At 39.8% G+C, this 49,897-nt stretch carries 40 protein-coding genes and 3 pseudogenes; 37 read left to right on the top strand and 6 right to left on the bottom strand.

What is annotated here, in order from left to right:
* Positions 1 to 408 precede the first annotated feature (408 nt).
* A complete protein-coding gene (gene tatA, locus BLS58_RS14150; RefSeq protein ID WP_176764767.1) occupies positions 409 to 633 on the top strand; it encodes a twin-arginine translocase TatA/TatE family subunit in 225 nt (74 codons plus the stop codon).
* Positions 634 to 822: 189 nt separating this feature from the next.
* Here the strand turns inward: tatA and BLS58_RS18430 are convergent.
* Positions 823 to 927: pseudogene (locus BLS58_RS18430) on the bottom strand (helix-turn-helix domain-containing protein); the annotation flags it as partial.
* A gap of 99 nt (positions 928 to 1,026) precedes the next feature.
* Here BLS58_RS18430 and BLS58_RS14140 point away from each other — a divergent pair.
* Positions 1,027 to 1,291 (top strand): annotated as a pseudogene (locus BLS58_RS14140) (GlcG/HbpS family heme-binding protein); the annotation flags it as partial.
* Between the two features lie 224 nt (positions 1,292 to 1,515).
* Positions 1,516 to 3,052 (top strand): annotated as a pseudogene (locus BLS58_RS14135) (primary-amine oxidase).
* An 893-nt stretch (positions 3,053 to 3,945) separates the two neighbouring features.
* Here BLS58_RS14135 and BLS58_RS14125 read toward each other — a convergent pair.
* A complete protein-coding gene (locus BLS58_RS14125; RefSeq protein ID WP_245723185.1) occupies positions 3,946 to 5,091 on the bottom strand; it encodes a CynX/NimT family MFS transporter in 1,146 nt (381 codons plus the stop codon).
* A gap of 305 nt (positions 5,092 to 5,396) precedes the next feature.
* Between BLS58_RS14125 and BLS58_RS14120 the strand changes: the two genes are divergently transcribed.
* From BLS58_RS14120 to BLS58_RS14040, 18 genes are all read left to right on the top strand, one after another.
* Entirely contained in the window at positions 5,397 to 6,155 is a 759-nt protein-coding gene (locus tag BLS58_RS14120; protein WP_090399442.1) for an IclR family transcriptional regulator, read from the top strand.
* An 18-nt stretch (positions 6,156 to 6,173) separates the two neighbouring features.
* The gene (locus BLS58_RS14115) at positions 6,174 to 7,355 is read left to right on the top strand and encodes an LL-diaminopimelate aminotransferase (protein ID WP_090399441.1); all 1,182 of its coding nucleotides are present in this window, start codon (positions 6,174 to 6,176) and stop codon (positions 7,353 to 7,355) included.
* 130 nt (positions 7,356 to 7,485) lie between these two features.
* Positions 7,486 to 8,706, top strand: coding sequence for a thiamine pyrophosphate-dependent enzyme (locus BLS58_RS14110; RefSeq protein ID WP_090399440.1), 1,221 nt, complete (start codon positions 7,486 to 7,488; stop codon positions 8,704 to 8,706).
* Between the two features lie 30 nt (positions 8,707 to 8,736).
* Entirely contained in the window at positions 8,737 to 8,871 is a 135-nt protein-coding gene (locus tag BLS58_RS18215) for a hypothetical protein (RefSeq protein WP_281241017.1), read from the top strand.
* Between the two features lie 42 nt (positions 8,872 to 8,913).
* Complete coding sequence (locus tag BLS58_RS14105; RefSeq protein ID WP_090399439.1) at positions 8,914 to 11,040, top strand: hydantoinase/oxoprolinase family protein; 2,127 nt, start codon at positions 8,914 to 8,916, stop codon at positions 11,038 to 11,040.
* Entirely contained in the window at positions 11,003 to 12,688 is a 1,686-nt protein-coding gene (locus tag BLS58_RS14100) for a hydantoinase B/oxoprolinase family protein (protein ID WP_176764764.1), read from the top strand. The genes BLS58_RS14105 and BLS58_RS14100 overlap by 38 nt, the downstream gene beginning before the upstream one ends.
* Before the next feature lie 132 nt (positions 12,689 to 12,820).
* A complete protein-coding gene (locus BLS58_RS14095; protein WP_090399437.1) occupies positions 12,821 to 13,837 on the top strand; it encodes a TRAP transporter substrate-binding protein in 1,017 nt (338 codons plus the stop codon).
* A gap of 78 nt (positions 13,838 to 13,915) precedes the next feature.
* Entirely contained in the window at positions 13,916 to 14,440 is a 525-nt protein-coding gene (locus tag BLS58_RS14090) for a TRAP transporter small permease subunit (RefSeq protein WP_090399436.1), read from the top strand.
* A gap of 45 nt (positions 14,441 to 14,485) precedes the next feature.
* Complete coding sequence (locus BLS58_RS14085; RefSeq protein ID WP_090399435.1) at positions 14,486 to 15,781, top strand: TRAP transporter large permease; 1,296 nt, start codon at positions 14,486 to 14,488, stop codon at positions 15,779 to 15,781.
* A 281-nt stretch (positions 15,782 to 16,062) separates the two neighbouring features.
* The gene (locus BLS58_RS14080) at positions 16,063 to 17,316 is read left to right on the top strand and encodes a CynX/NimT family MFS transporter (RefSeq protein WP_090399434.1); all 1,254 of its coding nucleotides are present in this window, start codon (positions 16,063 to 16,065) and stop codon (positions 17,314 to 17,316) included.
* Between the two features lie 356 nt (positions 17,317 to 17,672).
* A complete protein-coding gene (locus BLS58_RS14075; RefSeq protein ID WP_090399433.1) occupies positions 17,673 to 18,839 on the top strand; it encodes an NAD(P)/FAD-dependent oxidoreductase in 1,167 nt (388 codons plus the stop codon).
* A gap of 393 nt (positions 18,840 to 19,232) precedes the next feature.
* Positions 19,233 to 19,433, top strand: coding sequence for a hypothetical protein (locus tag BLS58_RS14070; RefSeq protein ID WP_245723184.1), 201 nt, complete (start codon positions 19,233 to 19,235; stop codon positions 19,431 to 19,433).
* A 27-nt stretch (positions 19,434 to 19,460) separates the two neighbouring features.
* Positions 19,461 to 20,903: a sodium:solute symporter family protein gene (locus tag BLS58_RS14065; RefSeq protein WP_090399432.1), complete on the top strand. Its 1,443-nt coding sequence runs from the start codon at positions 19,461 to 19,463 to the stop codon at positions 20,901 to 20,903.
* Positions 20,904 to 20,935: 32 nt separating this feature from the next.
* Complete coding sequence (locus BLS58_RS14060; protein WP_090399431.1) at positions 20,936 to 21,862, top strand: ornithine cyclodeaminase family protein; 927 nt, start codon at positions 20,936 to 20,938, stop codon at positions 21,860 to 21,862.
* Positions 21,863 to 21,904: 42 nt separating this feature from the next.
* A complete protein-coding gene (locus BLS58_RS14055) occupies positions 21,905 to 22,474 on the top strand; it encodes a hypothetical protein (protein WP_090399430.1) in 570 nt (189 codons plus the stop codon).
* A gap of 207 nt (positions 22,475 to 22,681) precedes the next feature.
* On the top strand, positions 22,682 to 23,569 hold the full coding sequence (locus BLS58_RS14050; RefSeq protein WP_090399429.1) for a dihydrodipicolinate synthase family protein: 888 nt from the start codon (positions 22,682 to 22,684) through the stop codon (positions 23,567 to 23,569).
* A gap of 16 nt (positions 23,570 to 23,585) precedes the next feature.
* Positions 23,586 to 25,034 carry an aldehyde dehydrogenase family protein gene (locus tag BLS58_RS14045; protein ID WP_090399428.1) on the top strand — a complete coding sequence of 483 codons (1,449 nt, stop codon included), beginning with the start codon at positions 23,586 to 23,588 and terminating at the stop codon, positions 25,032 to 25,034.
* A 121-nt stretch (positions 25,035 to 25,155) separates the two neighbouring features.
* Positions 25,156 to 25,851 (top strand): NAD(P)-binding domain-containing protein, encoded by a 696-nt coding sequence (locus tag BLS58_RS14040; protein WP_176764762.1) that lies wholly within the window; start codon positions 25,156 to 25,158, stop codon positions 25,849 to 25,851.
* A gap of 73 nt (positions 25,852 to 25,924) precedes the next feature.
* Here the strand turns inward: BLS58_RS14040 and BLS58_RS14035 are convergent, their stop codons facing one another.
* From BLS58_RS14035 to BLS58_RS14020, 4 genes are read right to left on the bottom strand one after another with little or no spacing between them, the layout of a single operon-like run.
* A complete protein-coding gene (locus BLS58_RS14035) occupies positions 25,925 to 27,121 on the bottom strand; it encodes an NAD(P)/FAD-dependent oxidoreductase (protein WP_090399426.1) in 1,197 nt (398 codons plus the stop codon).
* Positions 27,114 to 27,452 carry a (2Fe-2S)-binding protein gene (locus BLS58_RS14030; protein ID WP_090399425.1) on the bottom strand — a complete coding sequence of 113 codons (339 nt, stop codon included), beginning with the start codon at positions 27,450 to 27,452 and terminating at the stop codon, positions 27,114 to 27,116. Before BLS58_RS14030 ends, BLS58_RS14035 begins: the two co-directional genes overlap by 8 nt.
* Positions 27,445 to 27,720: a (2Fe-2S)-binding protein gene (locus BLS58_RS14025; protein WP_090399424.1), complete on the bottom strand. Its 276-nt coding sequence runs from the start codon at positions 27,718 to 27,720 to the stop codon at positions 27,445 to 27,447. The genes BLS58_RS14030 and BLS58_RS14025 overlap by 8 nt, the downstream gene beginning before the upstream one ends.
* Positions 27,721 to 27,766: 46 nt before the next feature.
* On the bottom strand, positions 27,767 to 29,431 hold the full coding sequence (locus BLS58_RS14020) for a sigma-54 interaction domain-containing protein (RefSeq protein WP_176764761.1): 1,665 nt from the start codon (positions 29,429 to 29,431) through the stop codon (positions 27,767 to 27,769).
* Between the two features lie 175 nt (positions 29,432 to 29,606).
* Here BLS58_RS14020 and BLS58_RS14015 point away from each other — a divergent pair, with 175 nt between their 5' ends.
* The 16 genes from BLS58_RS14015 to BLS58_RS13940 all read left to right on the top strand — a co-directional run bounded on the left by BLS58_RS14015 (position 29,607) and on the right by BLS58_RS13940 (position 49,462).
* The gene (locus BLS58_RS14015) at positions 29,607 to 30,788 is read left to right on the top strand and encodes an NAD(P)/FAD-dependent oxidoreductase (protein ID WP_245723183.1); all 1,182 of its coding nucleotides are present in this window, start codon (positions 29,607 to 29,609) and stop codon (positions 30,786 to 30,788) included.
* Entirely contained in the window at positions 30,788 to 31,813 is a 1,026-nt protein-coding gene (locus tag BLS58_RS14010) for a proline racemase family protein (protein ID WP_090399422.1), read from the top strand. The genes BLS58_RS14015 and BLS58_RS14010 overlap by 1 nt, the downstream gene beginning before the upstream one ends.
* Positions 31,814 to 31,835: 22 nt before the next feature.
* On the top strand, positions 31,836 to 32,762 hold the full coding sequence (locus BLS58_RS14005; protein WP_090399421.1) for a proline racemase family protein: 927 nt from the start codon (positions 31,836 to 31,838) through the stop codon (positions 32,760 to 32,762).
* 78 nt (positions 32,763 to 32,840) lie between these two features.
* A complete protein-coding gene (locus tag BLS58_RS14000) occupies positions 32,841 to 34,874 on the top strand; it encodes a hydantoinase/oxoprolinase family protein (RefSeq protein WP_090399420.1) in 2,034 nt (677 codons plus the stop codon).
* 3 nt (positions 34,875 to 34,877) lie between these two features.
* Positions 34,878 to 36,611 carry a hydantoinase B/oxoprolinase family protein gene (locus BLS58_RS13995; protein ID WP_090399419.1) on the top strand — a complete coding sequence of 578 codons (1,734 nt, stop codon included), beginning with the start codon at positions 34,878 to 34,880 and terminating at the stop codon, positions 36,609 to 36,611.
* Positions 36,612 to 37,044: 433 nt separating this feature from the next.
* The gene (locus tag BLS58_RS13990; RefSeq protein WP_090399418.1) at positions 37,045 to 38,373 is read left to right on the top strand and encodes a purine-cytosine permease family protein; all 1,329 of its coding nucleotides are present in this window, start codon (positions 37,045 to 37,047) and stop codon (positions 38,371 to 38,373) included.
* Between the two features lie 93 nt (positions 38,374 to 38,466).
* On the top strand, positions 38,467 to 39,411 hold the full coding sequence (locus BLS58_RS13985) for an ABC transporter permease (RefSeq protein WP_090399417.1): 945 nt from the start codon (positions 38,467 to 38,469) through the stop codon (positions 39,409 to 39,411).
* Between the two features lie 31 nt (positions 39,412 to 39,442).
* Positions 39,443 to 40,345 (top strand): ABC transporter permease, encoded by a 903-nt coding sequence (locus BLS58_RS13980; protein ID WP_090399445.1) that lies wholly within the window; start codon positions 39,443 to 39,445, stop codon positions 40,343 to 40,345.
* A gap of 72 nt (positions 40,346 to 40,417) precedes the next feature.
* A complete protein-coding gene (locus BLS58_RS13975; RefSeq protein ID WP_090399416.1) occupies positions 40,418 to 41,446 on the top strand; it encodes an ABC transporter ATP-binding protein in 1,029 nt (342 codons plus the stop codon).
* On the top strand, positions 41,433 to 42,404 hold the full coding sequence (locus BLS58_RS13970; RefSeq protein WP_090399415.1) for an ABC transporter ATP-binding protein: 972 nt from the start codon (positions 41,433 to 41,435) through the stop codon (positions 42,402 to 42,404). The genes BLS58_RS13975 and BLS58_RS13970 overlap by 14 nt, the downstream gene beginning before the upstream one ends.
* A gap of 120 nt (positions 42,405 to 42,524) precedes the next feature.
* Entirely contained in the window at positions 42,525 to 44,072 is a 1,548-nt protein-coding gene (locus BLS58_RS13965; protein WP_090399414.1) for an ABC transporter substrate-binding protein, read from the top strand.
* A 190-nt stretch (positions 44,073 to 44,262) separates the two neighbouring features.
* Positions 44,263 to 45,324: a M24 family metallopeptidase gene (locus BLS58_RS13960; RefSeq protein WP_090399413.1), complete on the top strand. Its 1,062-nt coding sequence runs from the start codon at positions 44,263 to 44,265 to the stop codon at positions 45,322 to 45,324.
* 23 nt (positions 45,325 to 45,347) lie between these two features.
* Positions 45,348 to 46,451 (top strand): M24 family metallopeptidase, encoded by a 1,104-nt coding sequence (locus BLS58_RS13955; RefSeq protein WP_090399412.1) that lies wholly within the window; start codon positions 45,348 to 45,350, stop codon positions 46,449 to 46,451.
* A gap of 66 nt (positions 46,452 to 46,517) precedes the next feature.
* Positions 46,518 to 47,963 (top strand): Na+/H+ antiporter NhaC, encoded by a 1,446-nt coding sequence (gene nhaC / locus BLS58_RS13950; RefSeq protein ID WP_090399411.1) that lies wholly within the window; start codon positions 46,518 to 46,520, stop codon positions 47,961 to 47,963.
* Between the two features lie 14 nt (positions 47,964 to 47,977).
* Positions 47,978 to 49,000 carry a proline racemase family protein gene (locus BLS58_RS13945; protein WP_090399444.1) on the top strand — a complete coding sequence of 341 codons (1,023 nt, stop codon included), beginning with the start codon at positions 47,978 to 47,980 and terminating at the stop codon, positions 48,998 to 49,000.
* A 39-nt stretch (positions 49,001 to 49,039) separates the two neighbouring features.
* Positions 49,040 to 49,462 (top strand): hypothetical protein, encoded by a 423-nt coding sequence (locus BLS58_RS13940; protein WP_090399410.1) that lies wholly within the window; start codon positions 49,040 to 49,042, stop codon positions 49,460 to 49,462.
* Positions 49,463 to 49,897: the final 435 nt, after the last annotated feature.

Here is a 49,897-nt window from a genome sequence, read left to right as displayed (position 1 = left end):
ATCAGAAGCGCGATGCGATCCCTCAAATGAAGTTATAGCCCCTTCGAGAGGGATCAGAAGCGCGATGCGATCCCTCAAATGAAGTTATAGCCCCTCCGAGAGGGAACAGAAGCGCGGTGCGATCCCTCAAATGAAATTATAGCCCCTCCAAGAGGGATCAGAGACGCGATGCGATCCCTCAAATGAAGTTATAGCCCCTCCGAGAGGGATCAGAGGCGCGGTGTGATAGCCTAAACGGTCGGAATAGATATTTTCACATTCCCGGACTTTGAAGATGTACCGATGAAAAAAATATGCCATGTCCAAATAGCTGTATGTATGATACGATAGGTGCAAAGTATAGCATGTTGTCTTAAGGGCATACTAACGTGTAAAGCTTCAGCCTATGTTCATAAAGGAGGAAACATTGTGCTTCCAAATATTGGCATCCCAAGTCTCATTCTCATCCTGTTGATTGCTCTTTTGATTTTCGGTCCGAAGAAATTGCCGGAAATCGGCGGCGCATTCGGAAAAACGCTCAATGAATTCAAGAAGTCTACGACACAAATGATGGAAGACGATCCCCCCGAGCCCGAGCGAAAAGAAATCAATGAAGAAACGACGACACAGTCCGAAACGCATAATCAATCATAAGCATAGAAGAGCCAACGCTTGCGGGCGTTGGTTTTTTGGTTAGTGTATATATATAATGCATTAGGGTGCCAAAAACTAATGTTGAAGACCTAACGTCTTCTCCCATAACACGTTAGAGCGCCATATACCAATTGTTGCTGACCTATTGACTTATATATACCTCGGGAGCCCCTTGTTTCGCGTTTTTCACTAGTATGATTCGAATTTTTGCCTTGCTTCCGCGCGAAGATTTTTCAACTGGGGGAATTTTTTTAATTTACGATATAATGTCGTGCGACTGATCCCGAGATGTTTTGAAAGAGGAACACATCATATATAGCTACTAATATAATTTTAATTTTTCAGAAAGAATGAAAAAGTATGAGTAATATTACCTTGTAAGCTGCAAAGGAAATTATTAAGGGAGCTGAGGATGAAGCTTCAAAAGTCGGGGTTCAAATGGTTATTTCTATTTTCGACGAAGGTGGGAATCTCATTGCCACACACCGTATGGATGATGCGGTTAGCGAGTATTGATATCGCTCAAAATAAAGCGTGGATGTCAGTAGCTTTAAAAATGCCTACTTCTAACCTGGAAGAAGAAACAACCCCCGACGGGAGTCTCTATGGACTCAATACGACAAACCAAGGACATATCGTCGTCTTCGGTGGTGGCATCTGTGAATAGCAATGGTAAAATCCCCAATATAGCAGTGGAATTCCTCAGAATCAGCAGTTGAAAATTCCCCAATTTATTGACACCATTCTCTCCGAGATGAGAGAAAAATATGGTGAAGAATGGAGAATATTTCATGATTCGAGAACTGAAACAGAAGAATATACTAACTTGAGGAAGCCGTAAAAAAGAATGCGGAATTTAAAACAGCCCTATTAAAGCGGGGCGTGCAAGACCCGGATTTAGTTATGGTGGATGGTTGGGCGCCTGGTATTAAGGCGGAAGGTGAAGAAAGGCGCGTATCCCGTGCGCTATGCTTCGTGAGAATGTATGCTGGCGATAATGCCTATGCTTATCCTCTTACGGGCCTAATACCTGTCGTCGACTTAAATACTATGGAAGTTATCAGAATCGAAGACTATGGAGCAAAGCCCCTCCCGCCTATGGATGCAAGTTTTAAGTTTGAAAACTCGGATGATTTAGAGCCTCGATCGGATCTAAAACCCATAGATATTACACAACCGGAAGGTCCAAGCTTTGAAACTGACGGTCATTTCATTAAATGGCAAAAGTGGAACATTCGGTTTGGTTATACAGCCAGAGAGGGATTGGTGCTTCATCAAGTAAGTTATGAGGATAAAGGAGAAGAGCGTCCTGTATTGTATCGGGCAGCTTTATCTGAGATGGTGGTTCCCTATGGGGAAACCTCGCCTGCTCATAATTGGCAAAACGCCTTAGATGCTGGTGAGTATGGAATAGGACAACTTGCCAATTCATTGACGTTGGGGTGTGATTGTCTCGGTGAGGTTCGCTACTTCAATGCTGTCATGGCAGACGGTAAAGGTGATGTGCATACAATCCCTAATGCGATATGTCTTCATGAGGAGGATGATGGAACAGCATGGAAGAAGACAGATTGGAGGACTGACGAAGGAGAGGAACGACGCTCACGACGTTTGGTTCTGTCGTTCTTCGCAACAGTGTTGAACTACGATTATGGATTCTACTGGTATTTTTATACAGATGGAAGGATTGAACAAGAGGTCAAACTAACGGGCATTTTGAACGTTGGTGCACTCGAAGAAGGTGAAAAACCGAAGTATGGAACAGAAGTCGCGCCACGGATAAATGGACCCATTTATCAACACTTCTTTAATTTTCGTCTTGACATGAACGTGGATGGGCAAAAGAATTCCGTTGTAGAATTGAATACAGTAGCGGAAAAAGAAGGCTCGGACAATCCAAATAAAAACGCTTTTCACCCCGTAACAACGACTTTTAAAAAAGAAAAAGACAGAGCGCAACATGGATCTTAATTCAGCCAGAACATGGAAGATTATTAATCCTAACTCTAAAAATTATGTTGGTGACCCTGTAGGCTATACACTTATGCCCGGTGAAAATTGTCTTCCATTTGCAAGTGAAAATTCACCGATAATGAAACGCGCCGGTTTTATGAATAAGCACTTGCGTGTAACCAAGTATGACCCCGGTGAATTGTATGCTTCTGGGCAGTACCCTAACCAGAGTAAACCGGGGGAAGATGGTTTAACAAAATACGTTGAAGCCAACAGGTCTATTGAAGATGAGGATGTTGTCATGTGGTACACCATGGGTGTTCATCACATTACAAGGACTGAATATTGGCCGGTTATGCCGGTCCACCACATCAAATTCACGTTAAAACCCACTGGTTTTTTTGATGGTAACTCTGCATTGGATTTACCGCGCTCCACCCCTAAAAAAGGGTCTAGTTGTCATTAAATCAATAGCGAGCTTAAGGGAATTGTAGTTTAAAAACAATTCCCTTTTCAATATCCTTTATATTTATAAAAAAATTGAAAAATGTATGGAACTAAAAATGCTCATGGAGGGCAAACCATGGAAGATTTGAACCCATCCATTTCATCTCAACCTGCGGGACATTTGAAGATACGAAATCAATTGAAAAAGCCGTTGAGGGACTCGACCGGCTCTTCTTAGTTGGACGTGATAATCCTCATCAAGTGCTCTAACATAACAATGTAATAAAAGTAGCCGAGCAAAGCGGCGTTAAGCACATTGTGAAGTTATCAGCGTTTGGAGCCTCCACAGATTCACCTATCGGATTGATGCGTTGGCATGAGGAAGCAGAAGAGCAATTGAGTAACTTCCAACATGAATTGGACGTTCCTACGTCCCCATTTATAAATGCACAATTTGTTACGTTTTGGAGATCAGGTTTCGACAAGTGGTGCCTTTTCTGCCCCTATGAGTTTTGATAAATTTTCTTTAGTAGATATTCGTGATATTGCAGAAGTAGCTGCAAAAGTTTTAATGGACGATCATCATGTTTCCAAGATATACACACTTACTGGTCCTGGTTTGATAACCTATATGGAAATTGCCGAACATTTATCAGACATCCTTAATCGACCCACAATTATACCCAGGTATCGTCAGAAGAATTTTATCAAATACTTTTGTCCAAGGGGACACCATCTTGGCGAGCACAGGACCTCGCTTATATCGTGGAAGCATATCGTGAGGATAAAAAATGCTTGATCACTAACGATATTAATGTCTTGTTAAATCGTCCCGCTCATAGTATTCAAACGTTTCTAAAGGATTATCAATCGAACTTTTAAGGCAAGAATTAAACATATATTATTCGACTTTCACCGTAGGTTCTCTCTTACTTTGAGAGAAACAGTTTCGTTTTTCCCGGCTATAGTTCCAAAGAAAGCAATTAAAAGGGATACGACCATAAGAATGACTAGAGGGGCTGTCCATCCGTGGAACCATTCTGCTATTACGCCTAGAAAAATTGGGCCGCACGCAGCTAGTATATAGCCAATAGATTGGGCCATGCTTGACAGTTGAGAGGATTCAGCTACAGTATTCGTACGAAGCACGAAAAACATCATTGTCAAACTAAATGTTGTTCCTGCACCAACACCTGCTAATAGTAAAAATACATTAATCAGTTGAGAGGATATAAGTGCAATCCCCACTAATCCAAAAAAGAAAATTAAACCAGATATAAAAGCGAGGACGCGCTGATTATTTAATTTAGAAGCAATAATAGGTATGATAAAATTTGCTGGAATTAAACCAATTTGAAAGACTGCGATTAGCCAGCCGGCTTCTTCTTGATTAAACCCTTTTTCAAGCAGAATGTCCGGAAGCCATGTGAAAAGGCTATATGGAATCAAAAATTGCAATCCCATATAAATGGTAACAGCCCATGCAATTTTGGATTTAAACAAATTGTTTTGTGGATGAGACTTTACTTCTCCAGGAACTTTTTTATTACTGGATATAATAGCTGGTAATCGCAATAGTAGTATGATTACTGCCGAAAACGACAAGATACTCCATATTTGCATGGAGTTTCGCCAATCCAAGAGCTCTAAATCGGCTAGTGGAACAGATATGCCTGAAGCAAGTGCTCCAAATAGGTTCATAGATACTGAATAAATTCCGGTCATTAGCCCAATTCGATAAGGGAAACTCAATTTTATTAAACCCGGCATAAGAACATTCCCTACAGCTATAGCTATACCAACAAGTAACGTTCCAAACAAAAGAATTGAAATTCCGCCAAGTGATCGTATAAAAATTCCAATAGACAAGATAAACATGGCTATTAATAGCGTTTTTTCCATTCCCATTCTTTTAGATAAAATGGGAACAAACGGCGAGAATAAGCCAAATGCAATAAGGGGGAGTGTATTTACCAATCCTATCAGGGCATTGGATACTTGTAGCTCTTCCCTAAATAATACCGGTCCCGATGTGTTGTCATATCCATATATAAGCACCTTTTATTATTGATGATTTGATAGATTAGATTAAAAGGTATGGCACGCTCAGTCTGGGAAAAACTCAGAAAAGCGATACCCTACCATGTCAAACAGTATATCCGATCACCCCTGTATAATCAACTCGACGAACTCGCTCCTGAAACAGAAATAACCAACTTCTTCTTAGATTCTTTCTAAAGGAAACAACAGATGTCAAATAATTTTAAACATTGGGTTGACACTACAAAGATAGTGTATTAAAGTTAAGTCAAATAAAAATAATATGAAATGGCGTTTTGAATAATGAAACAAGGTGTAGCTAAATGAATCAAAGTGTTGTTAAAGCATTGAAATTACTTGACTTTTTCTCGGATCAAGAAAAGGAATTAAGTTTAAGTGAAATCACTAAGCGTTCGGACATGTCAAAATCAACAGTATATCGATTGCTGGTATCTTTAGAAGAGTGCGGATTTTTAAGGAAGGTGAAAAATTCGGATCAAGATATTCGATACAGTCTTGGTCTGAAACTGCTCGAACTCGGGCATATCGTATCCGAACAATTAGAGTTAAGAAACGTAGCGTTACCTCATATGAGAGAATTGAGCCAAACCATTAATGAAATCGTTCATCTTGTCATATTAGACGGTGAGCAAGCAACGTATATTGAAAAGGTGGAAAGCAGTCAGGCGTTGCGTTTATATACAAGAGTAGGAAAAAGTTCTCCGCTTTATATCGGATCTGGACCAAAATTGCTGTTTGCTTACATGCCACAGGCAAAACAAGAAAGAATGCTGGAACAATTGGAAATACAACCTTTGACTCCAAATTCTCATACAAGTAAAGAGGAACTACAAAAAAATTTAAAGACGGTTTATGAACAAGGATATTCTGTCAGTCAAGGCGAACAAGACTTAGATACAACGGGTATTTCTTTTCCGATAAGAGATTACTCTGGGGAAGTAGTGGCAGTAATAACAGTGAGTGGGCCTACCACTCGTTTTCAAAAGGATAGACAACCTTTCATAAAAGAGGAAACAAAAAAGGCAGCAGATAAAATTTCTAGTAACCTGGGTTTTAAATGAGGAAAGGGTTGATGAAAGATGTCTATGATATCCAACAAGGTAGCGGATATACCACCATATGTTTTTGCGAAAATTAATCAAAAAAAAGATGAGTTAAAACGATCCGGAATAGATATCATCGACTTAGGCATGGGGGACCCCGATCTTCCAACACCAAAACCAATCACTGATAAGCTTATCGATGAACTTAATAATCCGGATAATTTCAAATACTCCTCTTTCAGTGGCTGTACTGAATTTAAAGAAGCAGTAGCTTCTTTTTATAAAAAACAATATAACGTGGAACTTAATTCTGAAACCGAGGTTCTTGCCCTCATTGGATCGAAGGAAGGCATTGCCCATCTTCCATTTGCGATCATTGATGAGAACGATTATGTTTTGACGCCTGATCCATGTTATGGCGTTTATCGAATGGCTACGTATATCGCTGGTGGTAAAAATTACGATATGCCACTAACAAAAGAGCATCATTATCAACCCGATCTATCCGTTATTCCAGAAGAAATTAAACAGAAAGCGAAGCTCATGTACCTCAACTATCCAGGTAACCCAACGGCCGCTACAGTGGATTTATCTTTTTTTAATAGAGTTCTTGATTTTGCTAAAGATAATAATATTACTATCGCTCATGATTCTGCTTATAATATGATTACTTTTGACGAATCGGCGCCTAGTATTCTTCAAGCTGACAAAGCTAAAGATATAGCTGTAGAATTTGGTTCATTGTCTAAAAGTTACAACATGACGGGATGGCGTATAGGGTATGTGGTGGGCAACCCAGAAATCATCCGATCGTTGTCTGTCGTGAAAAGTAACATGGACACAAGCCAGTTTCTTCCGATTCAAAAAGCAGCAGCCTTTGCTCTGACCGAAGATCAAAAGTATGTCCATGACAATGTTGAGGTTTATCGAAAGCGTAGAAAAGTGATGGTAGAGGGATTGAATGCTATTGGTATGAATGTGGATTCACCAAAGGGAAGTTTTTACATCTGGGCGCCTGTACCGGAGGGATACACATCGGAGGGGTTTGTTGAAGTTATGTTAGAAAATGCTGGTGTAGTTGTAACACCAGGCTCTGCTTTCGGTTCTACAGGTGAGGGTTATTTCCGTATATCTTTGACTGTGCCAACGGATCGACTACAAATGGCTGTTAAACGAATAAAAGATTACTTGCAAAAAGTAACAGCAAGAGAGGGATGATTGCAATGCCAAAAGTATCAGTTGCACAAGCCATTATAAAAATCCTGTTGAACGAAGATGTAGAAAAAGCCTTTAGTGTGCCGGGAGAGGACCAGGTGCGACAAATCTTTCAATAGGTTTACATACAGCTATGCAAGATTCTACACCCATGGTTGCGTTTGTTGGTCAGGTAAGAAGAAACGTCCGAGGAAAAGAAGGGTTTCAGGAAATTGACCTCGCAAGTTATTTTAGGGACCTCATAAAGTGGACGGTTGAAATAACAGATGCTTCGCGAGTGGACGAAATTGTGACGCAAGCCTTTCATATAGCGCAAACGGGCAGGCCTGGCCCCGTTTTGATTTCTCTTCCCGAGGATGTGCTGGATGAAATAGTAGAGGTTCACGATCAAAAACCGAAGGTGTTCGCCAAGTCAAGGCCCGATCATAAGGCGATATTAGAGACAAAGGAATGGTTGGCGTCTGCTGAACGTCCAATAATTTTGGCAGGCGGCGGCATAAGCGCAACTAAGTCATCGTTTACATTAGTACAGCTGGCAGAAAACCTTCAAATGCCAGTGGTTTCAGCTTTTAGAAGATTTGACGTGTTTCCCAACAACCATTCCCATTATATAGGGTCCTTAGGATTAGGGAGCCCGCAATACATTATTGATGCTATTCAATCATACGATGTTGTACTTGCATTAGGCACTCGATTTTCAGAGGTTACGAGTCAAGATTATACACTGTTGAACTCAGAACAGTCGCTTATTCATGTTGATATTTCTGTGAATGAGATTAATAAAAGTTATAAACCGAATTTAGGGATTGTTGCAGATGTTCAACATTTTATGACGGACTTGTTAGAAGAAAATATAAAACTTCAACATTTTGATAAGAAAAAATCACGTTTAGCATGGCTGAGAAGTCATTTTGAAAACGATTCAACAATCCCCAAAGACACATATTCAGATTTCGTGGATCTCGGCCCTATGATTGGAGATTTAATGACAGCCCTGGGGGACGATGCGATTATTACGAGTGATGCCGGGAACTTTTTTGGATGGTTAGCCAGATATTATTCTTTTAATCAAGAAGGAACCTATATAGGCCCGACATCAGGCGCAATGGGCTATGGGCTGCCAGCAGCCATTGGGTCGAAAATGGCCCATCCAGATACTCAAGTAGTAGCTTATTGTGGGGATGGCGGTTTTATGATGACCATTCAAGAACTGGAAACAGCGATTCGCTATGATGTTCCTGTTATATCCATTGTCGCCAACAACAATATGTACGAAACTATACGCATGCACCAAGAAAAAACGTTTCCTTATAGGGCCATAGGAACGGATTTAAGTAACCCTAGCTTTGCCTAATATATCAACCATATGGGTGGTCATGGAGAAATGGTTGGACAGAACGAGGATTTTCTCCCCGCTTTACAAAGAGCGATCCATTCAAGAAAGCCTGCCGTCATTGAAGTGGCCATTGATCCAGAACAAATAATGGTTGAAAAAACCATTGAAGATGTAAGGGCATAATATTTCTTATTTTCTATTTTTAGCGAAGTGGAGGGAAGCAGCATGTCAAGCATTCGTGTTGGGGTTGATATTGGTGGAACATTTACAGACATAGTGATTCTAGATGAAACGGGAGACAGATATTTTGGGAAAACGTTAACGACATATCCGGATCCCTCTGCCGGTTTTATAAAAGGGCTTGATGAAAATCTTGAAAAGTATGGTTTCTCTTATAATGACATTACAACGATCATACATGGAACAACGTTGGTCGTAAATGCTTTGATTGAACGAAAAGGGGTAAAAACAGCACTGATTACAACGAAAGGTTTTCGCGATCAGATAGAAATTGGAAATGAAAACCGTTATGACTTATATGATCTTTTTATAGAAAAACCAACCACCCTCGTGCCAAGAAGCTCAAGGTATCCTGTTACGGAAAGAATCCTGAATGATGGAACGATATTAACATCTTTAGACGAAGCTGAAGTGAAGGACATATTTAAAAAGGCTGATGCGCAAGGCGTTGAAGCTGTCGCTGTATGCTTACTGCATGGCTATAAAAATGACATTCATGAAAAAAGAATTTATGAAATTGCTCAGGAAGTGGCACCTCATATTAGGGTTTCCTTATCTTCGGAAGTATCACCGGAAATTCGGGAGTATCAACGCGCGTCTACAACGATTGCTAATGTCTATGTACAGCCGCTTGTTGAACAATATCTTACCAAATTAGAAAGTGATTTAATAGACCGTGGATTTAATGGTCAGTTTCATTTGATGCTTTCCGGTGGAGGTACCTGTACGATCGAAACGGCTTGTCGCTTTCCTATTCGCATTTTAGAGTCAGGGCCTGTGGGTGGATCTATAGCTGGTGCTTTTTACAGCAAATTATGTGATTTTGACAATCTGCATGTCTTTGATATGGGTGGAACAACAGCCAAAGCCAGTTTAGTCGATAATGGTGAGCCACTAATCACCAACGAGTTCGAAGTTGGGCGAGAACATCGCTTTATGAAAGGAAGTGGCATGCCTGTCAAAGTACCGGTTGTTGAGATGATTGAAATCGGAGCGGGAGGTGGAAGCATTGCCCATATTGATCGGATGGATCTTTTAAAAGTAGGGCCGGAAAGTGCAAGTTCTGAACCGGGCCCAGCGTGTTACGGGAAGGGTGGCACACAACCTACCATTACCGATGCCGATTTAATCCTAGGATACTTGAATCCGGACTATTTTTTAGGTGGAGAAATGCATCTGGATGTGGAGGCTGCTTACAGGGCGATCGAAGAAAAGGTAGCGAAACCACTTGGGCTTAATCCGGTAGAAGCAGCCCGGGGAATACACCGGGTAGTTAATGAAAATATGGCGAGTGCCGCGCGGATTCACGCCGTTGAAAAAGGGAAAGACATACGAAATTATCCATTGTTTGCTACAGGAGGAGCGGGTCCAGTCCATGTTTGTAATGTAGCGCATATTCTTGGTGTATCTGAGGTCATTTCTCCTGTTGGTGCAGGTGTTTGCTCCGCCTTTGGTTTTCTGTCATCCCCGCTTTCATTTGATTTTGTGCGAAGCTATTCTGGACGGCTTGATCAGCTAGACCTCCGAGAAGTGACACGACTTCTTAAGGATATGGAAAATGAGGGTGAATCCATACTTAAGCAATCAGGCGTTAAAGATGCTGATATGAAAGTGATCCGCACTTGTGAAATGAGATATGCCGGTCAAAATCATGATATTACCGTACCCATTCCAAATGGAGAAATAAATAGCGCCTCGATTCAAACGATACAAGAAAATTTCAAACAGCAATATGAAAAATTGTATTCAGAGGCAAGTGAAGGCGTGCCTATTGAAACGGTGAATTGGCGCGTGGTGGTTCAAGGACCACACCCGGAACTTTTCATAAATTCTAGCGATGAGAAACTCGAAATGAACCCTCCAGTAAAAAATAAACGTGACGTTTATTTCAATGAATATACCGACTACAAAATGACCCCTGTGTACGACCGGTCGACATTAACGCCAGGTGTCGAGATACCTGGGCCGGCAATTATTGAAGAGAAAGAATCAACGATGGTGGTGACACCAACTTTTAAAGTCAGTGTTGACCGTTATTTCAATTTAATCTTAAACGCAAAGGTTGATGCCATATATGATGACAAAGACAGGAAACAACAACAATATGTTTGACCCTGTTCAAGTAGAGGTTATGTGGAATCGTCTGATTACAAACTTAGAGGAGCAGGCGAAAACACTGATCAGAACATCATTTTCCAATATCCTTTCAGATGCCGGTGATTTATCTGCAGGGTTATTTGATAGCCGTGGAAATATGATCGCTCAAGCTAACACGGGGACACCTGGACATATTAACACAATGGCTTTAGGGGTCAGGCATTTTCTAGAAAAATTTCCGCGGGAACGTTTAGGTCAGGGTGACGTTCTTATAGGTAACAACCCATATGAAATTTCAGGTCATCTTCTTGATGTTACTATCGTTACCCCTGTATTTTACGATGCTAATTTGATTGGTTATTTTGCATCTACATGTCACGTTACGGATATAGGTGGTCGAGGATACAATCCAGAGGCGGAGAGTATATACGAGGAAGGTGTCCATATCCCCTATATGAAATATTATTATTCTGGGCAGCTAAATGAAAGTTTGCAAAGCATCATCGAAACAAATGTACGAGCGCCTTTCGAGGTGTTGGGGGATTTGCGCGCTCAAGTTGTAGCTCAGGAGGTAGCCATTAGACGATTACTTGAAATGTTGGAAGAGTTCAGTTTAACAGAGATCGATACATTAGGTCGAGAGATTATTCATCGATCTGAAAAAGCGATGCGTAAGGCTCTGACTGATATTCCTGATGGGGTCTATGGAAATGAGTTATATACGGACGGTGTAGCTGAACCGATAAAAATCAAATGTTCCGTTTCCATCCAAGGTGATGAATTTACGGTAGACTTTACGGGTTCATCACCGGCAAGTTCGAAAGGAGTAAATGTAAGTCTTTACTATACATTAGCTTATGTAACTTACGCTATAAAGGCAGCGATTGCGCCGGATATTCCCAACAATGAAGGAAGTTTTCGTCCTGTACATGTCGATGCTCCTGAAGGCTCTGTTCTCAACGCCTCACATCCTATGCCAACAGCCGCTCGACACATTATTGGGCACTTTGCGCCTGTGTGTGTCCTAGGCGCGTTATATTATGCCATCCCTGATGCAACGATTGCTGAAGGTGCAACCTCCATTTGGAGCATGCAAGTATATGGGGAAGATTTACAAGGAGAGTCTTTTTCCTATGTAACGTTCAGCACTGGGGGAATGGGGGCTCGCCCGACAAAAGATGGGCTATCCGCAACAGGCTTTCCGTCCGGTGTTCGCGGAACGCCTGTGGAAATCATTGAAAGTAATTCACCGCTAGTGATTTATCAAAAGGAGCTTCGACCGGATTCCGGTGGAAGTGGAAGATATCGCGGAGGGCTTGGTCAAATTATTCGCTTTGGTGTGCGTACCTATAAACCATGGCATTTCCCAACCATGTTTGACTGTATGAACTATCCACCTCGGGGACTAGCTGGTGGTAAACCTGGAGCAAAAGCGGAGGTGTTACTAAATGATCAAACCTATTTAGAATCCAAGCGTCTCTATACGTTTGATCCCGAAGATACTGTTACTTTAAAACTTCCAGGTGGAGGTGGTTATGGGAAGCCTGAAAAACGTGAACCAGAGATGGTTAATTTTGATGTTGTGAATGGTTACATTTCTTGGGATACAGCAGAAGCAGATTATGATGTTGTTGAAGAAAAGTATCAAAGGATTAGTCATTAAAGCTGCCTGAAGTGTAGATCAGGATTGCATGTACTGCATCTGTTGATAGATATTTGGTCGAAATGCCCATTATTAGCATCGTTGAAAATCCAAACATGTATCTAAAAAAACCTAAACGAGGGGGTATCCCGGATGGAAAAACTAGTGGTCAAAAGCTTTTCTATGCTAGTGATTGTTTCTTTGGGACTTATAGGTTGTGGTGATGATGATGTGGAGGGTGATTCAGAAACTGTTGAATTGTTAACGAACACTGAGTACCCAGAAGATAGTAATCAAACTGAAATCCTTCAGAACTTTAGTGAGGAGGTAGAGGAAGCAACCGATGGCGAAGTAGTAATTGACGTTGCATCAGGAGGTAGCTTAGGTTATGACGGAGAAGATGCGCTACGAGCTGTTCGTGACAATTCGGTCCCTGTTTCCTATTTTATAGCCGGCGATGTAACAGGAGAAGAATCTTTGTTCGGGGTAGTGAATTTACCATTTGCATATTCTGAGCTTGAGGACTCTCAGGCAATGTCAGAAGTAACAAAACCGCACCTTAATGAACTCCTTGAAGAAGAATGGAATCAAAAACTCCTCTATATTTCACCTTGGCCATTTTCAGGTTTCTGGACGCAGGATGAAGTGCAGTCACTTGGAGATCTTGAAGGAATGGATATGCGTGCATATGATGAAATGAGTACACAAGTAATAAACGCAGTGGATGCCGCGCCAAATAATCTCCCATTTGGTGAGGTGTATTCAGGATTATCCACTGGTGTTATTGACTCTGTTTTAACTTCTGCAGAGACAGCAGTGGATGGCAGCTTTTGGGAGGTGTTGGATTATCATATTCCGGTTAATGTCTTAGCAGGATGGGGTGCTGTTACAATTAATTTAGACGAATGGAATAGTTTAGATAGCGAGATGCAAGATGCTGTTGTTCAAGCTGCTGAAAAAGTAGAGGCAGATGCCTGGGATGCTGTGGAGGATCTTGATGAACAAATGATTGATACAGTGGAGGAGAACGGTATTGAAGTATTAGAACCAAGCGAGGAATTGATGGATGATTTAGAAGAAAGTACTGAAGAAATAAGAGAGAATTGGTTGGAAGAAAATCCTGAAGCTCAGGAAATTGTAGATGAATATGAAGAAGTTGTAGATCAATAGTTGGTCAATAATTTTTAAAATACAGGCAACTAAATAACAAATAATTTAGTTGCCTTCTTACTATGGTGGTGAAAAAGCTTGGAAAAGATAACCCAATTAATAGATCGTATTTCTTACATATTCGGAATGGTTGCTGGATGTACGATGTTATTAGGAGTCGGCTTAATAGTGGCAGAGATACTTGTTCGCAACCTTCTTAATGGGACGCTTTACATTACAGGTGAGTACACTGGATACCTCATGGTATCTATAACTTTCTTAGGTTTGGCATACACCATGAAAGAAAAAGAACATATTCGCATTACTGTTATTCACAAATTTATAAAAAGTTGCAAGAAACGTCTTTTTATTGATATCTACGCAAACATTGTGGGGCTAGCTATGTTTCTTGTCGTGATAATCGCAACTACAAATCTCTTTTGGAACTCCCTCGTTACTGAATCACAGTCTGGACAGGTATCAGCTACTTACCTTGCTATTCCACAATTTGCATTGCCTTTAGGAGCAGTTCTTATAACATTACAATTTGTGTCAGAGATAATTAAATTAATCCTAAAGCTACGCAGAAGTGAATTTTCAACTGATGTTATTGATACAGATTAACTTTAATAGCAATTTATAATAATAAATGAATAGGGGGGAATGGGTTTGGACATTACAATAATCTCTTTGTTAATACTTGCCTTTTTAATTTTATTGTTAGGGAGTAGTGTTTGGATTGGTATTTCTTTATTATTAGTAAGTACCGGAAGTTTATTAATCTTTACGGATACTCCGCCAACACAAATATTAGCCGATATTCTATGGAATGACGCAAATGATTACACTATGTTTGCTCTCGCAGGATTTATATTTATGGGTGAAATTATGCTACGTAGTACAATGTCAAAAAATCTCTTTAAAGGGTTAGCACCTTGGATGGCATTGTTACCAGGCAAATTATTTCATGTTAATATTGCAGGCAGTACCCTGTTCTCGGCTGTGAGTGGCTCATCTGCAGCAACCACTGCCACCATTGGCAAAATAACTTTACAGGAACTATCCGCACGCAATTATAATCAAAGTCTGAGTCTTGGATCCCTTGCGGGAGCCGGAACCTTAGGCTTTTTAATACCACCTAGTCTTATAATGATCGTATATGGTATTACAGCAAACGTTAGTATTGGTCAACTATTTTTTGCTGGTGTTTTTCCAGCAATTTTGCTTGCTTTTTGTTTAAGTTTCTATATAGCAATACGCAGTATAATTAATCCTAATTTAGCTCCAGAGAAAGAAAAATTCACATGGAAAGATCGTATTGAAAGCCTTCCTTTATTTCTACCAATTGTTCTATTAATTACCTTTGTATTAGGTAGCATTTATACTGGTTGGGCTACCCCCACTGAATCAGCAGCGCTTGGTGTAGTTGGTGCATTATTATTTGCTGTAATCTCTCGAAGTATGACATTTAAGCAGTTTCAGGACTCCATCTTAGGAGCAATTAAAACAACTACTATGATAATGTTGATTGTCGTATCAGCCTCATATTTGTCAGTAGTTTTTGGACATTTACGTATACCAGCTGAATTAACTCAAGTTGTTGCTTCACTTGAGCTATCAGGTTGGCAATTACTTCTTATCTTAACTATTTTGTACATCTTTATGGGCTTTTTTTTAGATGGATTTTCAATTATCGTTATGAGCTTACCTCTGGTCCTCCCATTAATTGTAGAAGTAGGATTTAGTCCTCTTTGGTTCGGTATCTACTTGGTGCTTTTGATTGAAGCGGCTCAAATTACTCCTCCTGTAGGATTTAATTTATTTGTCATTAGTGGTCTGTCGAAGGTAGATGTACTTAGAATAGCACTTTATGCCCTGCCATCTTTCTTAATCATAATGTTAGTTGTGATCATTATTTATATATACCCTGAAATTGTACTCTGGCTTCCTGGTTTTGTAGAATAATTGATATTTGAACATTTCTTTTTGTGGGTTTTCACAATGTCGAAAACGATTACGCGCGCAGAAGCCGTCATGGCCATCAATCATTTACATGAACCATTTGTATAACGAGCGAAAAAACACTCAGTATTAGAAGAGTCCAAAAATGATGGTAAACCAAGGGTGTACCAAATTGGAAAGTAGGATTTTCTTATACAAACAATCTCGGTAAAGGAAGGGGAGTTAAATAAATTAAGTGGATTGTTACTGAATCGAAAACTTAGAAAGGACAAAAAATTGGATATATGACCAATTTATCTCCAATAAAAAATAAAAAAAAGTATTTCCAAAGTGCAGATGATCCTAATTATTTGCTCATTGCAGGGGTTTTATTGGTTGCATTTAACCTAAGACCGGGAATCACGTCTGTTGGCCCCATTATACCTATTATTAGAGAAAGTACTGGCATGGCCAATAGTACAGCTGGATTGCTAACCACTATTCCTCTTCTATCATTTGCTGTGTTCTCTTTGGTTGCTCCAAAATTAGGTGTTCGTTATGGCAATCATGTTTCTATTTTCGTGGGTCTTATTATTTTAGGGGTAGGGATTTTACTAAGATCTACGGGGATAATCACTGCTATTTTTACAGGGACGGCCTTAATAGGTGTAGGCATTTCTATATGTAACGTTCTCTTGCCTGGTGTTATTAAACTTAGTTTTCCTCAAAAGGTAGGTTTGATGACAAGCTTATATATCACATCCTTGAATTTATTTGCATCATTTGGTTCCGGATTGAGCGTTATACTATCTGAGACTCTCGGTTTAGGTTGGGAATTATCATTGTCTTTTTGGGCAATAGTAACTTTTTGGGCAATTTTGATTTGGATTCCACGGTTAAAAGAAGACAAAAAAATAGCTAAAACTTCTATAATACAGCGGAGGATAAAATTTTCAGAGTCCGTTTGGTCTTCGCCGTTGGCTTGGTTTGTAACCCTTTTCATGGGTATTCAATCTTTTTTTTATTTTTCTCTCATCACATGGATCCCCGACGTTCTTAGTGAACTGGGATTGACTTTATCTTTGGGAGGTGGGTTAGTTTTTCTTTTACAATTAGTAGGCATCCCTTTCAGTTTTGTAGCACCGATTCTTGCTGAAAAACTGTATAACCAAAAACCCATCGTACTAGGCATTGGTTTTTTTTATATCCTTGGCTTTCTTGGCATCTTGTTTTTTCCGAATATAGTCATCATTGTCATTAGCATAATTTCTGTGGGGATAGCTCAAGGGGGGGCCCTCAGTCTTGCGCTTGCATTTATAAGTTTCAGGTCTTCCAATAACCGTGATGCATTGGTACTTTCCGGTATGGCTCAATCTATTGGTTATTTTCTGGCATCGATCGGTCCGATATTTATAGGCTATTTATACGATGCTTTTCACACATGGACACCGTTTCTTGTTCTTTTATGTGTAATGTCAATATTGATAGTGATGTTCGGATTAAAAGCAGGTGAGAATAAGCATATCTTTCAGTATAGTGATGTGCAACAGAGTAATTAGTGTCAAACTAACCGATTTCATTAGGAAGTCACTTCATCGCTCCAACGATAATTTTAAGTATCCCAAAGCCAAATCAAACTATCTTAGAATAAGGGAAAGAGGTATTGTTAATGGATTTACTAAAAGAGCAATTTTAAAAACTCGGTGCAGAAAATGCACCCGGATAAGAAGGGCAAGTGTTAATTTTACGATAATTAATGGGTGTGAATATACATTACATATTTAATTATTCAAAAAGTATTGAATTGAGTGATGAAAGCGGATACAATATAAAAACACCCTCGCTTTATGAAATGCCTTTTCAATATATGAAATAAGATTATTTTTAAAATTATTATCGAAATGAGGGGTAACGCATGGTACACAAAGCTGACATCATCATTATTGGTGGAGGCGTCATAGCATCAAGTATAGCCTATAATTTATTAAATGATGGTTATGAAGAGGAAATTCTCATCTTTGAGAAGGATCGAACCTATGAATTTTCTTCCACGCCGCGAAGCGTCGGAGGGATAAGACAGCTATTTACAACAGATATCAATATTCAAATAAGTCAATTCAGCCATCAGGTGTATAAAAATTTTGCTGATACCATGGCAGCCAACGATGAGAAGGCTGAAATAGATTTTAAACAAAGAGGGTATTTACTGTTGGGCACGGAAGCAAATATTCCTTATTTAAATGAACATTTAAAGGTTCAACATAAGCATGGAGTGCCCTCTGAATTACTAAATAAAGAAGACTTGTTAAATATCATACCTGAATTAAATACTGATGATCTTGCAGGCGGGCTGTTTTGTGCCGAGGACGGTTATCTGGATCCATACTCTGTAATGCAAGGGTATATCAAACAATCCAAAAAAATGGGAGCAAAATATATTTATGAAGAGGTGGATACTATTCTAACTGATCACAATGAAGTGACAGGGGTTCGTCTCAACAATGGACAAGAGTATAAAGCGAATGTCGTTATAAATTGCGCTGGCCCATGGTCGGGCTACCTAAGTGAAAAAATAGGGTTGCCATTACCTATTGTTCCTTTGAGAAGACAAGTATTTCAATTTGATTCGGAAAAACCGTTAAAGAAAGGTCTTCCTTTAACGGTCGATCCTACAGGTGTTTATTTTCGTCATGAAGGAAATCAACTACTTTCGGGCTTTGCAGAAGATACAAAACCGGGTATTGATTTTAGATGGAAACGCTCATACTTTATTGACCAATTATGGCCGGTTTTAGGTAATCGGGTTGAAAATTTTGAAAAGGTTAAAGTGACTAGCGGTTGGTCCGGATTGTATACGCATAACACGAAAGATCAGAATGCGATTGTTGGGAAACATCCTCAGCTCGATGGCTATTATTTGGCTTGTGGTTTTAGTGGCCACGGGATGCAACAAGCTCCGGCTGTCGGTAAAGGTTTGGCTGAGCTGATCAGCAAGGGAGTCTATGAAACTATTGATTTAAGACCTTTAAGATTTGAGCGATTTAAAGAAAATGATTTAGTGATTGAAAAGGCCATTATTTAAACATCTATTTGATGGTGCAGAAAGGATGATTATCATGAGACTACAGGACAAGGTGGCCATAGTAACAGGTGTGGGCCAAGACATTGGTGAGGAAATTGCAAAAACGTTTGGGGGGAGGTGCCAAAATTGTTGTCGCTGAACTTAACGAGGAAACAGGTTCAAAGGTTTCGAACGAATTAAGGGCTTCTGGTATCCCCCACGGAATGGACCACTCACCTCCGAGTGATTTGTAGTGTACTGAGTATCCCTATAATTCTAGAATAATACAAAAAGCGCTCAAAGCAACTTATTTCATAACGTTTTGCCTTGAGCGTCGCGAAAGGCATGGTTATATTTATGAATAAAAGGAAGAAAAGAAGTTTCCTCGCAGAACCAGGGGGTAAATTACTTTGGGTGTTGATAGCTGTAATTGTACTCGTTTTTGCTTGGTGGCCCACGGATATCTACTTCTATGAAATATCGTTAGTTGGTTGGCTCATGTTTGGTTCATTATTTATTTGGTTATTGTTGACCATTATTTATGTTCGATGGATGGAATCGATTGAAGATGAAACATTGGATGAGAAGGACGAAAAGGAAAATGACATAGCATAACGAAGACACATAGGAGGGACATATGATATGCAAGTTACAGAAACTATTATTATTGTCATTTATTTGATAGTTGTAATCCTTATGGGGATTTACTTTTCTCGACGAGCGTTATCCACAGAAGATGATTATTGGGCTGCCGGTCGCCGAATAAATAGCTTTGTAGGAGCTTTTGCCTTGTTTGCCGCTCTAGCAAGTGCCAGTTCATTAATGGGAGCAGTAGGTTCTGGGGTCGAGTTTGGTCTCCCGTTCTTTTTTGCCTATGGATTTGGAGCAATAGGAATACTCCCATTACTGCTATTTGTTGCAGCTGGACAATTGAGGCGTTCGGGAGTTCGTACGCTACCTGAATATTTCTCGAAAAGATACGGGCAATCTGTACAAATTATCGCAGCAGTAATTGTTGTTATTAGTATGACATTTTATATGGTTCCACAATTAACAGCGTCAGGCTTGATAGGCCAATATGTACTTGGTATTGAATATACTACCGCTGTTATTTTAATTGGTGCGAGCTTTATTTTATATGCAGCTATAGGTGGGATGTGGGCGATCACTTATACGGATTTAGTCCAAGGTATGCTTATCGTTGTAGGATTATTTGTTTTAGCTGTTGTTATATTCATTGATCATGGTGGATTTGGATCGTTAGTACAGTCCGCTCTCGCTGTGGATCCGGATTTTGGAAGTGTGCAACTTGGCTGGATGTCATATTTTGGGATTTTTATCTCTTTCCTGTTTTTCGGAATTGTCTCACCATCTGCTGTGATGAGAAATTTCACGTCTACCAGTGCAAAAATCGCAAGACGAACAGCATTGGGAGCTTGCTTCCTGTATTTATTAGTATTCGTGTTTGGGCTCTTTATAGCCATCGCCGGAGTCAACCTTGATATACTAGGAACGGTGGATAACACAGATATGATCTTTATAGCTGTCATTGAGCATTATCTACCCTCGATTCTTGCCGGGATTATGCTTGCAGGTTTGATTGCTGCCATTATGTCTTCTGCAGATGCAATGCTCCTTGCTGTTTCCGCAGGTGTAGCGCAAGATATTTATAAGGGTGCGATTAATAAGAGGGCAAAGGAGAAAACCGTTACTATAATTGGGCTTATTTGTATGCTAATAGCGGGTTTCATTGGTTTACTCATCGCCTTGGAACCTCCTCAGTTAATCGCAATTATGGTTGGATGGGTAGGTGGTGCTTTATTATCTACATTTGCCTTTCCAGTGATTCTGGGAATTTGGTGGAGTCGAGCGAATACACCGGGAGCAATTGCCGGTATCCTCGGTGGAGGTATTACTTTTCTTGTCCTGGTGACAACCCCAGGAGAGCTTGTTTCCGAGCCCATTATTGCGGCACCTGTTTCACTTATGCTAATGATTGTTGTTAGCTTGCTTACTAAATCACCATCTGAAAACATCAAGAAACAAGTAGAGCTTAATTACACTCGTATAAAGGATGACATGTAAAAAAGATAGATTTATGAGGAGGAACAAAACCAATGCTAACAGAATCACAAATCAATGATAAAGTAACTATGGAAGATGTAATGTCCGCAATTGAACATTTTTATCAAACCTCTTCTGTAGAAGAGGCACTCATCCCTGAACGTATGCATATTGAAGATAAAGAAAATACGGCTTTGCTAATGCCGGCCTTTCACGGAAACTATCATGCAACAAAACTTGCAAACGTTGCCCCCGGGAATCCGGAACGTGGCTTGTCCACAATTCAGGCTCTCGTTATTTTGGCGGATCGCCAGACATTGCAAACACTTGAGATAATGGATGGGAATACGATTACGGCGTTAAAAACAGGAGCAGTTGGCGGACTGGGCATGAAATATATGGCTACGGCGGAGAGCAAAACCTTGGGAATCGTCGGTACTGGTATTCAGGGCTGGAGCCATTTAGAAGCTGCACTTGTGGCTAGACCGATTCAAAAAGTAATTTTGTATAATCGTACCAAGGAAAAAGCAGTAAATTTTAAGCATAAGATAGAAGAGAAGTACCCTGAGGTGGCTGTCTGTATTTCTTCTTTAGAAAATCTAATCGAGAAGGCAGACATCATTGTTACAACAACAACTTCAAAAACTTCTGTGATACCAGAATACGACGAAAAATTGTATAAAGGAAAACTCATTGTTGGAGTTGGATCTTTCCGACCGGACATGCAGGAAATACCAGATTCATTATTACACGCTTGCATGCATTGGGGTATCGATTCTCCTACTGGTTTAAAAGAATCCGGAGACATGATACGGGCCGGGCAATTAGGTTTATCAAAAGATGATGTAATGAGTCTCGATGCACTTTGTAATAGCGATGAACGTAAAACAATAACCGGAGTGAGCATCTTTAAATCCGTTGGCATGTCACTTTTTGATCTCCTCACAGCCCAGGCTATTTATGAAAAAGAAAATAATTGAAGCATTGGGAGTATAGTTAATAACGAGGAGAGGTGAAACCAGGTGGAAAAAGAGATTCACGTGATCCAAGGAAAAGAAATGATTGCAGAAGAACAATTAGTTTCATTTGTCTATAAAAATCTCGGGTGGCGACAGAAAAGAAGCATGGCTCGTAGAGCAATCAATCAATATATCAAAGAAAAACATTATTTCTATCACCCCTTGTGGTTAATTAAGTTGCTCGTTATTGCAGAACGAAAGCCTTTTCCACCGCGCGTTACACCTAATATGGCTTTTGTTGATGCTTTATCAGGATATAGAGGTTTATTTACAAACATTCCGCCAACTGAACAAAAATTAGTGCAAGGCGGTGCTTTGGTTGCTCCTAAGATAGAAACAGAAGACCAAGTGGGTAAATATGTAGAACAAGTGCAAAGAAATATCAATCGAAAATATTTACTAAAAAAGCCAAAATATGAAATTAAAGATACTTTTCTTGTTTATCTTCCCTTATGGTTTGCTGAGCTGGAAATCGAAGGCCGAAAACAATCGTTCATTTTTAATGTTAATACAGGAGAATCAGAGGAGTATATGGCAAGGCTCTGGGAGAGTTCGGAATGGAAGTTGGTGTGACAATAAGGTTGGTGCTACTTTTCTTTCTAATGATGAATGTACAATAATTTATACATACTATGTATATTTTTATTTACAAACCATTGAGATGAATAATGTAAAGTGAGAGTAATGAAGACATGAGGGGGTTTCTTAATAACCTTATGTTGGAATGAATTTTGCATTATTTTAGTTATGAAATATATTTTATTGAGAGGAGCTTGATTTATGGCTAAATTTGAGGGTGTTTACGTAGCCATTCTTACCCCCTTTACAGAAGATTATGAAGTGGACTTTAATCGTTTAAGGGAAATTACAGACTGGATGATCGGGGAAGGGGTACAAGGTATCGTACCTACTGGTTCTCTCGGTGAATATGCAACGATGACCACAGAAGAAAGGGCTTCTGTTGTAGAAACCATTGTTGAGGTAACAGCCGGGCGTGTTCCTGTAGTGGTTGGTACGGGGGCTCCTTCTACAGCACAGGCTGTTTATTGGGCACAGCATGCGAAGGATTTAGGTGCTGCCGGTATCATGGCTTTGCCTCCAATCAATTATAACGCTTTGGAAAATGAAGTCATTGCTCACTATGAGGCATTAGCGGAAGTTGATATTCCGATTATTGCCTATAATAATCCTCGTGACTATAAGATCGATTTAACACCTACGTTGTTGAAGAAGATTTCCAAGTTCCCTCAAGTGATTGGAGTTAAGGAATTTTCGGGGGATATTCGCCGGGTTCATGATATTCTTGATCAAACGGACCTTGAAGTCATGATAGGACTGGACGATCTAGCTATGGAAGGAGCCCTATCTGGTGCTACAGGTTGGATTTCTGGTGTTCCTAATGCATTGCCTCGGGAAGGCGTGCAGCTGTTTGAATTAGCTCGTAAAGGAAACATTCGAGAAGCGTTACCATTGTATAGGGAGTTACTTCCCTTGTTCCACTTAGATGCGAGTCCACAGCTCGTCCAATATATTAAACACATGATGACTTTGGCCGGACAACCAGTAGGGCCTTCTCGACCACCAAGACTGCCTTTGGATACAGAAAGTTATAGGGTTGTTGAAGAAGCGTTCAAACGTGCAAAGTCTCAACAATCCGTACCAAGATAATAAGGAGTGATAAAATATGGCAGTTACATCTCAAGTATACGAAGGCTATAGTGTCATTAACGGGAAGCAACATGATGGAGAAGCAACAACCATCCACAACCCTTCGAATACAGCCGATCGCGTTGGTATTCTTCATGACGTTTCCAGTCATGTCGTCGAAGAAGCGACTGAAGTAGCTAAACGAGCACAACAAGAGTGGGCCTCTCTTTCTGGGTTGAAAAAAGGGGCTACGCTAGAAAACATGGCTGTAAAATTAGAAGAAAACAAAGAGGATATCGCTACCTTGGCTAGCTCTGAAATGGGAAAACCCATCAAGGAAATGAAGGGAGAAGTGGCCAGAGGTATCCAATTGCTACGTTACTACGCTGCGGAAGGGAGTCGTTCGGACGGGGATGTCATTCCAGCTACAGATCCTCAAGTACACCAGTATTCAAAACGAGTACCCCTCGGTGTTGTAGGCGTCATTACACCTTGGAATTTCCCTGTGGCTATCCCTATTTGGAAAATGGCTCCTGCCTTGATTTGTGGGAATGCTATTGTTTGGAAGCCTGCCAAACAAGCGGCACTCACAGCCTCTAAATTAATGAATGTTTTTCAAGAGGTGTTACCATCCGGTCTGATAAATATGTTGATTGGTTCTGGGCGTCAAGTAGGGAATACGCTCCTTGAAAAAGCTAACATTGATGCCCTTAGTTTTACAGGGTCGACGGAGACGGGGATGCATGCAGCAGCGATTTGTGCCTCGCGCAATATTAAATATCAGACCGAAATGGGCGGCAAAAATGTGGCAGTCGTCCTGGAGGATGCGGATCTTGATAAAGCAGTATCGGCCATCCTCAGTGGAGCCTTCACATCCGCTGGTCAAAAATGTACCGCAAGTAGTCGCATTGTGGCGGATAAGAAAATCATGCCGGCATTAAAAGACAAACTGAAGACAGCCGTAGCGGGTCTACGTGTCGGTGAGGCGCTTGATGAGCAAGCCTTCCTCGGTCCGGTATCTTCAAAAGACCAATACGAAAAGATCAATGGATACGTTTCATTAGCCAAAAAAGAAGCGAATGTTGTGGCAGAAGCTCAAACCATAGCCAGTGATTATGAAGGGTATTATATCCACCCGCTCATCGTTGATGGTGTAGATGCGAACCACACGTTAGCTCAAGAGGAAGTTTTCGGGCCATTTGCGGTTCTTTTGGAAGCGGAAGATTTTGACGAAGCCATTGAGATTGCGAACCATACGGATTATGGCTTGAGTGCATCGATTTTCACCAATGATTTGAATCGCTCACATCAATTCCTTGAGCGTTCAGAGGCTGGGATGGTACGTGTGAACCTTGAAACGGCTGGTGTCGAATTTCAAGCACCTTTCGGGGGCATGAAAATGTCCAGTTCTCATACAAGGGAACAAGGACAGGCGGCTTTGGAATTCTATAGTGAAACGAAAACATGCGCGATTAAACACGGATAACAAGTAAATAACCACCGATGATATTAATCATCGGTGGTTTAGTTAATATTCTCTGTCTATTGGAACTATCCTAGTTACCTACAAAATATGAATAAATCGATCAAAAAGAAGGAGAGATATTTTGATTACATGTGGCCTTGTAGGAGTTGGTCAACTGGGTGCAGCATTAGCTCGACAGCTCGAAGGTGAGAGCGTACATATTCGGGCTTATCACCCAAATTCACAAAAAGCAACCGAATTTGCCAGGCGTTTTTACAAAGTCCGAGCAGTTGAGTTAGCCGAATTATTTGGGCAATCGACGATTTTATTGGCGTTGCCAGCTGATGGAATCATTCCTTTTTTAAAAAATGCACAGAAAACAATTCAAAATGATGTACAACCAACTTTCGTCAACTTATCAACACTCGTTGATACGAAAGAATTACAAAAAGAATTTCCTGACCTGCAAATATACGGTGTGAAAATCATTGGTCATGCAAATGATTTGTATGAACACGGGGAGGGGTTATTTGTGTCAGAACCCCCACTAGATGCAGAAGGATTTCGAGAGGTTCGCTTTTTATTTGATAAAATCGGAACACTGTTAGAAGATAAGGAAGATGTGGTTGCTGAGGTGAATCGTCTTGCGGTTAGGAAGACACTCGAAGCCTGTATTAGCTTTGAAAAAGAGGCTGGGGCAAAGAATTACCCAGAGACTTATAGTAAAAAGGCTATGGACACGATTTTCCCACACATAATCGAGCATTATAAGGAAGGTACGCTTGAAGGATTTGCGCTTCAAGTGCTAAATGAAATTAATGCAGAGAATAAGAAATGATAATAAGAAGAATCGGGAACATAGATCCTCTTAAAAATTGAAAAGCTCATCCAAAAAGGTGAGCTTTTCAAGATTATTGAGTTTTCTTAGTTTTATAAAGCGACTCCCGACTAGATATAACATGTGGATGAAACTGTATGGTCGCGGCAGCACGTCTCGATTCTACTTCTTGTAAAGCTTCGTTAATCTTTCCGTTGATCATACGTGCCCCTAATGATTTTGCGATAACCAAACCAGCGATAGTCCCTTGAGAGATAGCTACTTTAGCACTCTCAATTCCTGTTATATTACCAGCCACGTATAATCCGGAAACAGCAGTTTCCATCTTTTCATTATGCACAGGCACGTAGCCACCAAGAGCATCTTCATGGATAAATTTGCATCCTGCGATGGCAGCGAGTTCCGCGAGTGGAGATAACCCGCCTGCAATACAAACAAAATCAACATCTATATCATGTGTAATTGCATTACGCAACTCTCCTTTGCGATTGACTTTTGCTACTCGTATCCCTTCAACTTGATTTTTCCCCTTTATTTCTAAAGCCGTTCGTCTTAATTGCAAAGGGATTCCCCAAACGCCCATCCCTTTTTCCGGGTAAAATGCTGTAACGAGATTTTTTGCGAGTCTTCCTTTTACAAAAGGGGCGCCTCGGTGCATTAATACCGATGGCGCTAAGTGTGAAAAACGGAGCAAAGAACTGAGAACTTCTTGAGGCACACCCTCACTTTTAGAAAGAAGATGAGGAGGCGGCAAAAGCATTCCCGCCACATCAACACCCGCAAGTTGCAACTCCCGAGCGATTGCAAACGAGAGTACATTCACCCCTATCACAACGCCACGTTCACCCGGTTGTATACGTTGCACATTTGTCAAAACTTGTGCTGCGCCGATCGACATCACACCTGGGAGTGTCCAACCTGGAATCGGGGTTGGGCTTTCAGTAGCGCCCGTAGCTATTAATACTGCTTGGCTTTCCCAATTCCCTTGATCCGTGTAGGTGACCCACTTTTTGTTGACTTTTTGTAGGTCATAGACCGAAGTGCTGCAGTGAATAGTAATATGTAAGGATTCTATTTGCTCCAGTAATTTCTCAGTCTCCTCAATACCATTCCACCATTCACCGTCGGGCTCCTGATGTAATTGCCCAAGGAGTCGGCCGCCGGGTTGATAGTATTCATCAACGATTTCCACATGTAACCCATGTTGTGCCGCGGATATAGCTGCTGATAACCCCGCAGGACCTGCTCCGATAATCATAGCATCAAGCATTCTCCTCACCTCCATGTTTTAATGGTTGAGGGAGTTTCTTTCCGCTGGTTATCACCATATCTTCTTCAACCAATGTTAAACATGCTCTTATTCCTGGATAATCATTGACCGTAACTCGACATTCAAAACAATGGCCAATATTGCAATATATACCTCGGGGGCTCCCGCTCTCTTCATGGTAACGGAGTGTACGTATTTGATTGGCAAGCAAGGCAGTAGCGATAGTATCCCCTTTATATGCCGATAATGTTTCACTGTTAAATGAAAAAGAAATTTCTTCATTGGTGGATAAATTTTCCAGTATTGGATGAGTGTAGATACGTTTATTCATCGCTTAACCCTCCCCATACACCAAAGGGAACAGGGCGTATAGGAGGCTGATATTTTAACGGAATGGTTTCGGTTTCGTAATTTTTTTCATTATCTCCCGCGGTCGCGATTTGCTCAATCATCATTCGACAACTTCTTCCGCCACAAACACCCATCCCTGCCCGTGTCCTTAGTTTTAATTCTCTGGAAGAGCAGTGATATTGATATGCGGTTTTTTGTAAAGTTTCCAGACTCACTTCTTCACAACGACAGACTATTAAAGTAGACATAAACAAAACCTCCCTCATCACTTAAGTGCAAAAAAGATGCCAACATTCATTCAAGGTTATGTTTTTGCAACTTGTTGTAGAGTGTTGCGCGACTAATACCGAGATCGGTAGCACAGCGTTGTTTATTAGAATCCGAACGTTTTAACGCTTCGATTAATAGTTGACGTTCGTGCAAATCCATAGAAGCTTGCAATGTCTGTGGTTGTCCATTGGATTCATTGTTCATTGGAACTGACTCTTGCTTGGCAAGGAAAGGTAAATCTTCCATAAACGCTTCTCCATCATTAGAAAAAACGACGAGGCGTTCTAAAGCATTGCGTAATTCCCGTACATTTCCTTTCCAATTGTGTTTCAACAGTGCGTTCATGAATTGAGGAGATAAATCTGGAATGGGTTTATGGTATCGTACAGATAATTCATATAAAAAGTGATGAACGAGTTGAACAATATCTTCTTTACGCTCTCGTAATGGTGGGATGGTTAAATTCACAACATTCAATCGATAGTATAAGTCTTCGCGAAAAAGGCCTTCTTCCACGAGTTGATCAAGATCCCGGTTGGTAGCAGCGATCACTCGGAAATTTGCTTGAATCTCTAAAGAACCTCCGACGGCAAAGTACTTTTTATCCTGTAATACGCGTAATAATTTCACTTGCATATCTAAAGGCATTTCAGCGATTTCATCCAAAAACAGTGTTCCATTGCGTGCTAATTCGAACTTACCTTTTTTCCCTTTTTGATCAGCGCCTGAGAAAGCCCCCCGTTCATAACCAAACAATTCACTTTCAAATAAAGCATTTGGAATAGCTCCACAATTTATGGCTATGAAAGGGCTATCCTTGGTTTCCCGCGTTTCATGAATCGCTTTTGCGAAAAGCTCTTTGCCAACCCCGCTCTCACCTAAAATCAAAACCGACACATCTGTGTATCTTAATTTTTCAATCATACGTTTCGTGTGTTCTAAAGGGGGGCTTTGTCCCTTGATTTCTCGGAAAGGATCGTCGCTTGGTTGAAGCGTTTGTAAATTTTGTTCTAAACGATGGATGCGTTCCGATGCCTGCATTAATTCGCGGTTTAATTTAACTTGACTGGTTATATCGGTTTCAGAAGCGACAGCGCCAACAATTTTGCCGTTAACATACACCGGTGAAGTATTGATTAAAACAAATACATTCTTCCGAGGGAGATGATGACTTTGTTGCAATGTTTGGCCTCTATACAAGGCATCGGTGACGGCAAGCTTATCTTCTTCGAAATGATTTGTGATGTCATCGCCTTGAATTTTTTCATGAGGAAGAGAAAAGATTCTTTCCGCTCCTTCTGTCCAGAGAATAACCTCCCGCTTATCATTAATAACCGTCACGGATGCCTCGCTTGTTTTAGTAATAGTCGTAAAATAGGAAAGTAATGTTTGGTAATGATGTACCAATTGCGGAAGCATTTCGTTTACCGATAAATACCCCTTAATCTCATCATGCTCAGCGACAAGTACAACCGAATATTCATAAAGGGCATGAGCCGCCACATGAAATTCCACAGAGTTGTCAATAAGCGTCGCTTGCTTGAGGAGGCCATCTGTAATCATATAGTAATTATTATTATAATTGACAAAACCATTTTTAATCTCTTGCAATTGTTCCCAATTGTTAATTTCAAGTAAGTCAATATCAGTGTTCAAAAATTGGTTTACATCCAAATGAAACTGTTTCATGATACAACTCCTGTTAAATAATTTAGACATGCATGTCTATTTTTTTAGTCACCGATCAATTTTATCATACCATACTGTTTATATTAGCTGCCAAAATTACAATAAAAAAAGTATGGTTGCCAATTGGCATGAACATTGCATTATTAGAGATAGTGAGTCAGAAAGGAGGTTCTTCTTGTCGGATACGAATACAGAAATTGCTATTATTGGTGGAGGGATTATAGGAGCTGCAATCGCTTATTATCTTGGGAAAGCTGGAAACACGGTTACAGTTCTTGATCGAGGCGACGTAGCTAGTGGGACATCTTCCAAATGTGATGGCAATATTCTAGCCATTGATAAAGATCCGGGATTCGATAGCCAAATGTCCTTGCAAAGTCAACATCTGGTCAAAAAATTATCGGAAGAATTAACATTACCTTTTGAATACAGAAATCCGGGGAGTATTCTTGTGTGCGAATCAGAACAGGAAATGGAAGCTGCAGAAAAATGGGTTCAACTACAGAAGGATGCCGGACTGCCTTTTCGGATGCTTGATCGGGAGGACATTCACCAGGAATCTCCTTACTTCTCTGACCATCTGCCGGGAGGCCTTGAGTGTGCATCCGATGCAACTGTGAACCCGTATTTGCTCACTTATGCTCTTATGGAAGAAGCAATGAACTTTGGGTGTCAACTACACACTCATACTGAGGTCAAAGACATTCAACATCTAAATGATTGGCATTTTAAAATAGATACAACAGATGGGGCAGTACATGCCCAAAAGGTTGTAAATGCCGCTGGTGTATGGGCGCGAGAAATTGGAGCAATGGTCGGTTTGGATATTCCTATTTATCCCCGAAAAGGACATATCTTAGTATCCTCACGCTCCCAACCTGTTGGAGAAAGAAAAGTGATGGAGTTCGGATACTTGATGTCTAAATTTGGCGGTGAACGGCAAGTTGATGAAGAAACAGAACGATACGGTGTAGCGCTTGTCTTTGAACCGACGGAGAGCCAAAACTTTCTCATCGGAAGCAGCCGAGAATTCATTGGTTTTGATAGCGCTGTCAATCATCGTGTCGTACAAACTATTGCGCGACGCGCGATCCGCTTTTATCCAGGAATAGAAGATATGCTGATGATTCGCGCATATACGGGCTTTCGTCCCTGGACGGAAGATCATTTACCGATTGTATCTAAAGTGGATGATATGCCCGGTTTCTATGTTGCTGCTGGTCATGAAGGTGACGGAATCAGTTTGGCAGCGGTAACAGGTAAGCTTGTTTCAGAAATGATTAACGAAGAAAAGGGATTGATTGTACCCCCGGAACCTTTATCTCTACAACGATTTCAGAAAAAGGTGACGCAATAATGAAAGCAGATGGCGTTTTTTTCACTATAGATACACATACAGGAGGAAATCCGACCAGAACAGTTCTTAGTGGGGTTCCGAAATTAAAAGGAAAAACCATGGATGAAAAAATGTTGGAAGTTCAAAAAGAACATGACTGGATCAGGCGGTTACTGATGTATGAGCCGCGTGGACATGATGTAATGTCAGGCGCACTCTTAGTAGAACCATATCACCCAGAAGCGGACTTTGGCGTTATATTCATCGAAACCGGAGGTTATCTTCCGATGTGTGGCCATGACACTATAGGGGTTTGCACTGCTCTTGTGGAAACCGGAGTAGTACAAGCGACTTCTCCTGACACGTGGATCAATTTGGATACCCCAGCTGGTCTTGTTCAAGCAAAAGTCGAAATTGAAAATGGAAAAGCTAAGGCAGTTGAGTTCAAAAATGTTCCTGCATTTCATATGGAAACCGTTAATGTCAATGTAACTGATATTGGTGCAATTTCCTGTGACATTGCATATGGGGGAAACTTTTACGCGATTGTAGACGCTGACTCTCTCGGATTACGCCTCACACCAGAAAATGCTCCGGAAATTGTTGATAAAGGCATTAGGATTCGTAATGCTGTGAACGAAAACGTCATTATCCAGCATCCTGAAAAACCATTTATTCAGGGCGTAACCCATGTTGAATTTTTTACAACTCCGGACAATCCGAAAGCCCATGTGAAAAACACAGTCATTGTTCCTCCAGGAGGTATTGATCGTTCTCCATGTGGAACAGGGACTTCTGCTAAACTTGCGAACCTTCATCATTATCAAAGGTGGCAAAAAAAGGACACATTTGTACATGAAAGCATTGTAGGCTCACTATTTGAAGCACGTATTATTGAAGTTGAATCTTTTGATACGCACAAATCTGTAACAACAATGATTAAGGGTTCAGCTTGGCTCATGGGTATGCATCAATTTTTCCATGATCAAGACGATGTAGCTGGGAAAGGATTTTTACTCGTTCCTCCTATGAATGGCCATAGTTAGAAATGAATAAGGAGAAAATTTGATGCTTGATTTAAGCAACGTATTAACAACTACAGATGTACATGTCGCGGGAAATGCCATACGAATTTGGACTGATATTAATGTTATAGGAACGACAATGCTGGATAAGCAAGTCTATGGGGAAAGACACTTAGAGGCGAAGAGAAAACTGCTTTTACGTGAACCGCGGGGACATAGGGCAATGACCGGCTGTATCATTACCGAGCAAGTTAACCCAGAAGCTAATTTTGGACTCCTTTTTATGGACCAGGGAGGATTTCGAAGTTTTTCCTTGTCAGGAGTAGCCGCTGCTATTTCTTATCTACATGAAACAGGAAAAATGCAAAGGGATACTGTTTATGTTGACACAGCTGATGGCTTGGTGGAAGCTACTATACAACCTGGTAACAGAGATGTGAAAGTTATCCTTCACACGCAGGCTCTTGTACATGAAGAAAAGGTTCTCTTGCCTATTTATCAAAACAACGAAGAAGCAAATCTTGTAACCATTGGTAAACGAAATTATGCTGTTCTTCCATCTGATATCCTACCGTTTCCTTTGGATGCGACAGGGATGAATGAGTTGAAACAGCTGGCAGCAGAGTTAGATTATAACTGGCCATCCCACTTGAATCTAGAAGGTATAATTGTTTCGGAGGAGGGAGAGGAAGGAGATCGATTAATTACAATCCTACAATCACAAACGATTAGCCGTTCTCCATTGGAAGGGGCAATAGCGCAAGTAGCGATCCAGGCAAAGAATGTAAACATAGAAACCCAGAGTTCTTGGTCTCCGCTAGGGTTATCTGGTGAGTCGATAACAGTATCACTAGATCATACAGAAGGTGAATCAATGGTTGCGAGTATCGAATTGACACCAAAAGTGTTAAGTATGAATCGATTTGTGTTAGACCCGGATGACCCACTGTATGAAGGGTTTCTAATTTAAACATAATGTTTTGTCATAAAAATAATAAAAATAAAGTCGTGGTAATAAGTGCAAAATTTTATTAAAGGTGGAATAAGAATGAGTCGTTACCACTTAGGAGTCGATATTGGTGGTACCTTTACTGATGTCGTTCTTTTAGACAATGAAACTGGAAGATACACAACAGCTAAGTCTCCTAGTACTCCTAATAATTTGTCCAACGGAGTAATCAATGGAATTAAAAAATTAGTTACCGATCTAAGTGAAGTTGATTTTTTTGTACATGGAACTACCGCTGGTATAAATGCTTTGTTGGAAAGAAAAGGAGCGAAAATGGCTTTAGTTGTAACTAAAGGGTTTAAGGACTTATATGAAATTGGGAGAGCAAATCGCCCGGAAATTTATAATATCCAATACCGACAACCTGAAAAGTTAATCAGCCGAAGACATATTATAGAGGTAGAAGAAAGGATGTCAGCTGATGGCAGTGTTGATAATCCTTTAAGGAAGAATGATTTAGAACAATTAGTAGAATCCTTAGAAAATCAGGATTTTGATTCTGTTTCCATTTGTTTAATTCATGCCTATAAAAACCCCGATCATGAAAAAATGATAAAAGAGTACCTGCAAGAGAGATTACCTACAATGTCAATTTCTCTTTCTCATGAGATGGTAAGAGAGTGGCGGGAATATGAGCGTATAAGTACTACTGTTATTAATGCTTATGTTGCCCCTATAATTGAAGATTATTTGGAGAAGCTTGAAAAAGAGGCCGAATTGAATGGTCTAAGGAGTAATCTTCATATAATGCAATCGAACGGGGGTGTTATGACCGCTGAAGTAGCTAAAGAAATTCCAGTGCAAACATTAATGTCCGGCCCTGTGGGAGGCACGATTGGTAGTATTGAGGTTGGGCAAAATAGCGATCATCAAAATCTCATATGTGTGGATATGGGAGGAACTAGTTTTGATGTCAGTTTAGCTGTCGATGGTGAGCCCGATGTTACTGCTGAAGCCGAACTTGAAAAATTCCCTATCATGACTCCGATGGTTGATATTCACACAATAGGTGCAGGTGGAGGCTCCACCGCCTGGGTTGAAGGGGGCGGTTTGAGAGTCGGGCCTGAAAGCGCAGGCTCTGATCCTGGCCCTGCATGTTATGGAAAAGGTGGTAACAGAGCAACAGTTACAGATGCTAATTTGATTTTAGGTAGAATTGATTCTGAAAGTTTCTTAGGGGGTGATATGTCACTAGATGTAGATGCTGCATACAAAGTGATCGAGGATATAGCAAATAAGTTAGGCTTAAGTATAGTGGAAACAGCTGAAGGGGTATGTGATATTGCCAATGCAAAAATGGCAGATGCAATTCGAACATTAACTGTGAGTAAAGGCATCGATCCGAGAGATTTTGCGTTAGTAGCCTTTGGTGGAGCAGGACCATTGCATGCCATGTTTATAGCTGAACATTTAGGAATAAATAAAGTTAAGATACCTGCTATCGCTGGAACATTTTCGGCTTGGGGCATGTTGCAAACAGATATTCGCCATGATGATGTGAGAACTTATGTGTCTGTATTGGATGAAAGTGATGTAACTGAAATGAATGGTTTATATGAAGAAATGAAAATAAGTACTAAAGAGATTTTATCACAACAAAAAATTCAAGAAGAAGATATGCTATTTCAGTGTTTGGCTGATTTACGTTATGCAGGACAAGAATACACAGTTACTGTTCCTCTGTATACCACCATTGTTGAGGAAAAGTCGTTAGAAGAGCTAAAAGAAAGCTTTCATGACAAGCATTTCAATATTTATGGACATAATAATCGTGATGGTATCGTGGAGATTGTTAATCTTCGTTTGATTGCTACTGGATATATTGATAAAGCAAAACAGGGAAAGAATTTAGGTGCAGCAGAGAAAGAAGCATTTCCAATTCAAACGAAACCGGTAATATGGGAAAACAAAAGAAAAAACACAACAGTATATTCGATAGATGATTTATTTCCAAGCCACAAAATAACTGGACCTACTATAATCGAAACACCAAGTTCTACCATTGTAGTTCCAGAAAATTTTGTAGTAGAGGTAGATAACTTTGGCAATTTGGAATTAACGAGGGGGGAATGAAGAGTGAGTTTAGAACAAAATTTAAAAGAAAACCCAATTACAACTGAAATTATTAGAAATGCATTAATATCAGCAGCTGAAGAAATGAATGAAAGTCTAGCTAGAAGCTCGTACTCTCCTATTATTTATGAAATGAAGGATTGTAGTGTCGGTATCTTCAACGAAAACGCTGAGTTGCTGGGTCAGTCTTCAGGTCTCCCGTTTTTTTTAGGAAATTTAGATGAATGTATTAATCTTACGACAAACTATATAGGGGGAAAAGATAAATATTCTCCAGGAGATGTTTATCTATTGAATGATTCTTATCTAGCCGGTGCTCATCTGAATGATATGACTGTTATCTCCCCAATTTTTTATCAAGAGGAACTCGTAGGCTTTTCGGCTACACGAGCCCACTGGTTGGATGTTGGAGCTAAGGATCCGGGCTCCCCAACAGATGCTACAGAAATTTATCAAGAGGGGATTCGTATCCCTCCTACAAAAATTTATAGCAAGGGAGAGCCTGTAAAAGATGTTATTGATCTTATAACAATGAACAGTCGTTTTCAAGGATCAGCATTAGGAGATTTAAATGCCCAAATAGCAGCCTGTAGGACTGGAGAAAGGAGATTCAATGAAGTTATAAACAATTATGGTTTGGAAAAGGTCAGACGTGCAGTAGATGATATCTTTAAGCAGTCTGAAATTATTGATCGGGATAATATAGCAAGCATTCCCGATGGAATTTACGAAGAAGAAGGTTATTTGGATAATGACGGGGTGACTAATGACCCTGTGCGTGTAAAGGTAAAAGTGATTGTTGAAAGGGAGAATATAAATATAGACTTAACTGGAACTAGCCTACAACGTACAGGTATGACCAATTGTGGTAAAGCTCAAACTATATCTGCATGCAGAGTTGCTTTTAAGCATTTAATTGGATCAGAAAGTCCGGTGACTGGTGGAAATTTCAAAACTATGAAGGTTTTCGTTCCAGAACGTACAATTATGAGTGCAGAAGAACCTGCTGCTTGTGGATGGTATTTCACACCATTAGGATTGTTAATTGATCTTGTGATTAAGGCCCTTTCGCCGGTTTTGAAGGATCAAAGCGCAGCGGCTCATTATGGAGATTCAATGGTTATTACACTATATGGTTCTGATAATAGAGAAGATACTTCCTTTTTATATGTAGAGCCCACTGCTGGTGGATGGGGTGGATTTGCAAAAGACGATGGACAATCAGGTCTAATCAACAATGCAAATGGAGACTTCAAAAATATGCCAGTAGAAGTATTAGAGGGAAAGTACCCGTTAAAGTTAAAGCATTATGGATTACGCAATAATTCAGGAGGTCCTGGAAAAAGTAGAGGGGGTTTAGGAGTAATTAGAGAGTATGAAATTTGTTCTGATGATGCTTCGTTAACTTTATGGTTTGAACGGTCGATAACACCGGCTTGGGGGTTATTTGAAGGACAATCGGGTTCGCCACCTAACGTAACTGTTCAGAAAAATGACAGTGTTGAATCTATGCTAAAAGTTAGCGGGAAGTCACTGGAATCAGGTGATATAGTAAAAGTAGAAACAGGTGGAGGCGGCGGATTTGGACCTCCTTTTCATCGCACGCCAGAGTTAGTACGCGAAGATGTACTAGACGGCTATATTGATACAAATGATGCTCTTAATGAGTATGGTGTCGTTTTAACTGAAGACTGGGAAATCGATTATGAAGAAACACTAAACCAAAGAAATAAGTGAAATGATCAAAGCTACTAGTTAGTCCTATGTCCATTTTAAAAACAATAGCTACGAAACCATTCTATTTCATCAAAAGAAGATTAAGGTTCCTAAAGTGTTGCACTAGATAATGGCTGATTGAAAATGACACAAAGCTTAGAATATGAAATAAAACAAACATGGCGCTTCGCGAAACCGCACTGAGAATGAAAACGAGGTTTGAAGCGTTATGTTTGCATCCATAATGGAAATAGCCAAGGACAGTGCCCGTACTACGAAACCCTTTAAAAATACCATTAATTAAACTGTAGGTATCGATCTTTCGTATCCCACTGTAGACACGCTTAGGTCACCACTTCTTACGATGAGATAGAAATCGAAACAAACCTCTCAAATGTCGCTGGCCCAAAGGTGAATTTTACATGATTTATTATTTAGACGAGGAGTTGTTTTAATGTCTAATATGATGGACAAGGACACGGTGTTTACACCAGCTTCTGAAAAGGACAGAGCCCACTGGTTAGTGCCTGCTACCATTTTCGGGGGTTTGGAGTTTGCCGTTCCAGTCATTATGGTGGGGGCAACACTTGCTGGAAGTTTTGGCCTGACAGATATATTCTTTATCCTTTTAGTTGCACTAGTGATAATACAGTGGATAGGAAATGCTATTCAAGGATACTTAGGGGCTAAGACGGGAAGGCCTGCATCTGTCATCGCTAGAACAAGTTTTGGATCTCTACAGGCGAGGTTTATAGTAGGTTTTGCTCTTATATTACTCAACGCTGGATGGTTTGGTATAAATACTGCTACTGCGGGAAACGCTATGTCTGTCATATTTGGAATTAATTATAATGAACAATGGATACTTTGGGCAGTGTTAACACTAATAAATGGCCTCATCTTCGCCGCTCCAGCTATTATAGGTTATAATTCTATGAAATGGACGGACTATATTGCGGTTCCTGCTGGCCTGTTACTCGTCATATCCGGTGTCTATTTTGCTGTTAGTAGTGCCGGAGGGTGGCAAGCTGTTCTTCAATGGGATCCTGATCCTTCCATAACGTTTTTTGGTGCTATAAGTTTAGTTCTAGGAGCGAATGTAGCTCAATGGTTAATAGCTTCTGATTTTACAAGACATTCAAAGCCCACCATAAAAGATCAAACTTTAATTCCTTTAGGAATAGTAGTTATCGGATTGATATTTTTTATGACCGGTGCAGTGATGTCGGTAGGTGTAGGCGATGCAGATATTGTAAACGTTATGCAAGACCTTGGATTTCCTTTTTGGGGCTTTCTTATATTATGGTTGGCATTATGGACTAGTCAATTAGTTTCTAGCTATTCAATAGGTCTGGCTGCATCCAGCATGTTTAATATTGATTCTGGTAAAGGGAGAGCCCTATTAACTTTAATAGGATCATTAGGAGGTGTCCTGTTAGCATTAGTAGGTATACTAGATTTCTTTGAGGAATTTCTTGTAATTTTAGCGGTTATCTATCCAGCCATCGCAGGAATCATGTTTGCAGATTTCTTTTTTATACGTAATAAAAAGTGGATTGATAAACTTGGATGGAATTGGGTTGCTACTGGGGCTTTAGTTCTCGGTATAGGAGTGGGTTATATAACCGAATATATTTATCCTATAGGCATACCTGCACTTCAATCATTATTTGTTTCGATGATTTGTTATTATGCAGGAATGAAAATTAAAGCTAATGTAAAACCAGATCAGTTTACAAAAGAGATGTATCATGAAAAAGAAGATACTAATGTAAATATATAAAGCTTAAGTGATTTTTCTCTTTGAAACCTAACAATTACAAGAATAATAATATTGTTACTGTGTAAAATTTGAACAATCAAAAGGGGGGTTATTTTGACGAAGTTCATATTCCAAAGAATTTTTCAAATGATTTTTATTTTGCTAGGAGTCTCTTTTATTGTTTTCTTTAGTATGCATATAGCCCCGGGAGATCCTGCAACTTTTATAGCTGGAGAAGAAGCACCTCCAGAAACAGTTGAACAGATAAGAGAAGACATGGGACTTAATGACCCTTTCTTCGTACAATATGGGGACTATATGGCTGGTCTTATTCAGGGAGATTTAGGTTACTCTTATCAGACTAGCCAGAATGTTGGGGAAGCTATTCTGCTTAGGTTGCCGAATACTGTGAGGCTGATAACAGCCGGTTTGACTGTTGCAGCAGTTCTTGGTATAGCGATAGGTATAATTGCAGCTTTAAGGCATAGATCCTGGCTTGATTACACCGCTACTTCGTTTTCATTACTAGGTCTGTCTATTCCAAATTTTTGGTTGGGAACGATGGCTATCTTGGTATTTGCTGTAATTTTGCAATGGGTTCCGGTTGGAGGATTTAACTCTCCTTGGTTTACATTCGAAGGTATTCAAGAAACTATAATACCTGCTTTGACTCTTGGATTAAGTTCTGCTGCAACCATTGCACGAATGACTCGTTCAGAAATGTTGGAGGTGTTGGGTTCTGATTACATTAAAACTGCTAGGTCAAAAGGGGTTCGGGAAATAAAAGTTTATATGGTTCATGCTTTGCGAAATGCTATGATCCCGACCATTACGGTTCTAGGGCTTAGTTTTGGAGTATTAATGGGAGGGACTGTAATCCTTGAGGAAGTGTTTGCTATTAACGGAATTGGACGATTGCTAGTAGATGCAATTCAACAAAGGGACTTTCCAATGGTTCAAGGAGGCGTGCTTCTAATTGCTGCTACTTTTGTGATTATAAACCTAATAGTTGACTTGCTTTATATAATTATTGACCCACGTATTAGTTATGGGGAATAAGGAGAAAAAGTTCATGTTTAGGGGGAGAAAAATGGGTAAATCACACGCAGAATTAGAAGGTACACAAATAGTAGAAAAAAAACAACCTAGAAGCTTATTGAATGAAGCTATTCGACAAGTACTCAGAAATCGACTAGCACTAATTAGTTTAGTTGTTATTTTGATCCAAATTTTCATGGCTATATTTGCCCCATGGATTGTTGCACATGACCCCCTAGCTCAAAATTTAAGTGCAACGTATCTTTCTCCAGGAAGTGATGGGCATTGGCTAGGAACCGACCAATATGGACGGGATGTATGGAGCCGTATGGCACATGGTGCTCGGATTTCCCTGTTTGTAGGAATCTCTGCAACGGCTCTTGGTTTAATTGGAGGAACCATTCTAGGTCTTACCGCCGGTTATTTCAGACGTCTAGATGGGATTATAATGCGTATTCTTGATTTAATGTTTGCGTTTCCGAATATCTTGCTGGCACTTTTGATTGTAGCCATTCTCGGACCAAGCATTGTAAATACCATCATTGCACTTTCAATTTGGGCGATTCCAAGTATTGCGAGAATTTTACGGAGTAGAGTATTGACTGTGAAGAAACAAGAATTCATAACAGCTCAAAGATCAATAGGGGCAAGTTATCCAAGGATTCTATTCAAGCATATTTTACCAAATTGTACTGCTCCTTTAATAGTTGTCGGAGCAATGGAAATTGGTACAGCAATATTAGCGACTGCTGCTTTAGGATATTTAGGGCTTGGTGCGCAACCACCAGCACCTGAATGGGGGGCGATGGTTTCGGAAGGACAAGAGTATATGTTTAATGCGCCACATCTTGTGCTTATCCCTGGGATAGTAATAATGATATCTGTATTTGCCTTTAATCTTTTTGGAGATGCTTTGCGCGATGCATTAGATCCAAAAACAGATATTAATAAGTAATTAGCGTATTAATTGGATTGAGGAACTAACCGAAGTAGTAAGATAAGTGATTGGAAGTGAGGGAGAGTATCCGTGCAGAATTCGAATGAAAATTTATTAAGAGTAGAAGAATTAAAAATTGAATTTTCATCATCGAAAGGACCAACAAGAGCTGTTAATGATATTACTTTCAACGTTAGTAAGGGAGAGACAGTTTGTATTGTAGGTGAATCGGGGAGTGGAAAAAGCATAACCCTTTTATCCATTATGAAATTGTTAAGTAAAAATGGTGAGATTACCAATGGTAACATCCACTTTCAAGGCAATAATATGAGGAATCTCTCTAATAAGCAGATGCGTAAAATTAGAAATCAAGAAATTTCGATGATTTTTCAGGATCCAATGACCGCGCTTAACCCTGTGTTTACCATAGGGTATCAAATAACAGAAACAATATTGAATCACTCAGGATTATCAAAAAAAGCCACACATGAGCGGGTGATAGAATTATTAACTCTAGTAGGGATACCTGCCCCCAAGCAAAGGATAAAACAGTACCCGCACGAATTAAGCGGTGGGATGAGGCAGCGTGTGATGATCGCAATTGCTTTATCCAACAACCCCAAATTACTCATTGCCGATGAGCCAACGACAGCTTTGGATGTAACTATTCAATCCCAAATCCTAGATCTAATACAAGATTTAAAAGAAAAATTTAATATGGGGGTTCTGTTTGTTACTCACGATATGAGTGTTGTAACTGAAATTGCTGATCGAATTTTAGTGATGTATGGGGGAAAAATTGTTGAGGAAGGAACTGTGGAAGATGTAATGGTGAATCCTAAGCATCCATATACAGAGGGCTTATTAAACTCTGTTCCAGATATCAACCGTCCAGATAGACCATTGGAACCTATCCCCGGTTCACCTCCAAGTTTGGACGATGACATTCCAGGATGTCACTTTCACCCCAGGTGTAAGTATGCAATGGAAGAATGTAGTATCGAATATCCAAGTACTTTTACCATTGATTCAGATCACCATGTAAATTGTTGGTTACAAAAGACGGGTGAATGGTCTCATCATGTAAGTGAAAGTGAGGTTCTATATGATAGCCAATGAGCGACCATTATTAGAATTAGAGGGTGTAAAAAAGTCCTATCCCATTAAAAGAAAATCGCTTACTTTTAAAAAAGATTATATACATGCCGTTAATGGAATTACCTTGGACATTATGGCAAGAGAGACTTTAGGTGTCGTTGGAGAGTCGGGGTGCGGTAAATCAACCCTTGGTCGAACCATTTTGCAATTAGAAACTTTGAACGAAGGAAGTGTGAAATTTAAGAGTCAAGATGTCAGTAAAGTATCAAAAGCAAAGAAAATGCAACTTAAAAGGGATATGCAAATGATTTTTCAGGATCCGTATGCCTCTCTTGATCCAAGACAAAAAGTCGGTCGTGCTCTTGAAGAACCGTTATTGATTCATACAAAGAAGACTAAATCTGAAAGGCAAACCAAAGTTAATCAGTTATTGAAAGAGGTGGATTTAACTGAAGAACATGCAGAACGTTATCCCCATCAGTTTAGTGGGGGACAGAGACAACGTATTGGAATAGCCAGGGCACTTGCTCTTGACCCACAGTTTATCGTTTGTGATGAAGCCGTTTCTGCTCTCGATGTGTCAGTTCAAGCACAAGTGATCCAGTTGTTTCAATCACTTCAAGAAAATCATGATCTAACGTATTTGTTCATCTCACATGATCTTAGCGTTATACGTTACATTTCAGATCGTATACTCGTAATGTATCTAGGAAATATGGCCGAATTAGCGCCAGCAAACGTATTATACAACTACCCAAAACATCCATATACGAAAACTCTATTATCAGCAATTCCTAGTTTTACGGTAAACGAACGCAAAGAACGGTTAAAACTAAAAGATACTGATGAGAAAAACGGGCCGGTTACAGGGTGTCCCTTTGAGCCTCGATGCCCAATGGCAAAAGATCACTGTAAAACCCTTATTCCAGAATGGCGTGAAATTAATCCGGGTCATTTTGTTGCCTGTCATGAAGTGTGATAAGGGATTACGTATACAGGAGGTGATATTATGCTGTCTGAAACATTTGATTGATAAGATGTAATAACGTTGTAGTTAGAAGTGTTTTAACAAACTTATTTTTGAAAGGGTGAAAAGAACATGCGTTTGTTTCGGGGTCACTTCTTAGTAAGCCTTTTTATGTTGATGCTTCTTGTAGGATGTAATGGAGAAGCGGAAACCACTGAGGATGAAGCCGATGATGAAGCTGGAAATGATGTTGAACAGGAAATGACGTTTGCAATGACTGATGATCCTGTGGGACTTTCGCCAATTGGGACTTGGGATACGATTTCTGATTTGCCTGTTGAACAAATGTATGATCGATTGTTTGAAAGGGATGCTGAGACAGGGGAAATTGAAGCCTCGATCGTAGAATCATATGACAATGTGGATGACGAAACCTGGGTTTTTGAATTAAGAGAAGACATTGAATTTCACGATGAAACGCCTTTAAATGCTGAAGCTGTAGTGTATACATTTGAAGAATTCGTGGATTCTGACAACGCAAATCCAGGTGCTCATGTTTTGGATTTTATGGAAAGTGTTGAGGCCACTGATGAATTTACAGTGGAGCTTACAACAGATGGCCCTTCATCAAATGTACTGCCAGCCCTTGCCAATCGCAGCACATCAATTATTAGCCCTCAAGCAGATCAGAATCAGGATCTTATGGAAGAGCCGGTAGGATCGGGACCATTCGAATTTGAAAGTTGGGACCAAGGTGATAGTTTGGAAATGACACGTAATGAAAATTACTGGGGTGATGAACCAGCTTTGGAACATATTACTTTTTTAACAGTACCAGATGAATCAACTGCTCTGTCAATGTTAGAAACTGGAGAAGTAGATTTAGTAGAAGACATAGATTCAGAGCAGATGGATCGTGTGGAAGGTATGCAAGATGTAAGTATCACTGATATAGAAGGAACAGCTGGATATTGGTTATCCTTCAATATGGAAGAGGCACCGATGGATGAACTTGAGTTTCGGCAGGCAGTTGCAATGGGGGTGGACATCGAAAGTTACATGACACAGCTTGAAGGAGTGGCTTTTGAATCTAACTCCTTATTTGGTCCAGGCGTTCCTGATTATGATGAATCGATAGAAGATGCAGGTTATGATTATGATCCAGAGGCGGCTCAAGAACTCGTTGAAGAAAACAGCTACGATGAGTATGAAGTAGATTTGTACACTTCTGATCGAAGTGCTTACCAGCGTATGTCAGAAGTTGCACAAGCTCAGTTGGCAGAAATTGGTCTTGATATAAACATTGAAATGATGGATTGGGAAACTATGTTAGATGTCACCGCTGATGCACAGCAGGATATGTATGCCTTAGGATCTAGTAACTCTATGAATGGTCTAGAAACTCTCGATGGTTATTTTCATAGTAGTAGTGTAGGTGCCAACAATAGGGCGCAATATGCTAATGACGATTTTGACGCTATTGTGGAGGAAGCGGGTGCAACAATAGACGAAGAGGACAGACAGGAGTTAGTTAATGAGGCGCATGAGCATGTCATCGATGAAGCGTTGATTATTCCAATGCATCACGATATTAACATACTTGCACACAACGATTCATTGCAAGGGGTGGAACTTCACCCAGACGTTATTTTCTCATTGGAAGATGCTTATATGGAATAGATGATAGAAATAGAGGGAAGGAAGAGCCCTTCCCTGTTTTCCTTTTAATATTGGCGAGAGGTGTTATAACTTCACTGAGTATAAAAGATATCGTTAGTTTTGAAATACCATATGCCTATAATAAATATCATAACGATTAACGACAAATAGATCCAAGGGGAAGAATTTAAATAAATTTGGGAGGAAAAAAATGAATTTACTATCACGATTGAGGGACTCCTTCGAAACTTTAAATATAGATGGAATTCTCGTTAATAGTTCTACAAATCGTCGTTACCTCACAGGTTTCACTGGCACTGCAGGCATAGTATTAATTTCCAAAAATGATGCAAGACTGCTTACAGATTTTCGCTACACAAAGCAAGCTGAAGAGCAAGTAGATGAATTCACAGTAAAGCAAATTGAAAAAAATAATACCTCAGAAATAGCAAAGCATTTACAAGAGATGGGGATAGCTAAACTTGGGTTTGAAGAAGAACATCTAACATATGCCCAGCATAAAAATTTTCAAAATACGTTTGCTGCAAAGTTAGTTCCTACAAAACTATTTGTCGAAAGCTTTAGAATGCAAAAATCTAGTCAAGAAATTAAATTTATCAAAGAAGCAGTAAATGTAACTGATGAAGCATTTAACCATATTTTACAAGTGATTAAAATTGGGATGACTGAACAGGAGGTAGCAAATGAACTTGAACAGTATATAAAGACCGCCGGGTTCGCTCCCTCAAAAAGCTCGATGGTGGTTGCATCCGGAGCCCGATCTGCTTTACCACATGGAATAGCAAGCGATAAAAAAATAGAAAATGGTGATATGGTTACTATGGACTTTGGAGCACTAAGTCAAGATTATTGTTCTGATATGACCCGTACTGTTTCAGTTGGAGAACCTCCTTCTCAACTTAAAGAGATTTATTCAATTGTTCATAAGGCACTTGCAGAATGTTTAAATTCACTAAAACCAAATCTAACGATTAAAGAATTAGATCATATTATACGGGAACCTATAGAAAAAGCTGGGTATGGAGAAAAATTTGGCCATGGTGCTGGTCATGGTATTGGATTGGATGTTCATGAAGAATTATTTATTACAAGTAACTCTACCAAACGTTTACTTCCCAATATGGTGATGACAATTGAACCGGGCATTTATATCCCGGGACTTGGTGGAGTACGAATCGAGGATGATGTGCTTATAACAGAAAATGGATGTGAAGTATTAACAATGTCTCCGAAAAACTTAATCGTTCTTTAAATATTTTATAAGAAGGGGTATCGATGGACAATCAATACGAAAAACGCATAAACCGGATAAAAGAACATTTGCATCAAACGAATATGAATGTAGCTCTTATCACTTCTCCAAAAAATGTCTATTATTTAACGGGTTTTTTTACCGAACCTTTTGAACGCTTCATGGCTCTTGTGATAGATAATCGTCACAATGAGGTTTATTTATTTGTTCCTGCTTTAGATAAAGATGCAGCTAAAAATGCTGCCATTGTAGGTAATGTCATTCCCATCGAGGACAGTGAAGACCATGTACAAATATTGGCAGATTTTTTAAATCCGAATTTGCTGTCCATTGGTATAGAAAAGGATCACATTAGTCTGCAACAATATGAAGACTTATCTGTTACATTAAATGATACCTCTTTCTATGACATTGGGGCATATATCATGTCTTTAAGAGTAATAAAATCCCAAGATGAAATTCATAAAATTAAAGGTGCAATCAAAGCTATTGAAAAAGTTATGGAAAAAGGAGAAGAAAAAATTCGGTTTGGAATGTCCGAGCTTGATTTAGTGTCTGAACTTGAGTATCACATGAGAAAAAATGGGGCAGAGGGACCGTCTTTCCCAACCATTGCTTTATTTGGGGAAAATTCAGCATTACCACATGGAAAACCTGGTTCTCGATATATTCGTAAGGGTGATTTTGTGTTAATTGATATGGGTGTGATAGTGGATGGGTATTGTTCCGATATTACCCGTACTTTTTTGTTTGGGGAAGGGACTGCAGAAAAACACACAATTTATAATATAGTAAAAGAAGCAAACGAAAAAGCAATAGAGGCAGTCAAAATTGGTGAGCCATTAGGTGTGATTGACGAGGCTGCTCGTTCATACATTATTGAAAAGGGATACGGAGATTATTTTAACAACCGCATTGGGCATGGTTTAGGTATAGACGTACATGAAAAGCCCTCACTTCATAATCAAAATGATAACAAGATAGAACCTGGTATGGTGTTTACCATAGAGCCGGGAATATATCTCCCTGAATTTGGAGGAGTACGTATTGAAGACAACGTGTATGTTAAAGAGTCGGGAGGGGTCGAAGTATTAACTACTTATCCAACTGATTTAAAAATTTTATAAAAACATTATCAAGTACATGCTCTACATCCCCCCTTTTCGTTAAAATAATAAAAAGGAGTTCCAAAAATGACAACTGATTCAACTGAAAGAAAGATTCGATTGCCAAATGGTCTAGAAGTGTTGGGAATCTTATTAGTCTTTATTGCCATTATGTTCTTATCGTTGGCTGTATTTGACATCCCGATTCAAATGGCATTAATTTTAGCCTGGACAGCGATTATTTTGTTTGGACTTTACCTGGGGCATAATTATTATTCAATGCAAGATGGGATCCAAGAAGGGATTTCCAGAGGGCTTGAAGCCACGTTGATTTTAATCACTGTTGGAGCAATCATTGGTACATGGATTCTTGGAGGAGTTGTACCAACTCTAATTTATTACGGAATAAACATGATTCATCCGGTAATTTTCCTGTTTGCTGCAATGGTTGTATGTGCTATTACCAGTCTTTGTACAGGTACTTCGTTTGGGACCGCAGGTACTGCAGGGGTTGCTATGATAGCAGTTGGCCAAAGTTTCGGTATACCCCTTCCATTAGTTGCAGGGGCTGTGATTTCAGGAGCTTATGTAGGCGACAAACTCTCACCGTTGTCAGATACTACAGTCTTGGTTTCATCTTTAACAAAAGTCGACATCGTGGAACACATTAGATCGATGTTATTTGTTAGTCTACCTGCTTTTGTTATTGCTAGTATTTTGTTTATCATTGTCGGTATATTTTATGTCGGGGGCACTGTTGATATGAGTCAAGCTCAAGAGACGATGTTCGCACTAGAAGAATTTTTCAATATTCAGTGGTACATGTTGATTCCCGCAATGATTGTTGTTGCTCTTTTAGCTATGAGGAAACCTCCGATTCCAACGATTGCTTTTGGTGCTTTACTGGGTGCGATTTGGGCTGTATTGTTCCAAGGAAGATCCATCTATGACTCGTTTATGGCCCTTTATGAAGGATATGCTGTAGAAACGGGTTATTTAATCATTGATGAACTTTTGAATACAGGCGGCATTGAGTTTATGCTTGACGTTATTCTCTTAATTCTTCTCGCTCTTGGTCTAGGAGGTCTTATGGAAAAGACAGGAATCCTCCAAACACTGACCAATATGCTAGCTTCATGGGCAAACAGTACTGGCAAACTATCATTGAGTACAATGTTAACTGCATTTTTTGGTAACTTTTTTGGTGGAGCTGCTTATGTATCAAGCATTACCGGAAGTAAAATTACGGAAAAGAATTATGAGCATATGAATGTGGATAAACGTATATTGGCCCGTAATACAGAAGCAGGTGGAACAGTTATGACACCACTCGTTCCCTGGACTGACGGTGGAGTGTATATGGCAGCAGTTTTAGGGGTTAGTACTATGTCATACTTATCTTTTGCCTGGTTCAATATACTCGTAGTAATTATATCGCTTATTTACGGTTTCACAGGCTGGTTTATATGGAGAACTGGTGAACAATCTAACGAATCAATACCAGTGGAGTCAGATAAAGATGTTACATCATGAAATGGGGGCTTGGGATGAAATTAAATAAATTAGTACACACGGTTGATGCTCATGCAGAAGGCGAACCATCGAGAATTGTTGTGGGTGGAGTAATAGATGTACCAGGAGAAACAATGTTTGATAAAAAAATGTATTTAGAAAACTATAATGATGAATTTAGAAAGTTTCTAATCCACGAACCGCGTGGCAGTACTGTATTACATGCAGACCTGGTTTTACCTCCGACAAATTCAATGGCTGATGCGGGATTTATTATAATGGAAGCTACAGATTATCCTCCAATGTCTGGAAGCAACACCATTTGTACTGTAACTGTTTTACTTGAAACCGGGATGCTCCCAATGGTTGAACCAATTACTGAAATTACTTTAGAAAGTCCAGCGGGATTAATTAATGTAGAGGCACATTGTAAAAACGGAAAATGTGAAAGAGTTACATTTACTAACGCTCCCTCATTTGTAACACATTTAGATGAAAAAATTACAGTTCCTAGGTTAGGTGAAGTCAAAGTAGATGTAGCATACGGAGGAGCATTTTTTGTTTTTGTAGATGCAGAGTCTTTAGGGTATAAAATTATTGATGAAGAAGCTGGAGAGCTATCACAACTTGGTGAAGAAATAAAAAGGGCTGCAGCTTCTCAACTTCCTATTGCTCATCCTGAAAATGAAGATATTCATACAATCAGCTTTACAACTTTCACAGCGCCCCCTTTGGTTGGAGGACAAGGAAGAAACGCTACTATTGTTAGTCCGGGAAGAGTGGACCGTTCCGCTTGTGGTACAGCTACTTCAGCAAGATTGGCCATTTTGCATGCAAAGAATGAATTAGGAATAGAGCACGAATACGTACACGAAAGCATTTTAAATACAAATTTTGTTGGTGAAATATTAGAAGAAACTGAAGTGGGACCATATCCAGGAGTCATTACATCCATTTCAGGAAGAGCATGGATTACCGGTACACATCAGTTGAGTGTTGATCCGAGCGATCCATTCACAACAGGAATAACGTTGCCTGATTTATGGGAAAGGTTCTAAGTCCGGACGTGGTAGTATTGTGAAAGGGGTAGAATAATTATGTCGGAACATACCACCTTAACAATAAAAGAGAAAATTGAAGTTTATGTCTTATTGTATGATGAACAAAACTCATTAGAAGAAGTTCTAAATAAATACAACATACATGTGTTTGATTTGTATGAGATCATTAACTTTGTAGAAAACATGTTTGAAACTTCTTTGAAATTAAAGGGGCAAAAGAATCAGGACATCAAAAGACTAAAAAGAATATTAATACAAAAAACATTTGATTGGCCAAGTTTTGAAGATGATAAAAATACTAGGAATAATCAACAGAATTTATTTGAAATCATAGAATGGACCCACAGCCCCGGCTTGTCTCAACAACTAGCCTGTCTAGTGTTAACACAAAGTCCTATGGAAAAAGCAGTCGAAGAAAATTCTACAATGGTTGGCAATGGAAGCATCGATAAAATGTAAGGGTTTACAATGAATAATATAGCCAGTATCATTATAATCAAAGTTAATGATGAAAACTGCTGAGAAAAGAAGGGACAGTTTTTTATGGGTTTAAAACCCGTAAGAAGCTGTCCGTTCTTTTGTTTTCAGTATGTGGGACTCGTCTTCGACAGTCATGGGCACATTTTGTGCTCTTTTTTTATGCAGAATCCTGATATATCAAACGTTTATCCCCTGTGGACAGAGTAAAAATCCCACTTATTAATAGGCACACATTTGTGGATAATTAATCTTTACTTTCAGGTATATACGTGCTATGATATAGGCATGTACTTACGAAAAGTGAAACGCACAAATAAAGATGGTAGCCAAGTCACGTACCTGCAACTGGCGCACAACGAATGGGATCCGAAGGCCAAATATGCGAAAGCGAAGGTGATTTACTCGTTTGGGCGG

This window comes from Natribacillus halophilus (genome assembly GCF_900100185.1).
In the GTDB taxonomy this organism is placed as follows: domain Bacteria; phylum Bacillota; class Bacilli; order Bacillales; family Marinococcaceae; genus Natribacillus; species Natribacillus halophilus.
Note: the sequence above shows the minus strand (reverse complement) of the source record. Positions and strands in the feature narration are given on the sequence as shown.

Bases quoted from the DNA above. Each gene is read 5' to 3' on its own strand.
- BLS58_RS14075 (WP_090399433.1), top strand. From the start codon at position 17,673: ATGGTACACAAAGCTGACATCATCATTATTGGTGGAGGCGTCATAGCA.
- BLS58_RS13945 (WP_090399444.1), top strand. From the start codon at position 47,978: ATGAAATTAAATAAATTAGTACACACGGTTGATGCTCATGCAGAAGGC.
- nhaC (WP_090399411.1), top strand. From the start codon at position 46,518: ATGACAACTGATTCAACTGAAAGAAAGATTCGATTGCCAAATGGTCTA.
- BLS58_RS14065 (WP_090399432.1), top strand. From the start codon at position 19,461: ATGCAAGTTACAGAAACTATTATTATTGTCATTTATTTGATAGTTGTA.
- BLS58_RS13990 (WP_090399418.1), top strand. From the start codon at position 37,045: ATGTCTAATATGATGGACAAGGACACGGTGTTTACACCAGCTTCTGAA.
- BLS58_RS14100 (WP_176764764.1), top strand. From the start codon at position 11,003: ATGATGACAAAGACAGGAAACAACAACAATATGTTTGACCCTGTTCAA.
- BLS58_RS14080 (WP_090399434.1), top strand. From the start codon at position 16,063: ATGACCAATTTATCTCCAATAAAAAATAAAAAAAAGTATTTCCAAAGT.
- BLS58_RS14000 (WP_090399420.1), top strand. From the start codon at position 32,841: ATGAGTCGTTACCACTTAGGAGTCGATATTGGTGGTACCTTTACTGAT.
- BLS58_RS14115 (WP_090399441.1), top strand. From the start codon at position 6,174: ATGTCTATGATATCCAACAAGGTAGCGGATATACCACCATATGTTTTT.
- BLS58_RS14095 (WP_090399437.1), top strand. From the start codon at position 12,821: ATGGAAAAACTAGTGGTCAAAAGCTTTTCTATGCTAGTGATTGTTTCT.
- BLS58_RS18215 (WP_281241017.1), top strand. From the start codon at position 8,737: ATGGTTGGACAGAACGAGGATTTTCTCCCCGCTTTACAAAGAGCGATC.
- BLS58_RS13940 (WP_090399410.1), top strand. From the start codon at position 49,040: ATGTCGGAACATACCACCTTAACAATAAAAGAGAAAATTGAAGTTTAT.
- BLS58_RS14005 (WP_090399421.1), top strand. From the start codon at position 31,836: ATGCTTGATTTAAGCAACGTATTAACAACTACAGATGTACATGTCGCG.
- BLS58_RS14105 (WP_090399439.1), top strand. From the start codon at position 8,914: ATGTCAAGCATTCGTGTTGGGGTTGATATTGGTGGAACATTTACAGAC.
- BLS58_RS14050 (WP_090399429.1), top strand. From the start codon at position 22,682: ATGGCTAAATTTGAGGGTGTTTACGTAGCCATTCTTACCCCCTTTACA.
- BLS58_RS14045 (WP_090399428.1), top strand. From the start codon at position 23,586: ATGGCAGTTACATCTCAAGTATACGAAGGCTATAGTGTCATTAACGGG.
- BLS58_RS14060 (WP_090399431.1), top strand. From the start codon at position 20,936: ATGCTAACAGAATCACAAATCAATGATAAAGTAACTATGGAAGATGTA.
- BLS58_RS14120 (WP_090399442.1), top strand. From the start codon at position 5,397: ATGAATCAAAGTGTTGTTAAAGCATTGAAATTACTTGACTTTTTCTCG.
- BLS58_RS13965 (WP_090399414.1), top strand. From the start codon at position 42,525: ATGCGTTTGTTTCGGGGTCACTTCTTAGTAAGCCTTTTTATGTTGATG.
- BLS58_RS14010 (WP_090399422.1), top strand. From the start codon at position 30,788: ATGAAAGCAGATGGCGTTTTTTTCACTATAGATACACATACAGGAGGA.
- BLS58_RS14030 (WP_090399425.1), bottom strand. From the start codon at position 27,452: ATGAATAAACGTATCTACACTCATCCAATACTGGAAAATTTATCCACC.
- BLS58_RS14035 (WP_090399426.1), bottom strand. From the start codon at position 27,121: ATGCTTGATGCTATGATTATCGGAGCAGGTCCTGCGGGGTTATCAGCA.
- BLS58_RS13960 (WP_090399413.1), top strand. From the start codon at position 44,263: ATGAATTTACTATCACGATTGAGGGACTCCTTCGAAACTTTAAATATA.
- BLS58_RS13970 (WP_090399415.1), top strand. From the start codon at position 41,433: ATGATAGCCAATGAGCGACCATTATTAGAATTAGAGGGTGTAAAAAAG.
- BLS58_RS14110 (WP_090399440.1), top strand. From the start codon at position 7,486: ATGCAAGATTCTACACCCATGGTTGCGTTTGTTGGTCAGGTAAGAAGA.
- BLS58_RS13980 (WP_090399445.1), top strand. From the start codon at position 39,443: ATGGGTAAATCACACGCAGAATTAGAAGGTACACAAATAGTAGAAAAA.
- BLS58_RS13955 (WP_090399412.1), top strand. From the start codon at position 45,348: ATGGACAATCAATACGAAAAACGCATAAACCGGATAAAAGAACATTTG.
- BLS58_RS14020 (WP_176764761.1), bottom strand. From the start codon at position 29,431: ATGAAACAGTTTCATTTGGATGTAAACCAATTTTTGAACACTGATATT.
- BLS58_RS14025 (WP_090399424.1), bottom strand. From the start codon at position 27,720: ATGTCTACTTTAATAGTCTGTCGTTGTGAAGAAGTGAGTCTGGAAACT.